The organism is Streptomyces sp. NBC_01445 (assembly GCF_035918235.1).
Taxonomy (GTDB): Bacteria; Actinomycetota; Actinomycetes; order Streptomycetales; family Streptomycetaceae; genus Streptomyces.
Genome location: NZ_CP109486.1, coordinates 742,251 through 799,921 on the forward strand (window position 1 = coordinate 742,251; position 57,671 = coordinate 799,921).

A 57,671-nucleotide genomic window follows, 5' to 3' on the forward strand; every position below is an offset into this window, starting at 1 on the left:
AAGGGATCAAGGCTCAGGCGGAGGCCGCCGCGGCCGCCGGCGCCCGGCTGCTGCTGGTCGTCAACGACGGCGTCGGCCGCCTGCAGCCCTGGGACGAGAACCCCTGGAGCCCGCAGAGCCCGGCCCCGGTGACGGTGGCGACGCTCACCGCCGACCAGGGCGCGGAGCTGATCGGCTCGCTCCGGCACGGCGCGGTGTCGCTGAAGGTCACCTCGCACCCCACGACGGACTACGTCTACGACGTGGTGCACCACTGGACCGGCGCCGTCCCGGCGGACCCGACCTGGCGTGAGGAGTCCAAGGACCTCGGCCGGGTGAACGTCTCCTTCCGGAACTACCGGCAGGGCAAGGCGATGGAGTTCCGTCCGGACGTCTGGCGGGGCTGGGCCGTCGGTAACCAGCTCACGGCGCCCGCCCAGGGCGAGCGCACCGACTGGGTCACCTCCGGCACCACGTGGCTGGACGACGCCTTCATCCAGGGCGAGACCGGGCAGCACTCGATCGACCCGCTGCAGTACTCGGCGCGCAAGACCGGCAAGGTCAGCTGGTTCGGCCCGATCCAGCGGCCCCGCATGGGCCCGGTGAACTACCAGCCCGTGCGCTACCTCGACACGATGTACGTCACCGCGCCCGGCTGGGGCGACTCGGGCTCCGGCCACGTCGGCGAGGCCGGCGCGAACTTCGACGTCAAGGACTGGATGTCGCTTTACCAGGGCGACCAGCAGCTCGACTGGGGCAACGCCGAGTATCTGCAGGTTCCCGGGCTCGGTGCGGAGCGCCTGCCCTACCGGCTGGTCCTCGACAACAACCGTGGCGCCTGGGCCAACCCGTACTCGACGCACACGCTGACCGAGTGGAACTTCACCTCTGCGGTCACCAGCAGCCAGTCGGCGGTGTCACTGCCGCTGATCCAGCTCGACTATGGCGTGGACACCGACAAGTCCGGCCGGGCCGACCGGCATGCCGGGCTGACGGTGACCGCCTCGCACCTGCCGGGCACCACTGCCGCCATCGCGAAGCCGTCCGTCGAGGTCTCGTACGACGACGGTGCGACCTGGCAGCGGACCGACCTGAGCCGGTGCGGTGACGGATGGCGGACGAACCTGCGCGCCCCGCGGTCGGCCGGCTTCGCCACCCTCCGGGTCGGCGCCCGGGACAACGCGGGCAACACCGTCTCGCAGACGATCACCCGGGCCTTCGGCCTGCGCTGACGTCACAACCCGGGAGGTCACCTGGGACAGCACCGCGTGGGTGGGACCGCAGCCGGCGGCCCCACCCACGCGGCACTCCCAGTTGTCAACCAGAACAGCGGCAACTGCCTCCTCCGCTCCCCCGGCAACGATCCCGTGCTCCGAAGCTGCCTACCGTACGACTTCCTGCAGATGTGGGGAACTCGCAGCAACTCGGACGGCACTGTCACCTTCTCCAATGTCGGGATGGGCCTGCCCCCGTCTGCCTGACGGCACAGTCGTCGCAGGTCGTCACCGAGAACTGCAACGGTTCGACTGCACAGGCTCCGGCCGTCGTCCATGGCGAGGCCGCCCTGAACACGGCAAGCCCGTGCGACTCGCCATCGCCCCGGTACCCGATACCGGTCACTTTTGGGCAAACGTGAGACCGACCTCGTGACCCGTCGAACCGGTTGCGCCGGGCAGCCAGGAGTTGAAGATGAAGCCGTCGATCTCACCGCCGGTGTTGGCGACGCTGCACGATCCCAAGTAGGTGATGTAGGAGTCGGTACTGCTCAACGCGGGGCCGCTCAGGGTGAAGCTGTCGCCCTTCAGCAGGCCGCTGAGGATCTTGGAGGTCCACTTCCCGTTCCCGTCGATGTAGAGCTGGCCGATGCTCACATCGCCGGTGTTCCAGGTGAACTTGAGCAGGGCGCTCTGCGTGAAGGCGGTGCAGTTCCCGTTGAGCAGGGTGACCTTGTTCATCGAGGGTGCGCCGACTGAGGTGTAGCTGCTCGACAGGAGTACGGGGTTGTGGTCACGGTTACCGCGGGCGAACCTGCCGTTCGGTGAGGAGCAGCCCACCGTGGCGCCCTTGATCTCGTTCGGGGAGGTGATGCGGCCGTTCTTGTTGAGCGGATGCGAGAAGTTGTCCTGCTCGACGAACACCTGGCAGGCCAAGTCGGCCAAGGGCTTCGCTGCTGCCGGAGACGTGGCGGCCGAGGCGCGCGCGCCCGGAGCCCCCAGGGACCCGGGTGCCGCCACGAGCACCGCCGCTGTCACGGCTGTCGCGGCGCAGGCGGCGATGCTCATCCTTCGCGCACGCGTCTTCGAGTGACGCTTGCCGGGGCCCTGCGGGCTGGGCTTGACGGTGCGCATGGCATACCTCCGCTGGAGCTGGGGCGCCGTTGACCAGGCCCGTCCCCGGCCAGACCATTCGTACAGCCGCCGGAATCACCACGCACAACGCATGCACCCGTTCAGGCGGAGCCGGCGAGGGCGTCGATCGCTTCCTTCCGGTTGTGGGTCCGACCGGTGGGGTTGCGGTCACTCGGGCCCGCTGAGCGGGAGCGTCGGCGTTCCGCCCTCTCGCAGGCGGTGGTGAGCGACTCCATGAGGTGCGGGGTCTGCACGAAGACCCTGCGTTCCGGGCCGAGGCCGACACCCTGGCCGTACTCACCGACTCGTAGACCGGTTCGCTCTCTGCACCTATTCGGGATGTGTCGCGCATCACATCCGGCCCATGTCACGTCCAAGCCGCCTGCTCCCATCTTGTGGGCGTCAGTGAGCGAGGCGAGGAGGACGGAACGATGAGCGCACGGCACGAGACCAGCACGGCGACCGCGCACCACGTGGTGATCCTGGGGGCGGGGTACGCGGGCATGTCCGCCGCGATCCAGCTCGCGGCCCGGGTCAAGGGGCGCGAGGACGTACAGGTGACCGTGGTGAATGCGCAGGAGCGGTTCACCGAGCGGATGCGTCTGCACCTGACGGCGACCGGCCAGCGGCCCGCCGAGCTGAGCATCCCGGAACTGCTGGAGGGCACGGAGGCACGGTTCGTGCGCGGCTGGGTGACGGCGGTGGACGCGGACGCCAAGACCGTGCGGATCGACGACGACCGGGTGCTGCACTACGACACGCTGGTATACGGGTTGGGCGGGGTGGCCGACACGTCCACGGTGCCGGGTGTCGAGGACCACGCGTACACCCTGAGCAGTGCGCAGGACGCCGAGTTGCTGGCCGTCCGGCTTGGGTGTCTCGGCAGCGGCACCGTGGTGGTCTCCGGCAGCGGGCTGACCGGCGTCGAGTCTGCTGCGGAGATCGCCGAGCGGCACCCGGAGCTGAACGTCGTACTGCTGGGCCGGGCCGAGCCCGGAGCGACCATGAACCCCAAGGCCAAGGCGTACGTGCAGGCCGCGCTCGACCGGCTGGGCGTCCGGGTGCGTGCCGGAACCGAGGTGGTGAAGGTGCTGTCCGACACGGTCGAACTGGCGGGTGGGGAGAGCATCGCCGCCGACGTGGTCCTGTGGACGAGCGGTACGCGCGTGTCGCCGCTGGCGGCCGCCGCCGGGCTGGCCGTCGATGAGCGCGGACGCATCGTCACCGACGCCGCGCTGCGGTCGGTGTCCCACCCTGACGTGTACGCAGTCGGTGACGCGGCCGCGATCCGCCAGGGCTACGGCGTAATGCACGGCACCTGCCAGGGCGGCATGCCGACCGGGGTGCACGCCGCGCTGTCGATCGAGCGTGTACTCAAGGGCAAGCAGCCCAAGCCGTTCCGCTTCGGTTACTACCACACGCCGGTGAGCCTGGGGCGAGGCGACGCGGTGGTGCAGTTCACCCACCCCGACGACAGCCCGCGCCGAATCTGCCTGACCGGACGCATGGCGGTCAGGTACAAGGAGACGGTGACTGCCTCCCCTTGGCCGACCTACGGCCGCATGAAGAAGATGCCCGCCTCCGGCGCGTTCTGGCCCCGCGGGGGTCGCTCCACCCGGGTCCGGGAGGCCCGGTGACCGACCCGACCGCCCACCCCGGCCAGCAGGCCTTCCACGAGCACCGCAAGCTGCTGTTCTCCGTGGCCTACCGCCTCCTCGGCACCGCGGCCGACGCCGAGGACGTGGTCCAGGACGCCTGGATCAAGTGGTCCGCTGCGGACCGTTCGCAGGTGGCCGACCCCAGGGCGTATCTGACGCGGATCGTCTCGAACCTGGCACTGGAACGGCTGCGCTCCACTCGGCACAAGCGGGAGACCTACGTGGGGCCGTGGCTGCCGGAGCCCATACTCACCGGCGGGGACGCCTCCGAGGCCGTCACGGAGGCCGAGTCGGTGTCGATGGCCATGCTGGTGGTGCTGGAGACGCTCAGCCCCCTCGAACGCGCGGTGTTCGTGCTGAAGGAAGTCTTCGACTTCAGCCACGCCGAGATCGCGGAGGCGGTGGAGCGTTCCGAAGTCGCAGTACGGCAGGCCGCGCACCGTGCTCGTGAGCATGTGCGGGCCCGGCGGCCGCGTTTCGCCGCGGACCGGTCGCGGCAGTGCGAGGTGACCGAGCGGTTCTTCGCCGCAGCGACCGGTGGTGACATCAACACCCTGATGGAACTGTTGTCCCCGGACGTCACGCTGTGGACCGACGGCGGCGGCAAGGTCCGCCAGGCCATGCGTCCGGTTGTGGGCGCGGCCACGGTGGCCGCTTGGTTCGCGGCCATCGGCACCGTTGCCTACCAGGGCGTCGAGCCGGCCGACATGAAAGCCGAACTCGTTGAGATCAACGGCGGCCCGGGCATGGTGTTCAGCGGACTGGGCCGTGTGATCGCCACCGTCACCTTCGACTTCGACGCCAACGGCCGCATCACCGCCATCCACAACGTCGCCAACCCCGACAAACTCCAGGCCATTGCCGACGGGACAGCTCGCGACGTCGGGACGCGCTGAGACCTGCGCGGGATCGCCGCAGCCCGTTGGGCGAGATCGTCGCCTAACAGCCCGAACGCAATCCCGAGCTACCCACGCACGACCCGGCGGGCCCAGGCGCACCCAGGCGCAGTCACCGTCGCTCGAAGCGCAGGGCGCACAACACGACGCCTCGGAATGAAACAGGAGCAGCCAGACCAAGACACCCATGCCATCGCTGTTCCTGCATCACAGAACACATCAGCCCCAACAGCCCCGTCCAACCGCAAGCGGATATCGGCCCGAACGGGGCGAATGCAGAGCCAAAATCCCTCTGAGTGCGTGCTTTTGATCCCAGGGATCTGGCCTGCGGTGATCGATAGGTTGTGCGCATGGATGCGAACGAGGGTGTGGCCGTCGTCGGGGCGGACGTCGATGACCGAGGCTGGTCCGACACGCGGGCTTGGGTGGAAAAGCGTGTAGGCGGAGGGTGCCGCATCGACGCTGCCGAGCGGCTGCGTGGCGGATGGACTTCGGAGATGCGGCGTCTACGCACTGGCGGAACGGGAGAGCCGCAGTGGATGGTGCTGAGGTCGTTCGTGAAGCCATTCTTCGTTCAGCATGCGAAGGGGTTACTCACTCGCGAAGCGGAAATTCTGCGTCTGCTCAACGAGACCGATGTGCCGGTGGCGGAGTTCCACGGTGTTGATGCGATGGCGGTGTACTGCGACCACCCGTCGTTGCTGATGTCGCTGCTGCCCGGCAGCGTGCGGTTGGGTGAGGAGGAAGCGGGGCTGCGGACCCAGCTGCTGGCCCGCCAACTCGTCGGTATTCACCAGGTGCGCGTCCCGGTCGAGGCCCGGCCGCGCGTTTACCAGGCCTGGACGTCGCCCGACCGTGTGCGGCTGCCCGAATCCACCGAGCGGCTGGACCTGTGGCAGCGGGCTGTGGACATCATCCGGCGCGATCCCCCTGACTACCGGCCTTGCTTCCTGCACCGGGATTTCCACCCCGGCAACGTGCTCTTCACCGGGCAGGGCGCCCGTTTGGAGATCACTGGTGTCGTTGACTGGGTGGAGACGTCCTGGGGCCCGGCGGATCTGGACGTGGCGCACTGTTCCACGGCCCTGGCTCTCCTGCACGGCGCCCAGGAGGGCATGCGCCTGGCTGATCTCTATCTGGCTTCCGGGGGCACGTTGAGTGAGGACCCGGCCGCTCACCTGTACTGGCGCGTCCTGGATGCACTCGCGTTCGCGCCGGATGCCGAGAAGGTCGCGGTGCCCTGGCGGGAACTGGGACGCAAAGACCTGACTTCGGACCTGCTCACCAGCAGGCTGGAGGAATACCTAGAGGAGCTCTTCCGCCGCTTCGGCTGATCGTCTCCACCTGGCGGTGCCTGGGCAGCAGGCTGAGCCACGGCCCGGGAATGGCCGCGCGGAGCGGTGAACAGTGGCCTGGCCGGCTTTGACGGCTCAGCTGCAGGACTTGCCTTTCTTGTCCAACTGCCGGTGTGGGCACCTTTCTTGTCCAACTGCCGGTGCGCGGGCCTTTCTTGTCCAACTGCCCGTGCGGGGGCCTTTCTTGTCCAACTGCCCGTGCGCGGGCCTTTGCGGGCGAGACGGCGGGTCATGAGGGTGAAGAGTGACCAGGTCAAGTGGGCTTCGCTGTGCTGCCGGGAGGCGTTCGTAGTCCCTTGCGTTGCGGCGGGCGCGAATGGTCCAGCCGATCGTGCGCTCGACGCGCCGGCGAGGCTCCCCCGGCGCCCCGCACCGCGGGCGCTCGGTGGTGACCACGTGGGCGATGGCCTGACCACTACCCGTCGGCCGGCCTTCGTCATTCCATGCGCTGCTGCGGTTCGGACTGCTTGGTACCGCTCTCGGCGAGAGCAGTGCGCGCGGCCTGCAGCAGTTCTTCGGAGATCGGGTCGCCCCGGGTGGCTCGGGCGAGGGCGAGGGCGCCGACCATGGTGCAGAGCTGGGCCATGCCGTCGTCATCGCCGGTGGCCAGCCGAGCGGCGCGGTTGCGTATCCCGTTGATGTAGACGTGGCGGGCGCGGGCGGCCTGGTCGGGCTCGCGACCCAGGTCAGCGGCGAATCCGGAGACGGGGCAGCCCTCCGCGGCGTGATCGCGGTGCCAGACCGAGAGGTACTGCTCGATCAGCGTCCGCCGGGCGGCCTCGTGCTCCCCGGCTCGCTCCTCGAACGTCGCCGCCGCATGTGCCGCCTGCTCGGCGAAGGCGTGGGCGATGGCCTCGTCGACCAGGTCGTCCTTGGATGCGAACTGCTTGTGGAACCCGCCATGGGTGAGCCCGGCGGCCTTCATCAGGTCGGCGACGCTGACCGCGGTGCCTTTCTCGCGGAACATCCGGGAGGCGGTGGCTACGACGCGCTGCCGGTTCTCCTGTGCTTGCGCCTGGGACACGCGGCCCATGGAATCACTCTCCTCAATTGGATGTCACTTGCCATCTATCCTAGTCTCCATTTAGATTGCTTGCGACATCTATTTCATGTCGATGAGACCCCCCGCAGGTCAGGCAGGGTCTTGCGCTGCCTCCCACCGTGCGAGGCCGACGGCCTCCGCCCGGCAATCGCAGAACCACCGACAGCACTGGAGACCCCCTGTGGCATCGCCACCCACCCCCTCCGAGTCCTCGACGCCCACGGTGTCCACGCCGCCCGTGCCTCCTGCCCAGCGACGACGTGTTTCCGAGGCGGTCCACCGCCGTCGCTGGGCCATCCTGGCCGTGCTCGCGTTCAGCCTGCTGGTGGTGATGCTGGACAACTCGATACTCAACGTGGCGATGAAGACCATCGCCCAGCCGGCCCCCGCCGGACTCGGCTCCACCCAGAGCCAGCTGGAGTGGGCGGTCAACTCCTACACACTGGTCTTCGCCGGACTGCTCTTCACCGCGGGCCTGCTCGGTGACCGGCTCGGCCGCAAGAAGGTGCTGCTCTTCGGCATGCTGGTGTTCGGCGCGGGATCCGCGCTGTCCGCGCTGTCGGACTCCTCCGGGCAGCTCATCACCTTCCGCGCCGTGATGGGCCTCGGCGGCGCCTTCATCCTGCCCGCCACCCTCGCGATCATCATGAACGTCTTCGAGCGCGAGGAGCAGCCCAAGGCGATCGGCATCTGGACAGGTGTGGTCGGTTTCGCCATCGCTGCCGGCCCCATCGCAGGCGGCGTCCTGCTGGAGCACTTCTGGTGGGGCTCGGTCTTCCTGGTCAACGTACCGATCGTGGTCGCCGCGATCGCCGCGATGGCGGCGATCGTCCCCGACTCCAAGGACCCCCGGCCCAGCAGACTCGACGCGGTCGGCGTGCTGCTGTCGATCGTCGGTCTGGCCGTACTGGTCTACGGCATCATCAAGGGCGGCCAGCTGGGCGACTTCACCCGGCCCGAGGCATGGGCGACCATCCTCGGCGGTCTGGCGGTCCTCGCCGGCTTCGTGGTGTACGAGGCCCACAGCGACCATCCGGCCCTTGACGTCACGTACTTCCGCAACCGGCGGTTCTCCGCGTCCGTTGCCGCCATCGGCCTGGTCTTCTTCGCCCTCATGGGCGTCACATTCTTCAGCGTCTTCTACAACCAGAGCGTGCGCGGCTACAGCGTCCTGCAGTCCGGTCTGCTCGTCCTGCCGCTGGCCCTCTCCCAGATGTTCTTCGCCCCGAGGGCCCGGCTGGTCGTCGACCGCTTCGGCGCCCGAGCCGTATGCGCCGGCGGCCTCGCCCTGACCGCCGTGGCCTTCACCGGCTTCCTGCTGCTCGACCAGGCCACCCCCATCTGGGTGCTGGAGGTGCTGTTCTTCCTGATGGGTACGGGGATGGCCCATGTGATGCCGCCCGCCACCGTCATGATCATGTCGTCGCTGCCGCGGGAGAAGGCCGGCTCCGGATCCGCGGTCAACAACACCTTCCGGCAGGTCGGTGGGGCCATCGGGGTCGCCGTGCTGGGGTCGCTGCTGTCCACCACCTACCGCAACGGCATCGACGGCCACCTGGGCGCGCTGCCCGCCGCCGACCGCCACGCCGCAGGTGAATCCGTTCAGGCAACCCTGGCCGTCGCCGAGAAGCTGGGACCGGCCGGCAGTGCGCTGGTGCGGCCCGCGCACGACGCCTTCATCCATGCCATGCACATCACCGCGGCAGGGTCGGCAGCCGTCGCCCTGGTCGGCGCGGTCGTCGTGCTGGTCTTCCTGCCGGGCAGGGAGGTCACCGCGGCCACCGGCGGTGACCAGTGAGCCTGCGTTCGGCACGGCAACCGTCCACCGGCGGTGGCCAGGCAAAGACGCCCTCCTCATGGACGTCTTGAGGACCACGGACGGGCCGACGCCGGAGCCGGCGGGCCCGCCAGATGCTGCGGCCGGGCTCCTCGCAGGCGGAGGGGCTGACCCAGCGGACAGCCGAGACGGCACTCGAAGGAGTACGCCCGCCCGAGTGAGGCCAGTACGGACTTCAGCGGATTCTTGCGAGGAGCCCCGGGCGTTCACGCCCGGGAGGAATCGCATCCACGGGGTGCGACGCGGAGCGTCGCCGTGACGTGCCGCAGGCCATCACGGCCGCGCAGCGGCCCGGGGCGTTCCGGCGGAGCCGGGCCACGGCGGTGTGCGCGGTCAGGGCCGGAGCAGGTGTCGCTCGTTCGGATGAGGTGGGGCGAACGTGTGGTGGGTCTTCGTCCGGGTGTATAGGTTCGCTGATCGTGAAGCTGGTGGTGCGGGTGAAGCTGCTGCCGACGCCCGTACAGGCGGCGGCACTTGAGGCGACCCTGCACGCCTGCAACGAGGCCGCCACCTGGGCCGCGTCCGTCGCCTTCGAGAACGAGGCGCGACGTCCGCTTGAGCTCCGCAAGCACACCTATGCCGAGATCCGCTTCCGGTGGGGGCTTGGCGCGCAGGCCGCCCAGCACGCCATCAAGAAGACCTGCGATGCCTACACCACCTTGAAGGCGAACCTGCGTAACGGCCGCTACGGGCGGCCCGGTTCCAGGCGTCACACTCGCGCCTTGGGCAAGCCGGTGGTCTTCCGGCCTCAGGCGGCGCAGCCTTACGACGACCGGATGCTGTCCTGGCAGCACCAGGCACGCACGGTGTCCATCTGGACCACAGCCGGCCGGCTCAAGGGCGTGGCGTTCACCGGGCAGGCCGAGCAGCTGGAGATCCTGGCTGCGCACCGCCAGGGTGAATCCGACCTGGCGTTCCAGGGCGGGAAGTGGTTCCTGATCGCGACCTGCGAGATCCCCGAAGCCGCCCCGAACACCCACCCGGCCGGGTTCCTCGGCGTCGACCTGGGGATCGTGAACATCGCCGCCACTTCCGACGGCGAGCGCCACTGCGGGCGTCGGATCAACCGCATGCGCGAAAGCGACCGCAAGCTGCGCTCCAAGCTGCAGAAGAAGAACACCAAGTCCGCCAAGCGGCGGGCGAAGAAGCACGCGGGCAAGGAAGCCCGACGCGCCAAGGACATCAACCACAAGATTTCGAAGCGGATCGTGGCGGAGGCTGAACGCACCGGTCGCGGGATCGCCCTGGAGACACTCACGGGCATCCGCGAGCGGGCACGGCTGAGAAAGCCCCAACGCACCACGCTCCACTCCTGGCCCTTCGCGCAACTCGGCTCGTTCATCGCCTACAAGGCGAAGCGGGCCGGGGTGCCGGTCGTGTACGTCGATCCGGCGTACACCAGCCAGGAATGCTCCCAGTGCCATCACACCGAACGCGCAAACAGGCCCTCCCAGGCCGTCTTCGCGTGCCAGGTCTGCGGCTTCGTTGAGCACGCGGACCACAACGCGTCCCACAACATCCGCCAACGCGGCTGGATGGTGTGGGTCTGCGGGGCTCAGTCAACGGCCCCTGAACTCACCCTCATCGCGTGAGTCCTGGACGCAGCCGAACCCATCACAGCCAGTGATGACTCGAGCAGCAAGCCCGATCGTTTCACGACCGGGTAGTTGACCGTTGCCGACCTCCTCCGCCCGGCAATCGCAGAACCATTGACAGCACTGGAGACCCCTGAGAAATCGCCACCCGGATCAGCCGTGACATCACCGGGGCCAACGCATTACTGCCAGAGCCTCTGACGCTCTGATCACACCTCAACTCAGATATTCCATTACTCCGAAGGAGATCGACTGATGACTGCCGACAACCTTGTTCTCATCCCCGGTGCCGGCGGCGTGGGCCGCACGGTCTTCGAGCACTTGCGTGCTCAGGATGTGCCGGTGCGTTTCATGGTCCGTCGTGACGACGAGCGTGCGGCTGAGCTTCGGGCGCTCGGCGCGGAGGTCGTCATCGGTGACCTGACCCGGCCCGAGACGGTGGCTGCCGCACTGCAGGGTGTGGCGCGGATGCACTTCGGGATAAGTGTGTCGCCGGACCAACTGCTGGCGGCGACCGTGGTGGCCTCCGTGGCGCGGGAGTACGGGGAGCTGGAGGCCCTGGTCGACCTGTCGCAGATGACGGTGTCCCAGATGACCGCCACCAGCGCCGAGGAGTCGCACCAGCAGCGGCTGCACTGGCTGACGGAGCAGATGTTCGACTGGTCCGGCCTGCCCGTGGTGCACGTCCGACCGACGGCGTTCCTCGACAACCCGCTGTTCACCACGATCGCGGCGCGGTCGATCCAGGCGAGCGGCACCATCGCGTTGCCGTTCGGCACCGGACGTACCTCGCCGGTCGCCGTAGACGACGTCGCCCGGACCATCGCCACCGTGCTCCGCGACCCGGCTCCGCACATCGGGCAGGTCTACGAACTGACCGGGCCGCGCTCGGTCGACATGACGGAGCTGGCGGCGGAGTTCTCGCGGGCGCTGAATCGTCCGGTGTCTTATGTCGACCTGCCGCCGGACCGGTGGGAGGCCCAGCTCCCGAAGCTGGGGATGTCGCCGCACCTCGCACAGCACGTCGCCACCATGGCCCGGCTCCACCGGGACAACCGTTACGACCGCACGGCCGACGGCGTCGAGCGCGTGACGGGCACCCCCGCCATGTCGATCGAGGCGTTCGTGGCCGCCCGCAGGGACTTCTACCTGGGCTGAGCCGCCCCGGCCAGGGCCGTCCCCCGGGGCAACTGCCGAGGGCTCTGAGCCTCTCCTGGCCTGGGGCCAGGGGCAGGGGCCGAGACGGGACTTCTGCTGGTCGGCCGACAGAGGTCCTTCTCCCCCCGCCCGAAGAGCGGGCCGGCCCACGGAGGGTGAAACCCCGCGAGCGAGCCAACCCGCAGGAGCAGCACTGCAATAGGTGTTGTGGTCAGGCTTCCTGAACTGCGGTCGTCGGCCGGGGTTGTGAGGCTGCCGGGTAGAGAGGCGCGCGGGTGAGGCGTCGGGTCATGAGGGTGATGGCGGCGCGGGTGAGCATCGCCTCGGCATGCTGGGGCAGGGGCTCGTCATCGCGGGTGCCCCGCGTACTGGTGGTGCCCCCCGCCCCCGTTGGCGGGTTCAGTCGAGGCTGTTGGTGAGGATCCGTTCGGCGATGCCGTTGCGCAGGGCGGTGGCGGGTGAGCTGCCGGGCTTGCGTTCGGCCTGATCGCGGAAGCAGGCGAGGAACTCCTCCGCGATGCCGGCGCGCGGGTGGCGGGCCAGGACCTGGGCTTTGAAAGCGGCGGAGAAGTCGTCCATGTGACGTCCGGAGATGTCGAGGCTCGTGGAGCGTTCCAGGAGATGGCCCTCGGGGTCCTTCGTCACGTCGACCTCGTCGAGCATGTGGCTGATGACGACCTCCGCGAGGCGCTCGCGTCGGGACTCGGACCAGCCCGCGCCGGCGGCGAAGACGCGGGCCACGTGGGCGCTGGCGTCGTCGAAGGGGACCGTGTGGCTGTCGAACTCCGGGACCAGGGCGATGTCGTGGAACATGGCCCCGACGTAGAGGAGTTCGGGGTCGAAGGCGATGTCCTGCTCGGCCCCGTGGACGGCCGCCCAGATGTATGACCGGACGCAGTGGTTCAGGAGGGCGGGCGAGCAGTAGGCGCGGGCCACGTCGGTGGCGGCCGTGCAGACGGGGGTGTCGGGGAGCAGCAGGTCGTCCAGTGTCATGGCGGGCAGTATTGCCGAACGGTGGCGTGGGGGTGTCGTGGCTCGAGCCGGGTTCCACCGGATTCCCAGAATGGCCTTGCAGGGTGTGGGAGTTGGGGCGTCGGGCTCCGGTCAGGCAGTCGGGGACGGCCCGCGCGGGCGGCTCACGAGTGGAATTCAAGCCGTGCGTGAAACGCTCCGGGTGCCCCGTCGCGGGCTCAGCGGCACGGCCGCCCGTGGACCCCCGGTCCAGCAGGTGGGACGGCCCGCAGTCCGTGCACCCGGATCCGTCTCAGGAGGACCTCTTGACCACGCTCACGTTCGCCGAGGCGTCCGCGCACTCGGGCGGGGATCTGCGGTACCTCCCGGCCGGGCACGGGGAGGTGCTGGATCTGAGTACGTGTGTGACCCGCTCCGGCCCCTCGCCGCTCGCGCTGGCGGCCGCCGCCGCCTTCGACCCGTCCTCCCTGACGGTCCATCCGTACGGTGCCGACGACCGCTTCCGTACGACGTATGCCGCGTATCTGGGCGTGGACGCACGGCAGTTGGCGGTGACGCGGGGAATCAGTGAGCCCCTGTCGGTTCTTGCGTCGCTCCTTCCGGCCGGGCGGTCGGCGGCCCTGACTCCCGACTACACGGGCACCATTCGGCGGTGGGCCCGTCATCTGCCGCCGGCCCCGGACGAGCGCGACTGCGTGGACTCGCGGGTGCGGCGTCTGGACGCGGCGATGCGCCACTACGCCTACGTGGTGTTCTCGAACCCCAACAATCCGCTGGGCCTGACCGTGCCGCGCGACGTTCTCGCGGAGCTGCTGTCCCGGCATCCGCGCTGCACGCTGGTGGTCGACGAGGCGTATGTCGACTACATGGGCGACCGGCGGCAGTCGGCGATGACACTGCCCCACCGCAATCTCGCCGTGCTCGCCTCGCCCGGCAAGCCGTTGGGGATCGCCGGTACGCGTACGGGAGTGCTGTGGACGCACGATGACGTGCTGCGCGAGCGCGTGGCGCGACGGCTGCCCGAGTGGCCTTTGTCGGCGTACGACGCGCACGTGGCGTGTGCGGCGTTGCAGGACACCGCCTGGATCGCCTCGGCGTTGGAGGGGGCGCGGGAGGACGCCCGTCGTCTGGAGGCCGTTCTGGTCCGCTGCTTCGGGGACGCGGTGGTCACCGGCGTTCCGGTGCACTACCGGTTCGTCTACGACGAGCGCCCCGAGCGGCTTCACGCGCACCTGCTGGCCGACGGGATCGCGACACGGCTGCTCGTCGACGACGAGCCGGGGCGGGTGCGGGGGCTGCGGGTGCTGGCGCCGGGCAGCGGGGAGCTGGCCCGTCTGGAGGCTTCACTGAATGCGTTCGTGCGGTGACTGGCGCGAGGTTCAACAGGCTTGCGCAGCAGGGCCGTTGGGGGGATTCGCCGGGCCCGTCGGGCGATCGGCGCGCCGGGTGGGGCGCGGCCGCTGCACTCCCGGCACAGGGCCCCTTGAGAGCCGCCTGAGGACTCCGGTGTGGGGGGCGGGGCGCGGCTAGGGTCCCGGGTCAGTCAGGTGCACGTCCCTCGACTTCTTCTCGTGTTCGGCGTCCTCGTTCCCGGCGGGCGCCCTTCTCCTCGGTGCACAGCCCCTGGAAGCGGTCCTCATGGAATTCAGCTCGCGATCGTCGACCTCGCCCACGACCGGTGCCCCGCTGCTCTCGGTGCGCAGCGCCGGGGAGATCGTCCCCGTGCTCTGTCCGGACGGCTTCGAAGTGGGCGGCGGGCCGCGGGTCGTGGAGGTCGTCGCCGACCGGTGGGCGGGCAAGTCGACCGTGCTGGACGGGCTGTCCGCGGCCCTGGCGGGCCGGGGCTGGACGGTCGCGGCCGGTGCGGCGTCGCCGGCCCGGTCCCGGGCACCGTTCGGGGTGTTCGTGGAGGCTCTCGAGGAGCTGGTGGAGCACCTGGATCCCGATCGGCTCGGCGGGCGCGGCCGGGATCACGCGGCACAGCTCGCCGCGCTGTTCCCGGCGCTCTCCCCGGACGCGCCGCGGGCCACGTCCGTGGACACGTACCGGATCTGCCGTGCCATGCGTGCCCTGCTGGAGATGCTCGTCGCCGACGGACCGCTGTTGCTGGCCCTGGACGACGTGCACTGGATGGACGCCGATTCGCTGGAACTGCTCGGGCAGCTGCTGGAGCAGCCGGTCGCGGGGCCGGTCGTGATCGCGGTCGCCCATCGGGGGCGTCCGGGCGATCGTGTGCTGAACGGGCTCCTTGCGCGGTGCGCCTCCCGGGGCGGGTGTCTGCGGGTGCGGCCCGCGCCGCTTACGGAGCAGGAGGCCATCGCGCTGCTGCCGGACGATCTGAGCCGGGTGCACTGCGAGACGCTGCTGGTGGAGTCCGGCGGCAGCCCGGGGCTGCTGCGGGCCTTCGCCACGCTGCGTCAGGTGCCGGGGCTCACGGGTGCGTGGACTCCGCCGTTGCCGGCGGATCTGCTCGCCGATGTGCTGCGTGACTTCCGTGCGCTGAGCGCCGAGGGCTGGCAGGTGGTGCGGGCCGCCGCGGTGCTGCACGAGCCGTACGCGGCCGACGATCTCAAGGAGATCGCGCACGTCGACGACGCGGCGCTGTGGCGTGCTCTCGACGAGCTGATCCATGAGGAACTGCTGCGGCCGGACGAGCTGCCCTGGCAGCTGCGGTTCGCCAATCCGCTGCTGCGGGTCGCCGCCTACCAGTCGGCGGGCCGGGGCTGGCTGCTCGGCGCGCACGCGCAGGCCGCGCGGATCCTCGCGCGGCCCGGCTACCCGTCGGCGCACATGGCCAGGCATCTGGAGCGCGGCGCGGCGCTGCGGGACGAGAGCGGTGCGCGGGTGCTGTGGGACGCGGCGGCACGGCTGCTGTGGCAGGACCCGGCCCAGTCCGTCTCCTGGATCAGGGCGGCGCTGGCGTCGCGGGCGGGCGGTGACCTGGAGCCGCGCGATCGGCTGCTGTTCGGCAAGGCGCTGGCTCTGGCGGGCCGGCTCACCGAGTCGCTCGCCACGCTGGGGCCGTTCGGGCAGGGCGGGGTCGAGGCAGGGCTGCGGGTGGAGCGGGTGCGGTGGCGGGCGCATGCGCACCGGCTCCTCGGGCACACCGACCGCGCGCAGGACGAACTGGAGTCCCTGCTGGCCGAGTTGGAGCCGGGGGAAGAGGGGCTGCGGGACGTGGTGCGGCACGCGTTGATCGAGCTGGCGCTGCACGCCCGCCGCCCGGTGCCGCCGCGGCCCGGTGGGGGCGAGCCGGGGATGCCCCAGGGGGCGACGGGGGCGCTGCGGGGCAGGCTGCTGGCGCAGCTGGCCGTCGCGGCCTGCCGGGGCGGGGAGCAGGAGCGGGCCGATCAACGGGCACTGACGGCACGCCAGTTGCTGGATACGGCACCGGACGGTGAGGTCGCCGAGCAGCTCGAGGGCCTGTACTGGCTGGCGACCGCCGAGGCGGCGCTGGGGAGGCCCTCAGCCGCGTGCGGCCACTACGAGCGCGGACTGCGGATCGCCGAGACCCGCCGGCTCATCGACCACGTCCCGCTGTTCGCGATGGCGCTCAGCGCGCTCCAGCTGCACACCGGTGACGGGGCGGGAGCCGCCCGGCACGCCGCGTGTGCCGAGACCGTCGCCGCGGCGACGGAGAGCGAGCACCTGCGGGAGCGGGCGCTGCGGCTGCGCAGGGAGACGGCTTCGGGGGCGGGCGTCGCCGTACTGCCCGGCCAGCGGCAGCCGGCGGACGCGGCGGCGGTGGCCCTGGAGGGACTGAGCCGGCGCGAGAGTGAGGTGGCGCTCCTGGTGAGCGGGGGCCGTACCAACCAGCAGATAGCCCGCGTTCTGGAGCTGAGCCACAAGACCGTGGAGACGTATCTGGGCCGGATATTCCAGAAGCTGCAGGTTCAGTCGCGGGCCGAGGTGGCCGCCATGGTGGGGCGTTCTGACCGGCTCGGCGTGGCCGCGGGCTCCTGAGCGGGGCCGTTCGGCGCGGGCGGTTGCTCGTGGACGGCCGGCGGACGGCGGGTCGGGAGATCTCCTGACACCACAGGAAGGGCCGGATGGTCCAGGTTGGGACGGTCCGGACACGGGAGGGGCGGTCGTGGACGTGGCCTCTCCATCACCACGGATCCATCACCACGGACACATCACCACGGTTCCATCACCACGGAGGAAGCAGATGAGCGATCGGGACAGTGCCGACATCGCGTACGCGGTGGTCGTCAACGACGAGCAGCAGTACTCGATCTGGCGCGCCGACGCCGAGTTGCCGCCCGGATGGAGTGCCGAAGGCACCACAGGCACGCGCGAGGTGTGCCTGGCCCGGATCGACGAGGTGTGGACGGACATGCGGCCGCTGAGCCTGCGGCGCGCGATGGCGCAGGCGGGCCGCAGCTGAGGCCGTCGGCGCCTCATCGACATCTGGAGGACTCAATGCAGACCCAGCTCTCCCAGGGCGCTCAACTCTCCGCCGAGCAGCGGAAGTTGCTCGATCAGCTGCTGGACGCGGACGGTATCGACCGGGTCGCCGGCAAGGTGACGCGGCGCACCGGTGACCTGTCCCGCGCGCCGCTGTCGTTCGGGCAGGAGCGGCTGTACTTCGTGGACAAGCTGCGTCCGGGTTCACCGATGTACGTCGGTTCCGGGGCGCTCAGGCTGCGCGGTGCGCTCGACGTGGAGGTGCTGCGCCGCTCGATCGCGCTGCTCGTGGACCGGCACGAGGTGCTGCGCACCGGTGTGGTGGAGGACGGCGACGGTGTCGAGCAGCGCATCCGGCCGGCCGGGACGGTCCAGGTAGAGCTGCCGGTCCGGGGTGCCGCGTCCGGCGAGGTGGCCGACCGGGTGCGCGAGGCGGCCGCGGAGGGCTTCGACCTGTCCGCGCCCCCACTGCTGCGGGCCGTGCTCCTGGAGATCACCGACGCGGCGGAGCCGGAGTGGGTGCTCGTCCTGTCCGTGCATCACATCGCCGTCGACGGCTGGTCGCTCGGCCTGCTGATGGGCGAGATGAGCGAGCTGTACTCGGCATTGGTACAGGGCGCCGAGCCTTCTCTTGCCGAACTTCCCCTGCAGTACGCCGATTTCGCCTCCTGGCAGCGCGGCTGGCTGGAGCAGGGCATCATCGCCGATCAACTCGCCTACTGGAGTGACCAGTTGAGCGGAGTAGAGGCGACCGAGGTGCCCAGCGACCGGCCGCGGCCCGCGGAGCGCAGCTACGTGGGTGACACCGTGCCGCTCGCGTTGGACGGGCCGCTGACGCAGTCATTGCGAGCGCTGACCGACAGTGGCCAGTCGACCCTGTTCATGGCGCTGACCGCGGTGTGGGCGAGTGTGCTCGGCCGCTTCGCGGACCGGCGCGACGTGGTGGTGGGCACTCCGGTGGCCGGGCGCACGCGCGCCGAGCTGGAGAGCGTCGTCGGGTTCTTCGTGAACACGCTGCCGCTGCGGGTCCGCATCGAGGACGGCGACACCTTCCGTACGCTGCTGCTCCGCACCCGTGAGGTGTGCACCCAGGCGTACGCCCATCAGGACGTGCCGTTCGAGCGGATCGTGGCGGAGCTGCAGTCGGGGCGCGACGCCTCCGGGCAGACGGCGATCGCCCGGCACTGGCTGGCGCTGCACAACACGCCCGCCCCCGATCTGACGATGCCGGGCCTCATGAGCGAAGCGCTGCCCGCGCTCATCGGCACGGTGCGCTGCGACCTGTCGGTGCAACTGGCGCCGGACGGGCAGGGCGGGCTGAGCGGCCGCCTCGAGTACTCCACGGAACTGTTCGACCGGGCCACGGCGAAAAACCTGGCATCGGCTTTCGAGACGCTCATCGCCTCGGTGGCGGCCGCACCGGACAGCCCGCTGGACGAGCTGGACATGCTGGCCCCGCAGGCGCGCGAACACATCGTGCGCGACCTGTCGGGCGCTGCCCGAGGTGCCCTCACCGGCCCCTGGGTGCCGGAGCGGTTCGCCGCGCAGGTCGACGCCCACCCCGACGCGGTGGCGGTGGTCGAGGCCGACGACGGGCAGCTGACGTACGGCCAACTCGACGTGCTCGCCAACCGGGTCGCGCACCTGCTGACGGCGCGCGGTGTCGGCGCCGAGGACCGGGTGGGTGTGCTGCTCCCGGGGGGCGGCGCGCTCGCGGCCGCCGTGCTCGGCGTGCTGAAGGCGGCGGCGGTGGTGCTGCCGCTCGACCCCGGCTATCCGCCCGCCCGTCTCGCCCAGCTGGTCGAGGACGGAGCGCCCCGACTGGTGCTTTCCGGTGCCGGGTCGACGGATCTGCTGCCCGGCCTGGACGTCGTGGACGTCACGGGCGAAGAGGTCGCGGGCCACCCCGGGCACCGCCCGCCGGCCGTCGCGACGGCCCCGGACGCCGGTGCGCATCTGCTGTTCACGTCCGGCACGTCGGGCCGCCCCAAGGGCGTGCTCACCACCCGTGCCGGCCTGGTCAATCGCCTCATGGGCATGGAGCGGCAGTTCTCCGTGGGTGCGGGTGACCGGGTGCTGTGCAAGGCGCCGCTGGGCTTCGACGTCGCGGTGTGGGAGCTGCTGCTGCCGCTCGTCACCGGCGCCACCGTGGTGTCGAGCCGAGTGGGCGGCCACCGCGACCTGGAGTATCTGCGCGAGCTGATCGACCGCCACGGGGTGAGTGTCTGCCACTTCGTGCCGTCCTTGCTCGAGGAGTTCGCGAACGCCCCGGCCGGTGCGCATCCCTCGCTGCGCCTGCTGCTCAGCGGCGGCGAGGAACTGCCGGCCCCGCTCGCGGAAAGGATCCTCGACCGGTTCGGGCACGCCGAGTTCGTCAACCAGTACGGACCGACCGAGACCGTCATCGACGTCACCTCCGGGCGGGTCTCGGGGCCCGTCCCGCACCGGGTGCCGATCGGCCGGCCGGTGCCCGGTGCCGAGGTGTATGTCCTCGACGCGTCGATGCGGCCCCAACCCGTGGGCGTCGCAGGCGAGTTGTACGTCGGCGGGGTGCAGGTGGCCCGCGGCTACGTGGGCCGTGCCGCGCTGACCGCCGAGCGGTTCGGGCCGCATCCGTTCGCGCACGGGCAGCGCCTGTACGCAACCGGGGACCGGGCGCGCCTCCTTGCGGGCGGCTCGGTGGAGTTCCTCGGCCGGACCGACGACCAGGTCAAGATCCGGGGCAACCGGGTCGAGCCAGCGGAGGTCGCGGCGGTGCTGCGCGCCCACCCGCAGGTGTCGGGCAGCCACGTCACCGTGCAGCGCACCGGCGCGGCACCGTGTCTGACCGGGTACGTGACGTCGGACGCCGCGAACGCGGAGGAACTGACGGAGGAGCTGCGTGAGTTCCTGCGCGAGCGGGTGCCCGAGGTGATGGTCCCGGCGCAGCTCTTCGTGCTGAGGCAGTGGCCGACCGGTGCGCACGGCAAGATCGACGTGGCGGCGCTTCCGCAGCCCTCGGGCGAACGTCCGGGCGCGCAGGGAGAGTTCGCGGCGCCGGTCACTGATGTGCAGGTCCGCCTCGCCGCGCTGTGCACGGAGCTGCTCGAGGTGGAGCGGATCGGTCTGACGGACTCGTTCTTCGACCTGGGCGGGCACTCACTGCTCGCGATCCGGGCGATCTCCCGCATCCGCAAGGAGTTCGGGGTGGGGCTGCAGATCGGCCAGTTCTTCAAGGCGCCGACGCTCGCGGGCCTCGCCGAGGCGATCGAGGCGAAGCTTGCGGCCGCGGACGGGAAGCCGGCCGGACCGGCCCCGATCCCCAGGATCGACCGCGGCGCGCAGCGCCGCTGACCGGCCGCCACCCATCGTGAGGGAGACTGAGCATGACCATTGAGGTGCACGACGCCGTGGCCGTGAGCCCGGTGTGGGAGGGCCGTTCGCTGCCCGCGCTGGTGCGCTGCGAGAGCCCCGGGGGGGCGCTACCTGCCTGGGTGAGCGCCCATCGGGACGAGGTCGACGCACTGGCACGCAAGGCCGGGGCGGTGCTGCTGCGCGGCTTCGACGTGCGCGGCGCGCAGGACTTCCGGGCCGTGATGGACGCCCTGTCGCCGCAGGTGCTCGCCTACGGCGAGCGGTCGTCGCCGCGCAGCCAGGTGTCCGACGGCGTCTACACGTCCACCGAGTACCCGGCGGACCAGCCGATCCTGCTCCACAACGAGCAGTCGTACACGGCCAAGTGGCCGACACGCATCGTCTTCTTCTGTGAGCGGGCGGCTACCGAGGGCGGCCGCACACCGCTCGCGGACTCCCGCCGGATCCTGGCGCGCCTGCGCCCGGAGACGGTGGACAGGTTCGAGCGCCTGGGAGTGCGATACGTCCGCAACTACCTGCCGGGCATCAGCCTGCGGTGGCAGGAGGCGTTCCAGACGGACCGGGTGGAGGACGTCGCCGCCTACTGTGCGCGTGCCGACATCACGCCCGAGTGGGTGGACGAGGACCATCTGCGGACCGTGCAGGTCAGGCCCGCGGTGCGCAGGCATCCGGTCACCGGGGAGCGCAGCTGGTTCAACCACGCGCTGTTCTTCCACGTGACGTCGCTCGACCCGGAGGTCAGCGCCGGTCTCCTGGAGGCCCTCGACGAGGAGGACCTGCCCTACAACACGTACTACGGGGACGGATCCCCGATCGAGAGCGAGACGCTCGCGGAGCTGCGGGAGGCCTACGCGGCCGAGACCACGGGCTTCGACTGGCAGCCCGGCGACGTGCTCGTCGTGGAGAACATGCTGGTCGCACACGCCCGCGAGCCCTTCGTCGGCCCCCGGCGCATCCTGACCGCCATGGCCGACGCCATCGACGCCGGCGAGGTGCCCGCATGACGCTCACCGACCTGACCCCCGCGCTGGAGGACGGCACGGTCACGGTCCGGCCGCTGCACGAGGAGCCGTTCCTGCTGGAGATCGAGGCGCGTGAGCCGGGCCTCGACCTGCCGCGGTGGGTGGCCGGCCGCAAGGAGGAGCTGCGGGCGGGCCTCGACCGCTGCGGCGCGCTGCTGCTGCGCGGCTTCGACGTACCGGACCCGCAGGAGTTCGGGCGGGCCGCCCGCGCGTTCTCGCCGGACCTGCTCGGATATCTGGAGCGTGCCGCGACCCGCACCGAGGTCGCCGACAAGGTGTTCACCTCGACGGAGCTGGGCGAGGACCAGTGGATTCCGTTCCACCACGAGATGTCGTACTCCCACAACTGGCCGGGCCTGCTGTACTTCTTCGGCGATCTGCCGTCGCCGGAGGGCGGCGCCACACCGGTGGCCAGCGAGCGCCGGGTGTTCCCCCTGATCCCGGCCGAGGTCCGGGAGCGCTTCACACGGCACGGAGTGCGGTACGTGCGCAACTACGGCCCGGACCTCAACGAGTCCTGGCAGGTGGCGTTCCAGACCACCGACCGGGCCGAGGTGGAGGCGTACTGCCGGCAGTCGGACACCACGTTCGAGTGGACCGGTGACGACGAGCTGCGCACCACCGCGGTGCGCCAGGCGGTGGCGAGGCATCCGCGGACCGGCGAGACGGTCTGGTTCAACCACGCCCATCTGTTCCATCTGTCCAACGTGGAGCCGGAGGTCGCCGAGATCCTCGTCGAGGAGTACGGCGAGGAGGGCCTGCCGCGCAACGCGTACTACGGGGACGGCGCGCCGATCGAGAACGAGGTCGCCGAGCTGATCCGATCCCTGTACCGGGAGGCCGCCGTGTCGTTCACATGGCGGCGCGGCGACGTGCTCGTGGTGGACAACCACCTCGCCACGCACGCCCGGGAGCCGTTCCGCGGGGACCGCCGCATCCTCGTCGCCATGTCCGACCTGCACACCGAGCTGCCGGCCGGCCGATGACGGCTGCCGCGGGCCGTCACCGCACCATTCGCACCACCGGAGGAACCATGCTGCTGCGCCCCACCACCGACGCCGACCTCGCCCGCGTCACCGACTTCATTGTCGAGGAGCCGATCAGCTGGATTCCGGCCGACCGCTACCGGGCCGAACTCGCCGAGGGGATGTACCGGCCGCAGTGGTCGTGGATCGCCGAGGCGGACGGCGACATCGTGGCGCGGGCGCTGTGGTGGGGCCAGGCCGCGAGCGAGCACCCGGTGGCCCTGGACTGTCTGCACGTGGCGCCCTCGGTGGCCGACAGGGCGGGCCTCGCGGCCGATCTGCTGCGGGCCGGGCACAAGGCGTTCGGCCAGGCGGGCGCCGCGCAGCCGCCGCTGTACAACCTGACGCTGTCCAACGGCTGGCGTGACGACCCCGCGGTGTCGGCCGCGCTGGCCTGGCGGCGCGAAGCGGCCCTCGCGGCCGGTCTCACCCACGAGGTGGAACGGCTGCGCCTGGAGTGGACGCCCGGGACCGGGGTGCCGGCCGAGTCGGGGCGGCTCACCTTCGAGGAGGCGCCCGACGAGGAGTTCCTCGACGCCTTCCGCCGGGTCGCCGAGGGCAGCCTGGACGCCGAGACCCGTCAGCACCTCGCGGCGCACGGGCCCTCGGCCACGGCCCGCAAGGAACTGGACTTCTACCTCGGGTGCCCCGGCGAGCGCGCCTGGTGGCGCCTCGCGCGCACGCCCGACGGAGCCGTCGCCGGGTTCGCGATCCCCTCGGCCACCCCGTACAACCCGAACGTCGGCTATCTGGGCGTGGTTCCCGAACTGCGCGGCCGGGGCTACGTCGACGTGCTGCTCGCCGAGATCACCCGCAGCCACGCGGAGCGCGGCGCCGAACTGATCACCGCCACCACGGACACGGGCAACGCGCCCATGGCGGCGGCCTTCGAACGCGCCGGTTACCGCAACACCCAGATCCGGATGCTCTTCTCGGCCCCGGCCGGCTGATCCGCCGAGTCCTCCTGGAGTACGTCATGACGCAGACCGCCCCCTTGTCCCCGAGAGACCGCCCGGCGGCGACTCCCGAGCCCGCGAGCCGCCCCTACGCGCGCGGCTACCAGTCCCCCGCCGCGCTGCGCCCCGTCCTGCGCGCGGCCCATCACACGCGCCTCGCCACCACGGCGGCGGTCGCCGTCGCGGACCAACTCGTGCTGATCGCCGCGATACTGGCGGCATCCTGGCCGGGCTGGTGGTCGGCGCCCGCACCGGCCGCGGCCGGCGTACTCATGACTCTGACCGCACTGATCCTCACGGGACGCCAGATACGGGCGCTGGAGTGCCTGGTCCACGAGGCCAGCCACTTCAACTGGAGCCGCCACCACCGTCGCGCCAACGACAGGTGCGCAACGGTCCTGGCGGGCCTGCCCACCGGTATCCGCATCGCCCGCTACCGGGCCGAGCACCTGGTGCACCACAGCAGGCTCGGCACCGACGACGACCCCGACCTGCAGCGCTACGCGGAGCTGGACATCACCGGCCTGGACCGCACGAGCCGGGTGGGCTACGCCCGTTCCCTGCTGGTGCGGATCGCCGCCCACCAACGCGGCTGGTACCGGTCCACGTCCACGGACCTGCCGGCGCTGCTGCTGCCGGTGGGCTGGGCACTGCTGGTCGTGTCGCTCCCCGCGGCTCTCCTGTGGGGCGCCGCCGCGGCCGCGGTGGCCGCCGGGGTGTGGCTGACCGGGTTCGCGCTCGTCCTGCCCGTGCTGCGGTTCATCGGGGAGTCCAGCGAGCACAGCTACCACGACGCGGACACCGTCTTCGACTCCACCATCACCAACATCGGCCCGCTCCAGCGCCGGCTCATCCATCCGCACAGCGACGGCTACCACACCGTCCACCACCTGTGGCCCGGCGCCCCGCATCACCAACTGCGGCTCCTGCACGACGAATTGATGACCGCCGACCCGCAGGGATTCGCCGGCCGGCTGCGCACCCGCAGCCGCATCGTGGCCGAGCCCACCCCCCGTACCGGCCCCGGCAGCACGCCGTGGACGTGACCCCCTGACACCTGCCTGAACCACCTTCGAGGAATGAGACCCGACATGAGTGAGGTCGCAGTGGAGCAGTTGAAGTTTCTTGCAGCGGACGACGTGCGCACCGTCGCCGAGGAGTTCGGCACGCCGGTGTTCGTGTACGACGAGGCCACCGTGCGCGCCTCGTCGAAGACGATGTCCACCCTCCCCAACGCCTTCGGCCTGACGGTGCGCTACTCCCTCAAGGCGTGCCCCGGCCAGGCGATCATCCGGCTCTTCGACCGGGAGGGGTTCTCCTTCGACGCGAGCTCGGTGTGGGAGGCGCGCCGCGCGGTGCTCGCCGGGGTCGAGCCGGGGCGCATCTCGATGACCGCGCAGGAGGCGGTCTTCGACGAGAACCTGCGCGACCTCATCGACCAGGGACTGCAGTTCGACGCGGGCTCCCTGCACCAGCTCGAGGAGTACGGCCGCGCCTACCCGGGCGGTGCCGTCGCGATCCGCATCAACCCGGGCTTCGGCTCGGGCCTGGTCGGCCGCCTCAACAGCGGTGGCCCGCAGTCGAGTTTCGGCATCTGGCACGAGCAGCTGCCCGAGGTCAAGCAGATCGTCGAGCAGTACGGGCTGCGCCTGGTGCGGCTCCAGTCGCACATCGGCTCCGGCCACCACTGGGACATCCTCGTCGACGCGGTACGCACCATGCTGTCGTTCGCCCGCGACTTCCAGGACGTGCACACCCTGGACCTCGGCGGCGGCTACCGGGTCTCGGCCCTGCAGAGCGACCCGGTCTACGACCACACCGAGTGGGCCCGCGTCGTCGCCGACGAGCTCAAGCAGTTCGCCGAGGAGACCGGCCGCCGGCTGCACACCGAGGTGGAGCCCGGCACCTATCTGACGGCGCTGGCCGGCTCGCTGGTCACCAAGGTCATCGACAAGGCGGACACCGGCGCGGAGGGCAACTCCTTCCTCAAGATCAACAGTGGTCTGACCGAGATCGCGCGCCCTTCCTACTACGGCGTCCAGCACCCGATCGTGTCGGTCCCCGCCACGGGCGGCACCGAGCGCGCGGCCGACGACCGCGAGGAGTTCAACGTGGTCGGCCACTGCTGCATCGCCGGTGACGTGCTCACCGCGAAGCAGGAGGAGCTGGCGCCGGTGCCGCTCGGCCGCACGGAGATCGGCGACTACGTCGTCATCGAGCGGGCGGGCAGCTACTGCTCCTCGATGTCGATGAAGAACTTCAACTCCTACCCCGAGGCCGCCGAGGTGCTGCGCCGCGCCGACGGCAGCTTCGACCTGATCCGGTCCCGCCAGAGCATCGAGCAGGTCATCGTCAACGAGCGGATCCCCGAGGGTCTGTGACGTCTCGCCAGAAAAACACAGACGCTCGGCTGGGTCTCCCGGCCGAGCGTCTTGCGTGGGGGACTTGTCGGCTCCGGCCCTGTCAGCCGCATCGCGGGCGAGCCCGCGCACGTACTCCTTCACCTGGCTCTCGCGAGGATGCGCCGGCATTCACGCCGGGGAGGAATCGCGTCCTGGGTGCGCGACGCGGAGCGTCGCCGCTTCAGATCGGGGCGCGTGGTGCCCCAGGGAGCATTTTGGTGAACGTGCGTTCCCTCGATCGCTGGTGCGGGTGATGGTGGCGGACTCGGGGTGCGGGCGTGCGCTCCTCGCGCATACGCAAGGGGGCTTCCGTGTGTTCGGCGGAGAGAGGTCGGCCTGCAGCGCCACGCGATCTGAGAGGGCGTAAAGTCCGTTTCCGATATTCCGCGTGCTGGTTGTTCGAGGAGTCCTTGGTGGACGGGTCGTCCCAGGCGTGAGCGGTGACGTTGATCGAGGGCTCGTCGGTGGGCGGGCCGAGGTGCTCGTGCAGATCGCGGACGCGGAACACCTTCCCAGGGTGCTCGTTGAACGCGGTCACGATGCGCCGGCAGACGGTGGCGGGTTCTGCGGAGGCCGGTTCGGGGCCGGGCGGGCCTCGGCCTCGGCGAGGGCGGCGGTGAACTGCTCGATCTGCCCGCGCAGATGGTCGGCACGGGCGACGCTCTCATCGTGCTCGGCCTGCAGCAGTCGCAGGAGTTCGGAGACGTTCACGCGGCCGGCTCCATCTCGTCCCGCCAGGCGGGGCTGGGACTGGTGAGGCGGCGGAGCATGTCGGCGGTGGAGGCCCAGTAGACGCGGGAGGTGGCGTTGTCGGGCCGGTGGTCGTAGTCGCGGGCGAGGCGCCGGTGCAACATGAGGGTGCCGTTGACCTGCTCGACCGCCCACCGTTTCCGTTGCGGGACGAAGCCTGTGCCCTCGTCGGCGGGGTTGCGCCGGACCACCTCGACGGTGAGAACGTGGGCACGGGTCACTGCGCGGGGCGCCGGGTTGAGCTGCACGGGTGAGCCCCGGATGCCTCCTGTCGGCCGTCGGACGGAAACGGCTACACCGTCCGAGCGACATCCGCCTCCGTCACGTAACCGCCGCGCGTCGACAGGGGCAACCTCAACACCACTCCCCGAGATACGGCGCCGTGCCTTCGGTGCCGGCAGCACTATGCGGACCCGGGACTTCCGAAGGAGCCACCTCTTCATGTTCAGTCGTAAGCCGTCGGCACTCGTTGCGCAGGCGATGTGTGTCGGAGCCATCGCGACGGTCGTCGCCACCGCCACTCCCGCATCGGCACAGGCGAACGTCCCGTGCAGTGCGAGTGCCCTGTCCACCGCCATCGCCAACGCCTCAGCGGGCGACAGCCTGGTGCTGGCACGGGGCTGTACCTACTCGCTCCTCACGCCGCTGCCGGCCATCCAGACGACGATCACCATCGTCGGCCGGAACAGCACCATCACCCGCGACCCCGGGGCAGGCAGCTTCGGCATTCTCTCCGTCGCCCCCAGTGGAAACCTCACGCTCACGAACACCACCATCACCAACGGTGACGCGCCCGACTTCGGCGGCGGCATCGCGAACCGCGGCAGACTGACCGTGAACGGCAGCGACATCCGCGACAACCGCGCCAACTTCTCGGGTGGAATCGGCGGCGGTTCGGGGACCGTCACCCGGATCGTGAACACCTCCATCGTGCACAACACCGCCAACGTGAACGGCGGCGGCGTCGCCAACGACGGAGATATGACCATCGTCAACAGCCGCATCACCGACAACACGGCCACCAACGGTGTCGGAGGTGGCTTGGCCAACGACGGCGTGCTGCGAATCACCAGCACTGACGTCAATGTGAACCACGCTCCTGGGAACCGAGCCGGAGGCGTCGCCAACGTCGGCGGCGGCACCACGAGCATCACGTCCAGCAACGTCAACAACAACACGGCCGCCCTCGCCCCCGGCGGCATCCTCAACAGCGGCGGCAGCGTCACTCTGACCGCCTCCCGAGTCAGGGGTAACCTGCCCACCAACTGCGCCGGCAGCAACATCCCCGTCCCGAACTGCGTCGGCTGACGCCGCGAAGGTCTCGCCTGCCGCGGTGTGCTGCCGCCCGTCGGCTGCCACGCGGACACAGAGGCCCCGGACCAAGATTGGTCCGGGGCCTCTTCCTTTATGCCCCCAGCAGGATTCGAGCCTGCGACGCCTGCCTTGAAAAGGGCGTCGTCACCTGGAGAGGGCGTTCGTAGCGGTGGTTGAGTCGGCGGTAGCCGGTCATCCAGGACATGGTCCGCTCGTTCACCCACCTGCGGTCGGCGGCCGCTTCAAGCCGAAGTTCCTCGCCAGGTCGAGCATGGCGAGGAAGGCCGCGGACGCTGCCATCGGCGCCACGAAGCAGGCCCTGGTGGAGATGGCCCGCAAATGCGGGCGCATCGTCCACCTCGTCCATCCCGCGTACACCACGATGGACTGCGGACAGTGCGGAGCGAGAGCCAAGCACGCCCTGCCGCTGGGTGAACGCACGTACACCTGCACAGCCTGCGGAGCCGTCTCACCCACAGACAAGAACTCCGCCCGCGTGATGCTCAACAGGGCAGGTCTGACCCCTGCCGGCGCCGAGGGTATAGGAGCGGACGGAACGCAGTTCCGCCCGGCAGCCTGAGCCAGGAATCCCCTCCCCTCAGGGAGAGAGCATTCACAGCACGTAGCGGCGGGAGACCAGCGTGAGTCCCGAGTTGTCCGCGGACCAGGTCACGTCGGCCGGGCGCGGGACGCTCAGCGTGCCCCCGGGCAGCCCCGGGGTCCGGGTGACGGCGCGCAGCGTCAGCGGCTGCGTTCCGCGGAGTGTCAGTTCCACCCGGGTGCCGGGCCCGGTGGGCGGGGCGGCGAGGAGCAGGCCCCAGCGCCAGCCGTCGCTCGCGAAGGGCCGGTTGGTCCCGCCGGGGACGGACTGTCCGGCCACCTCGGCGCGCACCACGGCTGCGCCGCCGGCGTCTGCGTACAGGCCGATCTCCGCGGCCCTCGCGTCCGTGGCGCGCACGGACACGGTGATGCGGCGGACGTCGCCCGTGCGGGTGGTGGAGACGACCTTCACCTCGGGGACGGCGACGGTCGCGGCGGGCGCGGGCCCGGTGTGCCAGCGGGACGGCTGGTCGAGGGACGGGAAGGTGCTCTCCAGGGACGCCGTGGTGCCTCCGACGTAGTGGTCGAGCCAGGCGGAGTTTCCCGCTCCGCTGGAGGCCCAGCGGGCCTTGCCGGTGTCGGCGTCCAGCGCGTAGAGGAGGCTGACCTGCGCGGGGCGGGAGGCGGTGGGCGCACCGGCGAACAGGGCCGCGCCCAGCGCGGCGAGGGCGGCTGCCGTGCCGAGGCCGGTGCCTGTGACGAGCGAGCGGCGGCGGGTCTTGGCGGGCACCGCGGGCAGTGCGGTGGCGAGCGCGAGGGCGAGCAGGAGCGCCGGGGCGGCGGCGAAGGCGATGGGCACCGTGTCGAAGAGGAGCGCGCCCACCGGCACCATCAGGGCGGCGCACGGCACCAGGGGCGCCGTGGCCAGCGCGCCGCGCCATGGCGAGCCGGGGGCGATGCGGGCCGCGGCCGCGAGGCCCGCCGCCCCGGTGAGCGCGGGCCACAGGAACAGGTACGAGGCGCCCGGCAGCCAGACGGCGCTCAGCAGGGTGCACAGGGTCAGCCAGGCGGTGACCGCGGCGCCCGCCTCCAGGGCACTGACCCGGCGGCGCATGACAACCGCCCAGACCCACAGGGCAGTTGCGGTCAGGAGTGCGGCGGTCAGGTGCAGCGGTCCTGCCGTGTAAGGACTGCCCAGCGCGAACCCGGTCCACTGCGGCCTGAGCCAGGTCGCGACGGGCCACACCGCGCTGACCGCCGCCGCCGCGCCCAGCAGGGCGAGCGGCAGTGAGGCTGCGCTCAGCGCGGCCTTTCGGGCCCGGACGGCTCCGCGCCGGCGCGCGTACCACCCGGCGGCGCCGAGGGCGGCCACGGCGAGGAGCGCGCCGGGCAGCACCAGGCCCATCGGGTAGCGGACGAGGACCGGCCCCAGGGTGAAGTACGTGGCCCCGCCCGCGTGCGACGTGCCGCTCAGGTCGGCGCCGCCCAGCCGGCGGGCCGCGGCCAGGACGGTGTCGCCCATGTCCTGCAGGCTCGCCCGGCTGAAGTGGGCGAGGTCGTCCTGGGGGGTGTGGTAGTTCGCGGAGGTGCCGATCACGGCGAAGTTCATGCCGGTCATGCCGGCCTCGCGCAGCACGGTGAAGTCGGTGTCGTTGGGCAGCATCCGGTACACCTCGTCGGACAGCGAGGTGGCCACCGGGACCCGGTCGTCGAGCGCGGGGACCACGGCGGCGTTCCCGGTTCCCGTCTCGAACATGACCGCCCGTCCCGAGGTGCCCCGCGCCTCCAGGTTGAGGACCACGGTGGAGGCCGCCGGTGTCGTGTCGCGGGCTACGAAGGCGCGGGCCCCCAGCAGGCCGGGCTCCTCGCCGTCGGTGATCAGGAAGGTGACGTCGTTGCGGGGGGCCGGACCCGTCTTCAGGGCGCGGGCCACCTCCAGCGCGGTGGCGAGGCCGATGCCGTCGTCGGAGGCGCCGTGGCTGTTCTCCGCAGAGTCGTAGTGGGCGACGATCAGCACCCTGCCGCTGGGGTGGGTGCCGTGCACGGTGGCGCTGATGTTCTGTGTCCAGGCGGCCACGGCCGCGCCGTTGCCCGTGTCGCTGCTGGTGCCCGGCTCGATGCGTACGCCGAGCCCCAACTCGCGCAGGCGGCGGATCACTTCGTCGCGTGCGCGGTCGTGGGCCGCGGTGCCGGTGGCGTGCGGGCCGCCCGCCACGGCCGCCACGTGCGGGTAGGCGCGCGCGGCGGAGAAGGAGCCCGCCGGCGCCGACGCCGGCGCCGGGGCGGGTGTCAGGCTCGTCCAGAGCACGCCGAGGAGAGCGACGGCCAGGGCGAGCACCGGCACCAGGAGGCGGGTGAGGGCCCGCATCGCCGGTGACGGGCGGGGCGGGCCCGGTGCGGGTGGCCGCGGTTCCTCCGCGGCGGTGAGGTCCGCGGGGGTGGTACGGGTGTCGGCCATCGGTCAGCTGCTTCCTTGTCGTCGGTGTGCTCAGGTCCGTTCCGGTGCCTCGGTCCGTTCGGCCGCCACGGCCTGTCCGGTCCGCGGGGCGGGCCTGTCGTCCCCCGCCGCGTCGAGGGCGGCCGGGGACAGCCGCAGCAGCGCCGTCACGGTGGCCGCGGCGAGCAGGGCGGCCGCGAACAGGAACGGGGCGCGCAGCCCCGCGGCTTCGGCGAGCGCGCCGCCGGCCACGCCGCCGAGCGGAGACACTCCGTTGACGACGAACCGGTAGCCGCCGTTGACCCGGCCGAACAGCTCGCCGGGCACCAGCGACTGCCGCAGCGAGGTGGTCACCACGGTCGCCAGTGAGATGGCGGCGCCGACGAAGGCCAGGGCGCCGGCGGCGAGCAGCGGGAGCGAGGTGAGTCCGGCGATCAGGAACGGCAACGGGCACAGTGCGAAGGCCAGTTGGAGCGTGCGGGCGCGGCCGATGGCCCGGGTGACGAGGGGGGCGAGCAGCACCCCGGCCAGGCCGCCCACGGCGAGGACGGCCAGGAGCAGGCCGTAGGCGCGCTGGCTGATGTGCAGCACGTTCAGCGCGTACAGGACGGCGATGCTCAGGACCGCGACCACGGCGAAGTTGAGCGCGCCGACCAGTACGCACACGGTGCGCAGCACTCGGTGGCGCCACAGCCAGCGGATACCGTCGGCGGTCTCGGACACCACGGCGCGCGCGGTCAGCCTGCCCGCCGCGGCCGGCGCGGGGCGGGCGCCCGACAGCCGGATGCTGAACACCAGGACCGCGGAGACGGCGAAGGACAGGGTGTCCACGGCGAACGGCACCGGCCGGCCGAACGCGAACAGGGCGGTGCCCAGCGGCGCTCCCAGGAACTCGCTGCTCACCAGCTGACCGCCCATCAGGCGGCTGTTGGCGGAATCCAGGGAGCCGCCGCCGGCCACGTCGGGGACGACGGCCTGCGACAGGTTCTCGGCGAGCGTCGTGATCGAGGTGAGCAGGAACGAGACGACGGCGAGGGCGGTGATCCCGGCCCGGTCGGTGAGGATCAGCAGGACCAGCGCACCGGTGACCAGGACCCGGGCGACATCGCAGATCCACAGGGTGCGCCACCGGTCGAGGCGGTCCACCAGGGCGCCGGCGAACGGCCCCACGCAGGTCCACGGCAGCTTTCCCGCCATCGCCACCAGCGCGACCGCGAACGGGTCGTGGGTGAGGGTGGCCGCGTAGACGGCGAGGGCGGCGGTGCGCGTGCCGTCGCCGAATCCGGAGGCGGCGGTCGCCGCCCACAGGCGCCCGTACCCGTATGCGAAGCGCGGCGTGCGCGGCGCCACGGGTCAGCCCTCCAGCTTCTGCTGCACCTCGTTGTGCGACATGCTCTGCACCTGCCGCACGAGGGCGGCCACCCGGTCCACGTCGATGCCTGCCTCGGCTCCCTCGGCGCGCATCAGCGTGGCGAGGGTGGCGACGGTGGGTGCCTCGACGAAGAAGTGCAGGGGGAGTTCGAGCCGGAACAGTTCACGGATGCTGGAGACGACGATGGTGGCGAGCACCGAGTGGCCGCCGCGTTCGAAGAAGTCGTCGTCGACCGAGACGTCGGTGATCTCCAGGGTCTGCTCCCAGACACCGGCCAGCACGTGCTGCAGGTCGTCCGCGGGCGCCCGGCGCTCCTTTGCCGGGGCCCGGCCCGGCCGGGGCAGTGAGGCCCGGTCGATCTTGCCGTACGGGGTGAGCGGGAAGGCGTCGAGCGCGACGAAGACATCCGGGACCATCGGCGAGGGCAGCGCCGCGCGCAGATGCGTGCGCAGGGCCGGGGTGTCCGGCGCGCTCTGCCCGGGCGCCACGGTCACATAGCTGATCAGGCGGGCGCCGCCGTCCGGGGCCTCGGCGGCCAGGACGAGGGCGTCGGAGACCTGGGGGTGGGCGCGCAGCACGGTCTCCACCTCGGCGGGTTCGACGCGGAAGCCGCGGATCTTGACCTGGTGGTCGGTGCGGCCGAGGAACTCCAGGGTCCCGTCGGGGCGCCAGCGGGCCCGGTCACCGGTGCGGTAGACGCGGGCGCCGGGGACGAAGGGGTGCGGGACGTAGACCTCGGCGGTCTGGGCGGGGCGGCCGAGGTAACCGCGCGCCACCTGGACGCCGCCCGCGTGGAGTTCGCCGGGAACGCCGACGGGCTGCACGCGGCCGGCGCCGTCCAGGACGTAGAGGTCGCCGCCCGGCACGGGCCGTCCGATGGGCACGGGGGATGCGGCGGGCGCGGTGACGGTGTGCTCGGCGATGTTGATGGTGGTCTCGGTCGGCCCGTAGGAGTTCACCAGGCGGATGTGCGGTACCTGGAGGAGGAGTTGGTCGGCGAGGTCGGCCGGCAGCTCCTCGCCGGCGCTGATCACCAGCCTGAGGGCGGCGGCCGCGCGGGGCAGCCCGCCGAGGCCGATGGCGGGGCGCAGCGCCGAGGGCACGAAGAAGCAGGTGGTGACGGAGTGCCGGGCGAGCACGGAGTACAGGTAGTCGACGTCGGTGCCCAGGCCCGGGGCGGCGAGCACCACGCGGCCGCCCGAACGGAGCGCGACCAGGAGTTCCCACATCGAGGTGTCGGCGCTCAACGGGGTCTTGTGCAGCACGCGCTCGTCGGCGCCCAGGCCGAGGTCCGCGCACATGCCGGCCAGCCGGTTGGCCAGTCCCGCACGGGTGATGAGCACACCCTTGGGGGCGCCGGTGGAGCCGGAGGTGTAGAGGACATACGCGCCGATGCCGGGCAGTTCCGGCACGTCGGGCCCGGTTGCCGGGTGGTGCGCGGTGAGGGCGGGCAGGTCCTCCACGATGAGTACCGGCGTGCCCTCGGGCAGCCGGGCCGCGAGCCGGGTGTCAGTGAGGGCCAGGCACGGCGTGGCGTCGGCGACGATCCCGGCCAGGCGCCCCGCCGGGTGCTCACTCTCCAGCGGTACGAGGACGGCTCCCGCCTTGAGCACGGCGAGGAGGCAGACCAACAGGTCGAGGCCGCGCGGCAGCAGCAGCGCCACCCGGTCCTCGGGGCCTATGCCGCGGGCCCGCAGCAGGTGGGCCAGCCGGCCGGCCCGCTCGTCCAGTTCCCGGTAGGTGAGACGGTGCCCGGTGGCGGGGGGCGGGACGTCGGCGACGACCGCGGTGGCGTCGGGGGTGGCGAGCGCGTGGGCGTGGAAGGCGTCGAGGAGGCCGTCGCCGCCCGGGGCGGACGCGTCGCGGCCCGACCAGTGCCGGGCCAGCGTGGTGTGCTCCTCCTCGGTCAGGACCGGCAGGTCGCGTACGGCCGTGTCGCCGTCGGAGGCGATCGCGGCGGTGAGGACCTGGTGGACGGCGCGGGCGATGCGTTCGGCGGTGTCCTGGTCGAACAGGTCGAAGGAGTACGACAGCCAGCCGGTCAGGCCCCCGCCGTGCTCGGCGGGCGAGAACTCCAGGGACAGGTCGATGTCGGACCCGGTCTTGGGCAGGTTGAGCGTCTCGGCGCGCACGCCGGCCAGTTCCAGATGGCGCAGGGGGACGTTGCGCAGCGCGAACAGGGCGCGCACCAAAGCCGAGCGGCCGCTGGTGCGTTCGCCGCCGACCTCGCGCACGATCCGCGGGAAGGGCACGTCCTGGTGGGCGAAGCCGTCGAGGCTGCTGTCGCGGGTGGCGCGCAGCAGCTCGCGGAAGGAGGCGGCGCCGTCGACGGGCACGCGCAGCGGGAGGGTGTTGACGAAGAAGCCGATGAGCGGCTCCGACTCGGGCCGGGTGCGGCCGGCGACGGCGGTGCCGATGACCAGGTCCCGCGCGGCCGACCAGCGGTGCAGCACCACGGCGTACGCGGCGAGCAGCACCATGAACGGGGTCGCCTTCTCGGTGCGGCCGAGCCGGTCGGCCCGCTCGACGAGCTGGGCGTCCAGGTCGATGCGGACGGCGGCGCCGGAGAACGTCGGCCTGGCCGGGCGGGGCCGGTCGCCCGCGAGTTCCAGGGGGAGCACCCCGTCGAGCTGTTCGCGCCAGTGGGCGATCTGCCGTGCGGCCTCGTCACCGGCCAGCCATGTGTGATGGGCGGCCGCGAAGTCCGGGTACTGCACGGCGAGTTCGGGCAGGTTCGCGGGGCGCCCGGCGAGCTGGGCCGCGTACCCCTCGGTGAGTTCGTCGACGAGGACGCCGAGCGACCAGCCGTCCACGACGATGTGGTGGACGCACAGGGTCAGCAGCCAGGAGCGGCCGTCGGGGGCCTCAGGGTCGTCGGTGAGCTGCCACAGCTTGGCGCGCAGCAGCGGCGCGGCGGACAGGTCGAAGGGGCGCCGGGCGATCCGGTCGAGGAGTGCGGGCACCTCGTCGGCGCGGGCCCGGCCGCGTCCGAGCACGACGCGCACCTCGTCGGGGGTGCCGACGACCTGCACCACGCCGTGTTCGGGGTCGGTCGCGAAGCGGGTGCGCAGCGCCTCGTGGCGGGCGACGACCGCGGCGAGGGCCCGCTCCAGCGCTTGGGTGTCCAGGTCGCCGCGCAGCCGCACCGCGATCGGCAGCAGGTAGTTCACCGCGGACGGGTCGAGCTGGTACTGGTAGAAGAGCTGCTGCTGGCCGGGGGATGCCACGTAGCGCTGGGTTTCCCCGGTGCGCGGCAGAGCCGTGACCGAGATGCCGGAGCCGGCCCTGCCGCGGGCCAGGTGGCGGGCGAGCAGGGCGCGCCGCTCGGGGCTGAGCTCTGCCACGGCGCGCTGCAGGGCGGAGGCGTCGGCGGGCAGGGTCTCGGTCATCGCTGTCCCTCCACGTCGGCCGGGACGGGGTCGAAGTCGACGATCAGTACGTCGCGGTGGCTGGGGCGGGCCGGGTCGACGGGGGCCAGGGGTGTCACGTCGTGCAGCACCTTGCGGTCGTCGACCAGGAGCTGGTCGCCGGGTTCGCCGAGGGTGACCGCGAACAGTTGGTTGCCGTCGTCGTCGTAGAGGGAGCTCTCGCCGCCACTGACGTTGGTGCGGTTGACCAGGAGCGAGGTGACGTAGGCCCCGCCGTCGCGGTGGCGGCCCTGAGGGGCGGGCCTGCCGGTCTGGTCGGGGCTGGTCACGATCCGGAACGGGTGCAGCTTGACATCCCAGAGCCGGACGCCTTCGGCCCGGGAGAACACGTCGCCGAGCAGGTGCACGACGGCGGCCGTCAGAGGGTCGGCGAGGAACGCCTCGGTGAGCGGGTCGAAGCTGCGCTGCATGCCGCCGTTGAGCGGGTTGAGGGCGCTGTCCTGGAAGTAGGGGGCATGGGGCTGCGCGGTCAGCTCGCCGGTGCGGGCGTCGAGGCGGAAGTGCCCGTAGCGCCGGTAGCGGTAGGTGCCCCCGTCCTTCATGAAGGTGTCGAGGGTGAGGTCGTCCCAGTGGCGGGCGAAGCGCGCCCAGTCCTGAGGGCCGGTGCCGGTGAGCCGGCGCACCTCGGGTGCGGTCAGCAGATGGCCGCCCCATCCCGACAGGCCTGTGACGGCGGCGGTCACCGTCCGCGTCTGCGCGGCGGCCGTGGTGGTCTCGGACACGAGGTCGAGCCCCTTTCGGTGGGCGGCCGGGGACAGGGCCCCGGCGGCGGTGCGGACGGATCGCATCGGCACGCGTCGCCCAGGTGAGGCCCCGCGAGCGGTCTTTGGATGCAACAGGCCCGCACGCCGGTGCGGCAGTCAGGACATTGCCTGACTGCCGCACGCGTCCGGGCCGACCGACCATCCCGGTAAGGGCTGCCCGAGCAGTCGGACAGGGAGGGTGACGATGACGGCCGACGATTCGCTGACGGTGGTGACCTCGTTCGCCCAGCAGAGCCTGTGGCTGCAGCATCAGGTGGACCCCGACCGTGCTGCGTACAACATCACTGCGGCGGTACGGCTGCGCGGGCCGCTGGACAGCGCGGCGCTGGAGCGGGCGCTGAACGCGGTGGTGGCGCGGCACGAGGTGCTGCGCACGGTCTTCGCCCTGGACGGCGATGACCCGGTGCAGGTGATACGGCCGGAGCGCGAACTGCGGGTCCCGGTGCTCGACGCCGGGCCCGACGACTTCCGGCGTTACGCCGACAAGGTGCTGTTCGCGCCCTTCGACCTGCGCGGCGGGCCGCTGCTGCGCCTGGAGCTGCTGCGGCTCGGACCGGAGCACCACATCGCGCTCCTGGCGCTGCACCACATCGTCACCGACGGGGCGTCCTCGGCGATCCTGCTGCAGGAGCTGTCCCACGCGTATGCCGCCGAACTGGCCGGGGTGGAGCCCCTGTGGGAAGAACTGCCCATCCAGTACGCCGACTTCGCGGTGTGGCAGCGTGACGCGCTCAGCGGCGCCGCCCTCGATGAGCTGACCGGGCACTGGACGCGGACCCTGGCGGGCGCCGAGCCGCTCGCGCTGCCCGCCGACCGGGAGCGGGACGCCGACGCTTCCGGGCACGCCGCCGTGCACCACTTCACCCTGCCCGCCGCGCTCACGGCTCGCCTCGAGGATCTTGCCCGCGCCGAGCGGGCCACGCTGTTCATGGTGCTGCTCGCCGGACTCGACGCGCTGCTCGCACGCTACTGCGGGCAGGAGGACATCACGGTCGTCTCCCCCATGGCCGGCCGCGGCCGCCCCGAACTGGAGGGGCTGATCGGCTACTTCGTCAATCCGCTGCTGCTGCGCACTCAGGTGTCCGGCACTGAGGGCTTTGCCGCGCTGGTGGGCCGGACCCGCGACACCTGCCTGGACGCCTTCGACCGCGAGGAGCTGCCCTTCGAGCAGGCCGTCGAGGTGCTGCGCGGGCACGGCGGCCCTGGCGCCGAGGGTCTGCGTTCGCAGGTGATGCTGGTGCTGCAGAACACGCGGCCGAGCCACTGGCGCAGCGCCGGCATCGACTTCGAACTGATCCCCGCCGACACGTCGACCGCCAAGTCGGACCTGGTGCTCGAGGTACGCCCCGACGCCGGCGGCGGCTGCACGGCCGCCCTCGAGTACCGCACCGGCCTGTACGACGCCGCGACCGCCGACCGCGTCGCCCGCCACTTCACCGCCATCCTGGAGGCGGCTTGCGAGCGGCCCGACGAGCCCCTGTCGCAGCTGCTGGCAACCGCCGTCCCCGACGGGGAGATCCCCGCGGTGCGCGGCGGCGCCGCGCACGGCGAAGCTCCCGCCGCGACCGAGTACGTCGCGCCCCGCACCCCGCTCGAGGAGGAGGTCGCCGGGATCTGGTCGGCGCTCCTCGGCGCGGAACGCGTCGGCGTGCACGACAACTTCTTCGACCTGGGCGGCCAGTCACTGCTCGCGGTGCGGCTCGCGGCCAGGCTGCGGGACGAGTTCGGCGTCGAGATGACGGTGCGCGACCTGTACGCCGACTTCACGCTCGAGGCGGTCACCTGGGCCGTACTGCAGCGGATGACGGCCGACGAGGAACAGGCGCCCGCCTGAGCGACCGCCGTCCGATCCACACCACCCAGCGGACCACGGATTTTGGAGAGACATGTTGAGTGCGGCGGTTCTGTGCTTCGCACCCGCCGGTGCGGGAGCGAGCTTCTTCCACCCGTGGCTGGGGCAGCGCGAGGGCCTTACGGTGCTCCCGGTCGAACTGCCCGGCCGGGAGAAGCGGTTCGCCGAGCCCGAGTGCACCGAGCTCGGCGCCCTGATGGACGCGGTCCTGCCCGCCCTGCGGTCCGCGACGGCCGGTTTCGACAAGGTCGCCGTCCTCGGACACAGCTTCGGCGCGCTGCTCGCCTACGAGGCGACGCGCGCGCTCGCCGCGGAGCGGGACGGGCTGACGCTGGTGGCCTCCGGCGCGACGTGGCCGGGCACACTGCGCCGCGGGCGGATCACCGGCCTGGCCGACGACGAGTTCATCGCAGGTATCCACACGATCGCCGGATACCGCCACCCGGCCCTGGACGAGCCGGAGTTGCGCGATCTGGTGCTGCCGCCACTGCGCACCGACGTCGCGATGCACGAGAACTACACGTACGTCGAGCGTGAGCCCCTCGACGTGCCGGTCCTCGCGGTACGCGGCGACGCCGACCGGCTGGTGTCGGCCGACGACCTCACCGAGTGGGAGCGGGTCACCACCGGCACGGTGACCGTCGCGGAGCTCACCGGTGCCCATATGTATCTGGTGGAGGAGTGGCCCGCGCTGCTCGACCTGCTCGCCGGGCAGCTCCTCGGCGCCGGGACGCCGTCATGAGCGGACGGCTCACGGGCCGGACCGCGATCGTCACCGGCGCCGGGCGGGGCGTCGGGCGTGCCTGCGCCACGGCGTTCGCCGCGCAGGGCGCCGACCTGGTCCTGGTCGACATCGCCGCCGACCTCCCGCACGTCCCCTACCCCGCGGCCACCCCGAGCCAGCTCGACCACACCGCCCGGCTGTGCCGCGAGCAGGGGGCCGCCGTGCTCACCGCACGCGCCGACGTGCGGGACGCGGCGGCCTGCGAGCGGGTGGTGGCCGATGCCGTGGACCGCTTCGGTTCGCTGGACGTGCTGGTCAACAACGCGGGGATCGCGGGTCCTTCGGGCCGGATCGTGCACGAGGTCACCGAGGACGAGTGGGCGGTGATGATCGACGTCAACCTCAACGGCGCCTGGCGGATGCTGAAGGCCGCGGGGGCGTCGATGGTGGCGGCCCGCTCCGGCTCCATCGTCAACATCGCCTCCACCGCCGGTCTGGTGGGGTACCGAAACTTCGCCGGCTACGTGGCGTCCAAGCACGGCCTGGTCGGCCTGACGAAGGCCGCCGCCCTCGACTACGCGCCGTACCGGGTGCGGGTGAACGCGGTCTGCCCCGGCTCGGTGCGCGACGGCGAGGAGTGGGAGGGCCGGATGCTGGTGGAGATCGGCCGCAGCATCGGGATCGAACCGGCCGACCACGAAGCCGAGTTCATCACGCAGATGCCCATGAACACGCTGGTGGAGGCGGACGATGTGGCGGGGGCCGCCCTGTGGCTCGCCTCCGAGGAGTCCCGTCACTCCACCGGCGGTGTGATCACCGTCGACGCCGGCTACAGCGCCCGTTGACCCGGACCGGTCAGGAGACGCCCGTGTCGTCCAACTCCCCTTCGGTCGCCGCCCGGCACGCCGCCGTGTACGCGGTCGCCCCCGGATACTCGGCCGAGGACTGCCGCGCCGCGCTCGCCGGCGCCCCGTGGCCCGGCCCCGGCCGGTTGCGCCTGTGGGCCGAGCCGGTGCCCGCCCCCTCGGACAGCCCCGCTGCCCTGCGCCGCCGCACCCGCGAGCTGCACGGCCGTCACGGGGGCGAAGGTGTCCGGCTCACCCTGCTCGAATACGCCGACGGGGTACGGGATCTGGTGGCCGTGACCGGCCCCGGCGACGACGGCCCCGACCGCCTGGACCGCGCCGCGCTGGCCGCCCTCGGCCCGGCGCGGCCCCTGGCCCGCTCGGGAACCCCTTCGGACCCCGGGTGCCGGGAGGTGCCGGTCCCGGGGCTCGGAGCGGGCGGGGCCATGGCCACGGCCGCGGACCTGGCGGCGGCTCTGCTCCTGATCGCCGCCAGGACGCGGGCGCAGGACGAGCCGGTCATCCTGGACGTCGCCGTCCACACCACCGACGGGGTGCGCCGCGTCTCGCTCCGCGTGGCCGCGTTGGACGAGGACCAGCCGGTGTCCGCCTACCGGGCCTGGGTGCGCGAGCAGGCGGAGCAAACCGGTGCCCAGGACGGCGGCGGGCCGCGGCTCGCCCTCGATGTGGACCTGCGGCCGCGGGCGGTGCCCGCGGTGCGGCGGCTGCCCGCGCTGGACGCCCGCCACCCGGTCACCGTGCGGGTCACCGCCTCCGACACGGACGGCACCCCGCAGGTGCACTGCTGGACCCTGCCCGGAGCGCCCGCGGACCAGCTGCCGACAGACTTGGAGCAGCAACTCGCCGTAGTGGCACACCAGTTGCTGTGCGGGGACCAGAATCTCCCGCTGGCCGACGTCGCGTTGCACGAGCCGGCCGAGCGAGCCCGCATCCTGGATCTCGGCCGCACCCCGCGCGCCGCGGACAGCGGGCCGCGCCGCATCGACCAGCTGGTCCGGGACCGCGCCGAGCAGACCCCGGACGCCGTCGCCCTGAGAGACCCGCAGGGCGAGCACACCTGGACGTACCGCGAACTCGTCGACAGGAGCGACCGGTTCGCGGCCGCTCTGCGAGGGCTCGGTGTGCGCCCGGGCGACCGCGTCGGGGTGTGCCTGGACCGTTCGGCACAGCTGGTGTCGGTGCTCCTCGCGGTGATGACGGCGGGCGCCGCCTACGTACCGCTGGACCCCACCTATCCGGCCGACCGCCTGGCCTACACCGCCGACGACGCGGGCCTGTCCCTGGTGGTGGTCGAGGACGACGGCAAGGACGACGGCAACGCCTTCGCCGACCACGCCACCGTGACCCTGCCGCGCCTGCGGGAACTCGCCGCCGGACAGGGCGCGTGGGAGGAGCCCGGCACGGTGGGGCCGGACGATCCGGCGTACATCATCTACACGTCGGGCTCCACCGGGCGCCCCAAGGGCGTCGTCGTGCCGCACCGCAACGTGGGGCGCCTCCTGGATGCCACGGCCGACGACTTCCGCCTGGGCCCGCAGGACGTGTGGACGTGGTTCCACTCGGCGGCGTTCGACTTCTCGGTCTGGGAGATCTGGGGCGCTCTGGGCACCGGAGGGCGCCTGGTCGTCGTGCCGTACTGGACCTGCCGCTCCCCCGAGGACTTCCGCGCGCTGCTCCTCGACGAACGGGTGACGGTGCTCAACCAGACCCCGTCGGCCTTCTCCCGGCTGCTGCCCCTGGAGCGAGCGGCGCCGGCGCCGCTCGCCCTGAGGCTCGTCGTCTTCGGCGGTGAGCCGCTCGACGCCCGCGCCCTGCTCCCGTGGTTCGACACGCATCCGGAGTCCGCGTGCCGGATGGTCAACATGTTCGGCATCACGGAGACCACCGTGCACGTGACGGCCCAGACCGTCACCCGCGCCGACGCCCTCGCCTCCTCGCAGTCGGTGGGCCGCGCGCTGCCCGGCTGGAGCGTGCGGGTCCTCGACACACGCGGCAGGCTGGTGCAGCCCGGCTGCGTGGGCGAGATAGCGGTCGGCGGGGACGGCCTCGCCCTGGAGTACCTGGGACGGCCCGAGCTGACCGCCGAGCGGTTCGTACCCGACCCGGACGGCGAAGGCCGCCTCTACCTCAGCGGCGACAAGGGCCGGCAGCTGCCCGACGGCCGCCTGGAGCATCTGGGTCGCCTCGACAGCCAGGTCAAGCTGCGCGGTCACCGCATCGAACTCGACGAGATCCGCTCGGTGCTGCTCACCCACCCCTCGGTGCGTGCCGCGGCGGTCGTGCTGACCCGCCCCACGGACGCGAACGGCGAGGACGCCACCCTCGACGCGTACGCCGTACTGGACGGGGCCGACGCCCGCGAGGTCCGCCGGCACGCCGCCCGGCTGCTGCCCGAGTACATGCTGCCCGCCACCGTCACCCCGCTCGCCGAGCTGCCGCTCACCGTGAACGGGAAGGTGGACGTGGCCGCGCTGCCCGCACCCCGGGCCGCCGGCGGTGAACTCCCTTGTGTGGCGGACGAGTCCGCACAGGGCACGCTGGCCGCCGTGCTCGCCGCCTGGCACACCGCGTTCGGCGAACAGGTCGCGGCCGGCGACGACTTCTTCGAGCTGGGCGGCAACTCGCTGCGCGCACTGCGCGTCGTGCACCTGCTGCGGGACGCGGGCGTCCGTGTCGACGTGCGCGACGTGTACCGGCTGCGCACCCCGTCGGCGCTGGCCGAGGCCGCCTCCACGGCGCCCGCCGAGGCGGCGAGGACGGCCTGACCGGGCCGTGTAAGGGCTTTGCCCGACTGTCCGGGACGCCACCGGCGGCGGGATGTTCGAGACCTGACACCGATTCGAGGAGTGTTCATGAGCAAGGTCGCGGTCCTCACCAATGACCTTCAGTACGACCTGGTGAACAAGAACCAGGAGCGCATCGACGCCGTGGCGGAGGCCACCCCCAGCTTCTCGGGCTTCCTCAAGGACATGCGCCAGCGCGGCCACCACGTGCTGCACCTGCAGCTGATCAACAAGGCGGACGACCCGGTCGCCGAGCGGTACGAGGGCGGCCGACTGCCCGCGCAGAAGGGCACCCAGGGCGCCGAGATCCTGCCCGTCTTCCTGGACGACACCGACATCCTCGTCGAGAAGAACAAGGACAGCGGCTTCTACGAGACGGACCTGCACGAGCGGCTGCAGGCCCTCGGCGTCGAGACCGTCATCGTGACCGGCATGCAGGGCCAGATCTGCGTGCAGACCACGGCCGCCGACGCGTTCTTCCGCGGCTACAACGTCTGGGTCCCCAGCGACTGCGTCGTCTCGGCCCAGGAGCACGACAAGGTGCGCGCCCTGGACTGGCTGGACGGCTACTGCGCGACCGTGGCGCCGTCCGATGAGATCGTCCGCGTCCTCGACGCCGACGGCGACCTGCCGCGCAAGGTGTTCCGCACCCCCTGAGCCCTCGGTCCGCGAACCCGCGACCGGCCTCGCCGACGGGCGGCGCCCCTCCCCGCGCCGCCCCCCTCATCACCCCGCCTCACCCCGCTTCAGCCGCCCCCTCATCCGCGTACGTCTTCGACCCCACCGGGAGTCACGTTGCCGACGGCCACGACGTCCTTTCTGGACCAGAAAATCGTCCTTGACCACGGGACCGGGGCCCGGCTCAGCCGGGAACTCGTCGAGTTCGTCGTGGAGGTGCTCGGGGACGTCTACCTCGGCGAGATGGAGGACAGCGCCATCCTCCCGCCGCTGGACGGCGCTCTCGCCATGACCACCGACTCCTTCGTGGTGGACCCGCCGTTCTTCGGCAACGGCGACATCGGCAAGATCGCGGTGTGCGGCACCGTCAACGACCTCGCGGTGGCCGGCGCCGAGCCCCGCTACCTCACCCTGGCGATGATCCTGGAGAGCGGGTTCCCGCTCTCCGGGCTGCACCGCGCCCTGGAGTCCGTCCGGGACACCGCGCGCGAGGCGGGCATCAAGATCGTCGCCGGTGACACCAAGGTCGTCGGGGAGGGCGAGGCCGACGGCATCTTCCTCAACACCACCGGCGTCGGCGTCTTCACCTCCCCGCCCAAGCGCATGAAGGACGTGGCCGTAGGCGACAAGATCCTGCTCAGCGGCCCCATCGGCGACCACACCATCCATCTCCTCTCGGTGCGCGAGGGCCTCGGCTTCGAGAAGAACGTGCTCAGCGACTGCGCCCCGCTGAACAACATGATCGACACGGTCCGCGGCGCGGTGCCCGAGTCCGCGGTGCGCTCCATGCGCGACGTGACGCGCGGCGGCCTCAACGCGGTGCTGCACGAGTACGCCTCCGCCCTCGGCCACGCCGTACGGGTCGAGGAGGAGGCGCTGCCGATCAGCTTCGAGACGGCGATGGCCGCGGACATGCTCGGCATCAACCCGATCAACTGCGCCAACGAGGGCTGTCTGGCGCTGTTCGTGGCGCCCGAGCACGCGGACGAGGTCCTGCGCGTGCTGCGCAGCCACCCCTACGGCAAGGACGCCGTCATCGTCGGCGAGGTCACCGCACGCCCGGAGCCGGTCGTGGAGATGGCCGGCAAGGACGGCCGGATCCAGGAGATCGAGGAACTGCAGGGCGCCGAACTTCCCCGGCTGTGCTGATCCGAGGACCCGAGGAGGAGTCATGGCAGAGACCGAGCAGTGGCTGATCCGGGTGACCGGGGTGGTGCAGGGCGTGGGCTACCGGCCCTTCGTGCACACCCTGGCCACCGGCCTGGACCTGAGAGGCTGGGTCCTCAACGACACGCTGGGCGTCCAGACCGAGGTGTCCGGCGGGGCCGGCGAACTCGCGGAATTCGCGGGGGCGCTCAAGGACCGCGCCCCGCTGCTCGCCCGCGTCGAAGAGGTGCGCGTGGAGTCGCGGACGCCCCGGGCGGCCGGTGACCTGCCGACGGGCTTCGAGATCCGGGAGAGCCGGCGCACCGGGCGGGCGAACACCATCGTCGCCCCGGACTCGCACGTGTGCGACGACTGTCTGCGCGAGGTCCTCGACCCCGCCGACCGCCGGTTCCGCTACCCGTTCACCAACTGCACCCACTGCGGGCCCCGTTACTCCCTGATCAAGGGCCTGCCCTACGACCGTGAGAAGACCACGATGGCCGTCTTCGCGATGTGCGAGGACTGCCGCGCCGAGTATGTGAACCCCGCGGACCGCCGCTACCACGCGCAGCCCACCGCCTGCCCGCGGTGCGGCCCGAAGGTGACCCTGTCCGCGCCCGACGGGGTGGTGGCCGAGGCCGAAGAGGCGCTGACGCGCACCATCAGGGCGCTCGCCGACGGCCAGATCGTCGCCGTCAAGAGCGTCGGCGGGTTCCACCTCGCGGTGAACGCGCGTGACGCGGCGGCCGTGGCCCGGCTGCGGCGCCGCAAGAAGCGGGACTCCAAGCCGTTCGCGGTGATGGCCGCGGGCCTCGACGAGACGGCCGGGATCGCCCACATCACGGACGCCGAGCGGGAGTTGCTGCGTTCCCCGGCCCGCCCCATCGTGCTGCTGCGCAAGCTGCCGGGCGCACTGCCCGAGGAGGTCGCCCCGCGCAACCCGAACCTCGGTGTGATGCTGCCGTCGGCTCCGCTGCACCAACTGCTTCTCGACCGGCCGGAGTCGGACGTCCTCGTGATGACCAGCGGGAACATCTCCGGCCAGCCGATCGCGTACCGCAACGAGGACGCGCTGGCCGAGCTGTTCGAGGTCGCCGACCTGATCCTGCACCACGACCGGGACATCCACGTCCGCGTGGACGACTCGGTGGTACGCAGCTCCGTGCACCCGGCCCTGGACGAGCCGATCATCACGTTCCTGCGGCGCTCGCGCGGCTACGCCCCCTACCCGGTGAAGGTCGACGACATCGCCGGACCGGTCATCGCGTACGGCGCGGAGCTCAAGACCACGGTCGCGCTCGGCGACGGCAACGAGGTCTACGTCAGCCAGCACATCGGCGACCTGAAGAACGACGAGACCTACGCCTCGCACCGCGAGGCCGCGGCCCACCTCGCCGAACTGTACGAGCTGAAGCCCCGGCACGCCGCCTGCGACCTGCACCCCGCCTTCAGGGCCCGGGTGCTGGCCGGGACCGACCGGCCCGACGACGTCGTCGAGGTCCAGCACCACCATGCCCACATGGCGTCCTGCATGGCCGAGAACCGGCTCAGCGGACCCACCATCGGCGTCGTCTTCGACGGCGCCGGCTACGGCGAGGACGGCACCATCTGGGGCGGCGAGTTCCTCGTCGGCGACTTCGCCTCGGTGCGCCGGGCGGCCCATCTACGGCCGGTCCCGCTGCTCGGCGGCGACAAGGCGGTGGCCGAGCCGGTGCGCACCGGATACGCGCTCGCGCTGCAGGCACTCGGCTCCCCCGAGCGGGCCGTCGCCGCGTTCCCCGCGCTGGAGATCCTCGACGACCGCAAGCGCACCGTGTTCGCGACCATGGCCGAACGCGGCATCCAGGCCCCGCCGGTGTCCAGCATGGGACGGCTCTTCGACGCGGTGGCCGCCCTGCTCGGCGTGTGCGCCTACGCCGAGTACGAGGCACACGGCCCGATCGAACTGGAGGGGCTGCTGGGCCGCGACCTCGCCCTGACCGCGCCCTACGCCTTCGGACTCCAGCAGGAGGGCGACACCGAGCTCGTCGACCCGAGGCCGCTCGTGCGGGCGATCGCCGCGGACCTGGCACGCGGCACCGGCGTCACCGACATCAGCCGGCGCTTCCACTCCACGGTGGTCGACATGGTCGTCAAGCGGTGCAGCGCGCTGCGCGAACGCACCGGCATCCGCCAAGTGGTGCTCTCCGGCGGCGTCTTCCTCAACGAGTTCCTTCAGGTCAACTGCCTCGTGGAGCTGCGCAGGGCGGGCTTCGACGCCCATGCCCACCGCCTGGTGCCCACCAACGACGGCGGTATCGCGCTCGGCCAGGTGATGGTCGCGAACGCACGCCTTCGTGACAGCCCGGACATCACAGACAGCCCGGACACCCCGAACCCCGGCACGAACGAATGCCGCTGACCCGCTCCACCGACGACGGAGGCACAGCCCGATGCGGACCGCAGATCTGACGCTGGACACCGTCGTGCGCCTGCTGAGTGAGAACGAGGCGAGCGCACGGCAGACCCTGAGCATGGTGCCGTCGGAGACCTCCATGTCGGGGCTGGCCAAGTTGCCCATGCTTCTCGACCCGTACCACCGCTACTTCTTCAACGAGGGCGACGACCCCGACCGCTGGCACTTCCGTGGCGCGCAGCGGCTGCGCGACCTGGAGATGGAGCTGACCATCCCGCTCCTGCAGGAACTGGGCCGGGCCTCGTACGCCTCGGTGCGGCCGCTGAGCGGTCTGAACGGGATGACGCTGGTGCTCGGCGCGCTCGGCGGCGAACCGGGTTCCACGGTCGTCACCGTCTCCCCGGAGCAGGGAGGCCACTACGCGACGCCGCAGGTGGCCGGCCGGCTCGGCCTCGATGTGGAGTTCCTGCGCGGCCCCGACCCGCACTCACTCGACCTCGAGCACGCGGCCGAGCTCCTCGCCCGGGTGCGTCCCTCGCTGGTGTACGTGGACCAGTCGCACTGCCTGTTCCCCGTCGATGTGAAGTCCTTGGTGGAGACGGTGCGGCAGGCCTCGCCCGGCACGCTGGTGCACGTGGATGCGAGTCACTGGCTCGGCCTGGTACTCGGGGACGCGTTCCCCAACCCGCTGGACCAGGGCGCGGACAGCTGGGGCGGCTCCACCCACAAGACGTTCCCCGGCCCGCAGAAGGCGGTCGTGCTGACGCGGGACCCACAGGTGGAGCAGCTGATCCGCGACGCCCAGGACTTCCTCATCAGCAACCACCACTTCGCCGCGACCATCGCGCTGGGCATATCGCTGCTCGAGTTCCGCGAGTTCGGCCCCGCCTACACCCGGGCGGTCCTGGAGCACACCGGCCGCTTCGGCAGGCTCCTGACCGAGCGGGGCCTGACCGTGGTCGCCGCCGACCGCGGCTACTCCGCGGGGCACCAGCTGTGGCTCGACACGGAGGCCGACGGCATCGCGCCGAAGGACGCGGCCGCCCGGCTCTCCGCCGCCAGCCTCAAGGTCAACTTCATGGCCGGGCTGCCGGGCTTCACCGGGCAGGGCGTGCGCATCGGCCTCAACGAGGCCACGTACCAAGGGCTTTCGGGTGACGACATCGACGAGCTCGCCGACATCTTCGTGGCGGCCGTGCGCGACACCGAACCGGCCGCCCTGCTCGCCGAGCGCACGGCCGCGCTGCGCACCCGGACCCCGTTCGGCGCTTGTGCGGCCGATGGCAGTCCGCTGCTCGCCACGGCTCTGGACCTGTGCGAGGGCGCCCTGCGGCGCACCGGCGCGGCCGCCGGGCGTCCCCTGACAGAGGCGTCCCGGTGAGCCGGCCGGTCATCGGCATCGCCTCGTACCGCGACCGCGCGCGCTGGAACATCTGGGACACGGACGCGACGGTGCTCCAGCAGGGGTACGTCGACGGGGTGCGCCGGGCGGGCGGCCGTGCCGTCGTGCTGCCGCCCGACGACACCGACGCGGACGTGGTGGCCCGTCTCGACGGGCTCCTGCTGCCCGGCGGCGCCGACGTCGACCCCGCGCGCTACGGTGCCGCCCGCCATCCGCGCACGGACACTCCGTCGGCCGACCGGGACGCCGGGGAGCTGCTGCTGCTCGAGGCGGCGCTCGCCACGGGACTGCCCGTCCTCGGGGTGTGCCGCGGGCTCCAGCTGCTCGCCCTCGCCTACGGCGGCACCCTGCACCAGCATCTGCCCGATCTGGTCGGGCACAGCGGCCACTGCCCGGCCGAGGGTGTCTTCGGCCGGCACCCCGTGCACCTGGTGCCCGGCAGCCGGGCCGCCGCGCTGTACGGGGAGCTGGCCGAGGTCAACTCGCACCACCATCAGGCCGTGCTCGATCCGGGCGGACTGCACGTGACCGGACGTAGCGAGGACGGCGTGGTGGAGGCGGCCGAGGACCCGTCCAGGCCGTTCGTCCTCGGCGTCCAGTGGCACCCCGAAGTCTCCGACGACCGGAAGCTGTTCGCGGCGTTCGTCGCGGCCTGCACCACCCGGTCACTGCGCACAGCGGCATCCGTCTGACCGCGCCGGCGCCGTGACGCCGGTGCGGCGGCACGTGCCATCGCCTGACCGGGCCCCGTACACCTCACCGTAGGACTTTGCCAGGAGGGCAACCGTGCACACTCACGTCCGTCCCGTCGGCGGCACACTGGTCGACATCCTGCGCGACCGGGCGGACGCCACTCCGCACCGCACCGCCCTGGAATTCATCCGCGACGACGGCAGCGAACACGCCGTCGGCTACGCGGCGTTGGACCGCAGGGTGCGCGCGGTCGCCGCCGCGCTCACCGAGCGCGGCCTGCGTGGCGAGCGCGTCCTGCTGCTGTTCCCGCCGGGCGAGAACTATGTGACGGCCTTCCTCGGCTGTCTGTACGCGGGCGCTGTCGCCGTGCCCGTGTATGTGCCGACCGGCAAGCGCGGCCTGTCGGCGGTCCTTGCGACCGGGGCGGACGCGGGCGCCGTGCTCGCGCTGAGCAGCCGCGAGGTGACGGACGCGATCACGGCCTCGTACCCGGAGCTGACCACGTCGGGGCTGATCCAGTGGCTGGTCACCGAGGACATCGCGGACGCGGCGGCCGACGACTGGCCGGGCGCGGGCCCCGCGCCCGCCGACCTGGCCTTCCTGCAGTACACGTCCGGGTCCACCGGGACGCCCAAGGGCGTAATGGTGCGGCACGACAACCTGGTGCACAACTCGGCGTCCATCAGCACCGCCCTGGGCGTCGGTCCGGACAGCCGGGGCGTGAGCTGGCTGCCGCCATATCACGACATGGGCCTGATCGGCGGCATCCTGCAGCCCTTGTACGCGGGATTCCCGTGCACCCTGATCTCCCCGATGGCGTTCGTACGCAGCCCGTACCGCTGGCTCGACGCCATCAGCAGGCACCGCGCGACGGTGTCGGCGGCCCCCGACTTCGCGTACGGCGAGTGTGTGCGCCGCATTCCCGAGGACAAGCGCGCCGAGCTCGATCTGAGCAGCTGGCAGCACGCCATGGTGGGTGCCGAACCTGTGCGGCCCGCGACCCTGGACGCCTTCGCGCGCGCCTTCGCGGACAGCGGGTTCGACCGGTCGGCCTTCCACCCCTGCTACGGGCTCGCCGAGGCGACGTTGTTCGTCACCGGCGGCGCGCCCGAGCGGGGCGAGCCCCGGGTGCTGCGCGCCGACCGTCGCGAACTGGAGCTGGGCCAGGCCGTGTCGGCCACCGCGGGCAAGGAGAACCAGGAGAACGCTGCTGTGCTGACGGGCTGCGGCCGGTCGCGCAGCGAGGACGTCGTCGTGGTGGTGGACCCGGCCGAGGGCCGTGCGTGCCCGCCCGGCGGGACCGGCGAGGTGTGGGTGAGCGGCCCGACCGTCACCGCGGGCTACTGGGGCCGGCCCGAGCTGACCGACGAGGTCTTCCGCGCCACCCTGGAGTCCCACCCGGGGCGGCACTTCCTGCGCACCGGTGACCTCGGATTCACCCTGGGCGACGAGCTGTTCGTGACCGGCCGCGCCAAGGACCTCCTGGTGGTGCGCGGCCGCAACCACTACCCGCAGGACATCGAGCAGAGCGCCGAGCACGCCCACCCGCTGCTGCAGCCGACCCGGGCGGCGGTGTTCTCGCACGACGACGGGACCGAGGAGCGGGCCGTCCTGGTGCACGAGGTGGTCCGCGGCTTCGACCCCGAACGCGCCCCCGAGGTGATCGCGGCGGTCCGCAAGGCGGTGACGGCCGAACACGGGCTCTCCCTGCACGAGGTGGTGCTGGTGCGGCCCGGAGCGATTCCCCGTACCACGAGCGGCAAGGTGCGCCGCAGCACCTGCCGCGAGCGGTGGCTGGACGGCACTTTGCAGCCGATCGCGACCGGCGGCGCGGACACCGCGCCCGACGCCGGGGGCGGTGACATGCCCCCGGTGTCGCGGGCGGTCGCCGAGGTCGTCGCCCTGGAACTCGACGTGCCCGCCGAACAGCTGCCGCCCGGTGTGCCGTTGGTGGTCCTCGACCTCGACTCGCTGCGGGCCGTGCGGCTCGCCGAAGCGGTGCGTGAGCGCTTCGGGCTCCGGGTGTCCCCCGCCGAGCTCCTCGACGGGCTGACGCTTGCGGGCCTGAGCTCCCTCGTCGATGCCGTCGACGACGTGGCCGAGGCACACGTCGGTGCCGACGACACCGAGGCCGCCGACGCGCCCGCGAGCCGGGCGCAGGAGTGGATGTGGCTCCTCGACGCCATGGGCGGCGGCGCGGCGTACCACGTGGCGGGCGGCATCGACCTGCACGGCCCTGTCGACCCGGAGTTGCTGCGCGCGAGCCTGGAGGACCTGGTGGCGCGCCACCCGGCGCTGCACAGCGGATTCACCTCCGACCCCGAGGGCACCCTGCGGCGCACGCCGCTCGCCCCCCGCCCCTTCGAGCTGCCGGTGGTGGAGCCGAGCGCGGACCGGGACGCCCGCGCAGTCGCGGCCGAACTCGCCCGGGAGCCGTTCGACCTGGCGGCGGGGCCGTTGCTGCGCGCGGTCCTCGTGCGGGCCGGCACGCGCGAGTGGACGCTCGCGGTGGCCGCCCACCACATCGCGGTGGACGGCTGGTCACTGGGCCTGCTGCTGCGCGAACTCGGGATCTGCTACCGCGACCGACTCGCGGGGCGCAGCCCGTCCCGCACCGTCGTCACGGTTCCCGCGCCGAAGAGCGCGGGCGACGACGCGGAGGCCACCGCGTTCTGGCAGGAGACCCTGGCCGGGGCGCAGGCGGTGTCGCTGCCGCTGGACCCGGCCCCGCACCCGAGCCCCTTCAAGGGCTCCGCCCTGCCCTTCACCCTGCCCGCGCCGGTGGTGGCCCGGCTCAAACGCTATGGGGCCAAGCGCCGTTCGACCCTGTTCATGGTGATCCTCACCGGCCTGTCCGCTGTGCTGAGCCGGTGGACCGGCCAGCAGGACCTGGTGGTCGGTGCCGTTACGGCCGGCCGCCACCGTCCCGGCAGCGGTGACCTGGTCGGGCTGTTCGTCAACACCCTGCCGTTGCGCGTCGAGGCCTCCGGTGACCCCGCCTTCGGTGAGCTGCTGTCCCGGGTCCGCTCCTCGTGCCTGGCCGCCTACCGGCACCAGGACCTCCCCCTCGAGGAGATCGTCCGGCTGACCGGCGCGGACCGCGCCGACGGGCGGGCCCCACTGGTGCGTGTGGCGCTCGCCCTGCAGAACCTGCCGGTGGCGCCCTGGCAGTCCGGCGAGGTGCGCGCCGAGCCCTTCGAGCTCCCTTCTCCCGGCGCGCAGTTCGAGCTGTCGCTGCATCTGACGGAGGAGAGCGACGGCAGCCTGACGGGCCACGCCGTCCACGCCACGGACCTGATCTCCGCACCGAGCGCGCGCCGCATCCTGCAGGCCCTGACGCTGGCCCTCGAAGCCGTGCCGGGGCCGCCGGGGGCGGCGGCGACAGATCTTCCGATGCTCGCCTCGCACGAACTCGACCGGGTGGTGAGCAAGTTCAGCGGCTCGGACACGCCGCTCGACGACGGCCTGGTGCACGCCGGTTTCGAGCGGCAGGCCCGGCTCACCCCGAACGCACCGGCCGTCGTGTGGGACGGCGGCGCGCTGTCGTACGCACAGCTGGACGCCCGGGCGAACCAGCTGGCCAGGCGGCTGCGCTCCCTGGGCGCGTCCCCCGATCAGGTGGTGGCGGTGCACCTGCCGCGCTCCCCCGAGCTGGTCGTCGCGCTCCTTGCGGTCGTCAAGGCGGGCGGTGCCTATCTGCCGCTCGACCCGGACCACCCGCGCGCCCGGCTCGCCCTGCAACTCGCCGACGTGACCCCGTCGCTGCTGGTGACGTCGCGGGATGCCGCGCACGGCGGAGCGGGCGAACTCGCGGCAGGCTCGCCCGGTCTGACGCTCGTCGAGATCGACGACCCGGCCCTGGCCGAACTGCCGGACGGCCCCCTCGACGAGGTCGCGCGGCCGGACAACCTGCTGTACATCCTGCACACCTCCGGCACGACGGGCACCCCCAAGGGTGTGATGAACCAGCATGCCGGCGTGGCCAACCGGATGGCCTGGATGCAGGAGAAGTATCCGCTCGTGGCCGGAGAACGCGTGCTGCACAAGACGCCCGTCGGGTTCGACGTGTCCGGCTGGGAGATCTGGTGGCCGCTCGGCCACGGCGCGACGATCGTGCTCGCCCGGCCCGGCGGCCACCAGGATCCCGGGTATCTGGTGCGGTCCGTCATCGACCACGCGGTGACGACCTGTCACTTCGTGCCGTCCATGCTGCGCGTGTTCCTCGACGAAACCACGGCCGCGACGGCCGCGGGGACGCTGCGCCGGGTCGTGTGCAGCGGTGAGGCACTGCCGCCGGACGTGGCCGCCCGGTTCCACAGTCTGCTGCCGGGCGTGGAGCTGCACAACCTGTACGGGCCGACCGAGGCCGCCATCGACGTCACCGCGGAGCAGGTCGAGCCCGGCGCGACCGACCGGCCCCGGCTGCCGATCGGACGCCCGGTGCCCGGCGTACGCCTGTACGTGCTGGACGGACGGGGCAATCCCACGCCCGTCGGCGTGCCCGGCGAACTGCACATCGGCGGCCCCCAGGTGGCGCGCGGCTACTTCGGACGGCCGTCGCTGACCGCGGCTGCCTTCGTCCCCGACCCGTTCGGCTCCGGGGGGCGGCTCTACCGCACCGGCGACCGGGCGTGCTGGACCGAGGACGGCACCCTCGACTACCTCGGCCGCATCGACCACCAGGTCAAGATCCGCGGCCAGCGGGTGGAGCCCGGCGAGTCGGAGGCGGTGCTGGCCAGGCACCCGGCCGTCGGCGACGCCGTGGTCGTGCCCCGCCGGCAAGGCGGCGAGATGTATCTGGCCGCCTACCTGGTGGCCGCGGCCGGCGCCGAGCAGCCGGACCCGGCACAACTGCGGGAGCACCTCTCTCTCAGCCTGCCACCGGCGATGATCCCTTCGGCCTACACATGGCTGGACGCGCTGCCGGTGGGCGCCAACGGAAAGCTGGACCGCGACGCGCTGCCGGAGCCGGAGCAGAACCTCGCCGGCGGCGAGCACGTGGCGCCGCGCGACGCGGCCGAGCAGCGGGTGGCCGAGGTGTGGTGCGAGGTCCTGGGCCTCGAGGAGGTCTCGGTGACAGCCGACTTCTTCGCGCTCGGCGGGCACTCGCTGCAGGCGACCCGGATCGCACTGCGGCTGCGCGAGGCGTTCGGGGCGGAGTTCTCGGTCGCCGACCTGCTGACCGGAGTGCCCACCGTGGAGCAGACGGCACGGCTTCTGACGCAGCGCCAGGTGGCGGAGAGCGACCCGGAGGAGCTGGCCCGGCTCCTCGACCAGCTGTCCGGGCTGTCCGACGACGAAGTGGCCGACCTGCTGCAGCAGCAAGGCTGACGGTGGGGAAAGGAGACACCGGCCCATGGCCGTGACACTCAAGGACGACTTCGCCGAACGGGCCCGCCTGGAGGCGCGACTGCTCGCCCGGCGCAGGGGCGGAGCGGCGCTGCCGCTGCTCGACCGCCCGGCCGGGGCCGAGTGGCACTTCGCCGCCTCGCTGGGCCAGGAAGGCATGTGGCCCTCCCTGGCGACGACCGCGCGCCAGCCCCTGATCGTGGGCGGGCTCAGGGTGTCGGGGCCGCTGGACACGGGGGCGCTGCGCGAGGCCTGGCAGGCTCTCGCCGAGCGGCACGAGACGCTGCGCAGCGCCTATCGGACGGTCGACGGCGCGCTGACGCAGGTGGTCCCGGTCCGCGCGAGGCCGGTCATGGAAGTGGCCCTGGCCGACCCGGCGGCGGCCGCCTCGGTCGCGGACGACGAGCTCGCCCGCCCCTTCGACTTCGGCCGGGGCCCCTTGGCCCGGCTGCGCGTGCTGCGCCGTGCCTCCGGCGAACACCTCGTGGTGGTGTGCCTGCACCACCTGGTCGGCGACGCCCGGGCCCTCGAGGTGGTCACCACCGAGCTCACCGCGCTCTATGCCGGCGCCGTCACGGGCTCGCCCGTACAGCTGCCCGAACTCCCGGCCCAGTACGCCGACTTCGCGGCCTGGCACCGGGCGCGCGTCGAAGGTGAGCACGGCGGACGGACCGTCGCGTACTGGCTGGACCGCCTGGCCGGCGCCGAACCGGCGGCGCTGCCCTGCGACCGGTCCCAGGACCCCTCGGACATCGCGGGTCACACCCGGTCCTTCCCCCTGCCGCCGGAGCTCTTCGCCCGGCTGCGCGAGGTGGCGGCCCGGCACCGCACCACGTTCTACGTGGTCGGGCTCGCGGCCTTCCAGATCCTGCTCGCGCGTTGGTCGGGCGAGCGGGACATCTGCGTGCGGGCACCCGTCTCCTACCGCGACCGCAGCGACGTGCACGGCCTGGTCGGCGACTTCTCCAACGACGTGGTGGTGCGCGCCGACCTGTCGGGACACGTGACGCTGGCCGAGGCCGTGGAGCAGGTGCGGGCGAGCACGGCCGACGACTTCGCCCACCACGACATACCGCCCCACGTGGTGGCCTCGCGCATGGCCGATCCCACCCTGCTGGAGCGGCTGTTCCACGTGCAGTTCACCGCGGAACGCGAGCACGACCTCGGCGCCGCCCGGCAGCTGGGCCCGATACGCGCCGAGCCGTTCTCCCCCACAGCCGAAACCGTCGCGCGCCCGCTCAGCGTCCGCCTGCGCCACGACGACCACGGCGGCCGCGTCATCGTCGCCTACCGCTCGGGCCTCTTCTCCGACGAGCGTGCACGGGCACTCCAGCGCGACTATTTCGCCCTGTTCGAGGAGATCGCGGCGCACCCGGGGCGACCGGCGGTGAGTTGACCCGATGCTCACTCCTCGGCAGCCGATCGGGCCGCGTGTTCAAGAGTGAGCGGAGTTCGGCGGGCGAAAGGGTCACGCTCCCAGTGCGAGGAGGCCCTCATCCGAGGTGCCCGGTTGCTGTCGCGGAGGAGTGGGACTCATGTCGGCTACGAGGCGGGTGCACATCTACCCTTTCGAGGGAGAGGTCGACGGCCTTGAGATCCACCCGAAGTTCGCGGAACTGAGGGAGACCGACCCGCTCGCCAGAGTGCGCCTCCCGTACGGCGGCGAGGGGTGGATGGTCACGCGGTACGACGACGTGCGCGCCGCCAACTCCGATCCCCGGTTCAGCCGCGCGCAGATCGGTGAGGACACCCCCCGGACCACACCGCTGGCCCGCCGCAGCGACACCATCCTCAGCCTCGACCCGCCGGAGCACACACGGCTGCGCCGCCTGCTGTCCAAGGCCTTCACCGCGCGGCGCATGGGCGCGATGCAGTCCTGGCTCGAGGAACTGTTCGCCGGGCTCCTCGACGGCGTGGAGCGCACGGGACATCCGGCCGACCTCGTGCGGGACCTGGCCCAGCCGTTCACCATCGCCGTGATCTGCCGGCTGCTCGGGGTGCCGTACGAGGACCGGGGCAGGTTCCAGCACTGGTCCGAGGTCATCATGTCCACCACGGCGTACAGCAAAGAGGAGGCGGTGTCGGCCGACGCCTCGATCCGCGCGTACCTCGCCGACCTGGTGTCGGCGCGCCGGGCCGCGCCCCACGACGACCTCCTGGGCGTGCTGGTGTCCGCCCGGGACGACGACGACCGCCTCACCGAGGACGAGCTGATCACGTTCGGGGTGACGCTGCTCGTGGCCGGGCACGAGACCTCGGCCCATCAACTGGGCAACATGGTCTACGCGTTGCTCACCCACGAGGATCAGCTGTCCCTGCTGCGGGAGCAGCCCGAGCTGCTGCCGCGCGCGGTGGAGGAGCTGCTGCGGTTCGTGCCCCTGGGCAACGGTGTCGGCAACGCCCGGATCGCCCTGGAGGACGTCGAGCTGAGCGGTGGCACGGTGCGCGCGGGTGAGGGTGTCGTGGCCGCCGCGGTGAACGCCAACCGGGATCCCCGGGCGTTCGACGACCCGGACCGCCTCGACATCACCCGGGAGAAGAACCCCCATCTGGCGTTCGGCCACGGGGCGCACTACTGCCTCGGTGCCCAGCTCGCCCGCATGGAGCTGCGGGTGGCGATCGGCGGGCTGCTGGAGCGCTTCCCGGGGCTGCGGCTCGCGGTGCCCGCGGACCAGGTCGAGTGGAAGACCGGCGGACTGTTCCGGGGCCCGCAGCGGCTGCCGATCGCATGGTGAGGGGAACCGGCATGGCACAGGAGCAGAACACACGCTGGCGGATCGAGGCCGACCACGGCGCGTGCATGGGCACCGGCATCTGCGCCGGTGTCGCACCGGACGTCTTCCAGGTGGTCGACGGGCGGTCCGTGCCGCCGGCCGGAGAGGTGCCGGCGGACGAGAACGTGCTGGACGCGGTCGAGTCCTGCCCCATGGAGGCGCTGCGGGTGCGGGACGCGGTGAGCGGCGAGGTGCTCGACCTGTCGTGACGGTGCGGGCCTGCGCGGCGCTTCTCAAGTGGCTCTCCAGCGGAATTCGAGTGGGGTGTGGCAGGAAAGGACTACGGTCGGACGGATATGGGCACCGCCCGGCTGGAGACGGGTCCCGCGGTACGCCGGGAATTCGCCCACGTGTGCCAATCCCCTTGCGCCGCAATCCAGTTGCACGACTTGCGCCGA

At 72.1% G+C, this 57,671-nt stretch carries 38 protein-coding genes and 3 pseudogenes (1 of these 41 only partly in view); 31 read left to right on the forward strand and 10 right to left on the reverse strand.

Going from position 1 to position 57,671, the window contains the following annotated elements:
- On the forward strand, nt 1-1,211 hold the final stretch of the coding sequence (locus tag OG574_RS51710; protein ID WP_326779300.1) for a S8 family serine peptidase. The gene continues 2,503 nt to the left of window position 1, outside the view; 1,211 of the gene's 3,714 nt are visible here — the last part of the coding sequence; the start codon falls outside the window, past its left edge; the stop codon is at nt 1,209-1,211.
- A gap of 384 nt (nt 1,212-1,595) precedes the next feature.
- Here the strand turns inward: OG574_RS51710 and OG574_RS51715 are convergent, their stop codons facing one another.
- The gene (locus OG574_RS51715) at nt 1,596-2,327 is read right to left on the reverse strand and encodes a hypothetical protein (protein ID WP_326779301.1); all 732 of its coding nucleotides are present in this window, start codon (nt 2,325-2,327) and stop codon (nt 1,596-1,598) included.
- Between the two features lie 431 nt (nt 2,328-2,758).
- Between OG574_RS51715 and OG574_RS51720 the strand changes: the two genes are divergently transcribed.
- From OG574_RS51720 to OG574_RS51730, 3 genes are all read left to right on the forward strand, one after another.
- A complete protein-coding gene (locus OG574_RS51720) occupies nt 2,759-3,964 on the forward strand; it encodes an NAD(P)/FAD-dependent oxidoreductase (protein WP_326779302.1) in 1,206 nt (401 codons plus the stop codon).
- Nucleotides 3,961-4,881, forward strand: coding sequence for an RNA polymerase sigma-70 factor (locus OG574_RS51725; protein WP_326779303.1), 921 nt, complete (start codon nt 3,961-3,963; stop codon nt 4,879-4,881). Before OG574_RS51720 ends, OG574_RS51725 begins: the two co-directional genes overlap by 4 nt.
- Nucleotides 4,882-5,231: 350 nt before the next feature.
- Nucleotides 5,232-6,215 (forward strand): phosphotransferase family protein, encoded by a 984-nt coding sequence (locus tag OG574_RS51730; RefSeq protein WP_326779304.1) that lies wholly within the window; start codon nt 5,232-5,234, stop codon nt 6,213-6,215.
- A gap of 457 nt (nt 6,216-6,672) precedes the next feature.
- On the opposite strand, the gene OG574_RS51740 is transcribed toward OG574_RS51730, so the two are convergent.
- Nucleotides 6,673-7,269, reverse strand: coding sequence for a TetR/AcrR family transcriptional regulator (locus tag OG574_RS51740; RefSeq protein WP_326779305.1), 597 nt, complete (start codon nt 7,267-7,269; stop codon nt 6,673-6,675).
- A gap of 232 nt (nt 7,270-7,501) precedes the next feature.
- Between OG574_RS51740 and OG574_RS51745 the strand changes: the two genes are divergently transcribed.
- The 3 genes from OG574_RS51745 (at nt 7,502) to OG574_RS51755 (ending at nt 11,868) form a co-directional block, all read left to right on the forward strand.
- A complete protein-coding gene (locus OG574_RS51745) occupies nt 7,502-9,076 on the forward strand; it encodes an MFS transporter (protein ID WP_326779476.1) in 1,575 nt (524 codons plus the stop codon).
- Nucleotides 9,077-9,534: 458 nt separating this feature from the next.
- Nucleotides 9,535-10,707, forward strand: a complete 1,173-nt coding sequence (locus OG574_RS51750; protein WP_326779306.1) for an RNA-guided endonuclease InsQ/TnpB family protein — start codon at nt 9,535-9,537, stop codon at nt 10,705-10,707.
- Nucleotides 10,708-10,965: 258 nt separating this feature from the next.
- Complete coding sequence (locus OG574_RS51755) at nt 10,966-11,868, forward strand: NmrA family NAD(P)-binding protein (RefSeq protein WP_326779307.1); 903 nt, start codon at nt 10,966-10,968, stop codon at nt 11,866-11,868.
- A 399-nt stretch (nt 11,869-12,267) separates the two neighbouring features.
- On the opposite strand, the gene OG574_RS51760 is transcribed toward OG574_RS51755, so the two are convergent.
- Nucleotides 12,268-12,861, reverse strand: coding sequence for an HD domain-containing protein (locus OG574_RS51760; RefSeq protein ID WP_326779308.1), 594 nt, complete (start codon nt 12,859-12,861; stop codon nt 12,268-12,270).
- 284 nt (nt 12,862-13,145) lie between these two features.
- Between OG574_RS51760 and OG574_RS51765 the strand changes: the two genes are divergently transcribed.
- The 9 genes from OG574_RS51765 to OG574_RS51805 all read left to right on the forward strand — a co-directional run bounded on the left by OG574_RS51765 (nt 13,146) and on the right by OG574_RS51805 (nt 25,985).
- The gene (locus OG574_RS51765) at nt 13,146-14,207 is read left to right on the forward strand and encodes an aminotransferase class I/II-fold pyridoxal phosphate-dependent enzyme (RefSeq protein ID WP_326779309.1); all 1,062 of its coding nucleotides are present in this window, start codon (nt 13,146-13,148) and stop codon (nt 14,205-14,207) included.
- Nucleotides 14,208-14,478: 271 nt separating this feature from the next.
- On the forward strand, nt 14,479-16,803 hold the full coding sequence (locus OG574_RS51770) for a LuxR C-terminal-related transcriptional regulator (RefSeq protein WP_326779310.1): 2,325 nt from the start codon (nt 14,479-14,481) through the stop codon (nt 16,801-16,803).
- Between the two features lie 205 nt (nt 16,804-17,008).
- Nucleotides 17,009-17,227: an MbtH family protein gene (locus OG574_RS51775; protein WP_326779311.1), complete on the forward strand. Its 219-nt coding sequence runs from the start codon at nt 17,009-17,011 to the stop codon at nt 17,225-17,227.
- Nucleotides 17,228-17,262: 35 nt separating this feature from the next.
- The gene (locus tag OG574_RS51780) at nt 17,263-20,580 is read left to right on the forward strand and encodes a non-ribosomal peptide synthetase (RefSeq protein WP_326779312.1); all 3,318 of its coding nucleotides are present in this window, start codon (nt 17,263-17,265) and stop codon (nt 20,578-20,580) included.
- A gap of 32 nt (nt 20,581-20,612) precedes the next feature.
- Complete coding sequence (locus OG574_RS51785; protein ID WP_326779313.1) at nt 20,613-21,605, forward strand: TauD/TfdA family dioxygenase; 993 nt, start codon at nt 20,613-20,615, stop codon at nt 21,603-21,605.
- Nucleotides 21,602-22,609 (forward strand): TauD/TfdA family dioxygenase, encoded by a 1,008-nt coding sequence (locus tag OG574_RS51790; RefSeq protein ID WP_326779314.1) that lies wholly within the window; start codon nt 21,602-21,604, stop codon nt 22,607-22,609. The genes OG574_RS51785 and OG574_RS51790 overlap by 4 nt, the downstream gene beginning before the upstream one ends.
- Before the next feature lie 47 nt (nt 22,610-22,656).
- Nucleotides 22,657-23,598, forward strand: a complete 942-nt coding sequence (locus tag OG574_RS51795) for a GNAT family N-acetyltransferase (RefSeq protein ID WP_326779315.1) — start codon at nt 22,657-22,659, stop codon at nt 23,596-23,598.
- Between the two features lie 26 nt (nt 23,599-23,624).
- Nucleotides 23,625-24,650, forward strand: coding sequence for a fatty acid desaturase family protein (locus OG574_RS51800; protein WP_326779316.1), 1,026 nt, complete (start codon nt 23,625-23,627; stop codon nt 24,648-24,650).
- A 45-nt stretch (nt 24,651-24,695) separates the two neighbouring features.
- Nucleotides 24,696-25,985, forward strand: a complete 1,290-nt coding sequence (locus tag OG574_RS51805) for a diaminopimelate decarboxylase (protein ID WP_326779317.1) — start codon at nt 24,696-24,698, stop codon at nt 25,983-25,985.
- Nucleotides 25,986-26,540: 555 nt separating this feature from the next.
- Here OG574_RS51805 and OG574_RS51810 read toward each other — a convergent pair.
- Nucleotides 26,541-26,717, reverse strand: a complete 177-nt coding sequence (locus OG574_RS51810; RefSeq protein ID WP_326779318.1) for a hypothetical protein — start codon at nt 26,715-26,717, stop codon at nt 26,541-26,543.
- Nucleotides 26,714-26,959 (reverse strand): annotated as a pseudogene (locus OG574_RS51815) (IS5/IS1182 family transposase); the annotation flags it as partial. The gene OG574_RS51810 and the pseudogene OG574_RS51815, both read right to left, overlap by 4 nt.
- A 238-nt stretch (nt 26,960-27,197) precedes the next feature.
- Between OG574_RS51815 and OG574_RS51820 the strand changes: the two are divergent.
- Nucleotides 27,198-28,064, forward strand: coding sequence for a hypothetical protein (locus OG574_RS51820; RefSeq protein WP_326779319.1), 867 nt, complete (start codon nt 27,198-27,200; stop codon nt 28,062-28,064).
- A 163-nt stretch (nt 28,065-28,227) separates the two neighbouring features.
- On the opposite strand, the pseudogene OG574_RS53030 reads toward OG574_RS51820, so the two are convergent.
- A pseudogene (locus OG574_RS53030) lies at nt 28,228-28,347 on the reverse strand (IS5/IS1182 family transposase); the annotation flags it as partial.
- Here OG574_RS53030 and OG574_RS51825 point away from each other — a divergent pair.
- Nucleotides 28,312-28,650: pseudogene (locus OG574_RS51825) on the forward strand (zinc ribbon domain-containing protein); the annotation flags it as partial. The pseudogenes OG574_RS53030 and OG574_RS51825 overlap by 36 nt on opposite strands.
- Nucleotides 28,651-28,683: 33 nt before the next feature.
- On the opposite strand, the gene OG574_RS51830 reads toward OG574_RS51825, so the two are convergent.
- The 4 genes from OG574_RS51830 to OG574_RS51845 are packed head-to-tail and all read right to left on the reverse strand — an operon-like array spanning nt 28,684 to nt 36,569.
- A complete protein-coding gene (locus tag OG574_RS51830; RefSeq protein WP_326779320.1) occupies nt 28,684-31,068 on the reverse strand; it encodes a M28 family peptidase in 2,385 nt (794 codons plus the stop codon).
- A 30-nt stretch (nt 31,069-31,098) separates the two neighbouring features.
- The gene (locus OG574_RS51835; protein ID WP_326779321.1) at nt 31,099-32,397 is read right to left on the reverse strand and encodes an MFS transporter; all 1,299 of its coding nucleotides are present in this window, start codon (nt 32,395-32,397) and stop codon (nt 31,099-31,101) included.
- A gap of 3 nt (nt 32,398-32,400) precedes the next feature.
- The gene (locus tag OG574_RS51840) at nt 32,401-35,808 is read right to left on the reverse strand and encodes a non-ribosomal peptide synthetase (protein WP_326779322.1); all 3,408 of its coding nucleotides are present in this window, start codon (nt 35,806-35,808) and stop codon (nt 32,401-32,403) included.
- The gene (locus OG574_RS51845; protein WP_326779323.1) at nt 35,805-36,569 is read right to left on the reverse strand and encodes a 2OG-Fe dioxygenase family protein; all 765 of its coding nucleotides are present in this window, start codon (nt 36,567-36,569) and stop codon (nt 35,805-35,807) included. Before OG574_RS51845 ends, OG574_RS51840 begins: the two co-directional genes overlap by 4 nt.
- A gap of 226 nt (nt 36,570-36,795) precedes the next feature.
- Here OG574_RS51845 and OG574_RS51850 point away from each other — a divergent pair, with 226 nt between their 5' ends.
- The 13 genes from OG574_RS51850 (at nt 36,796) to OG574_RS51910 (ending at nt 57,482) form a co-directional block, all read left to right on the forward strand.
- Nucleotides 36,796-38,445, forward strand: a complete 1,650-nt coding sequence (locus OG574_RS51850; RefSeq protein WP_326779324.1) for a condensation domain-containing protein — start codon at nt 36,796-36,798, stop codon at nt 38,443-38,445.
- A 52-nt stretch (nt 38,446-38,497) separates the two neighbouring features.
- Nucleotides 38,498-39,205: a thioesterase II family protein gene (locus tag OG574_RS51855; protein ID WP_326779325.1), complete on the forward strand. Its 708-nt coding sequence runs from the start codon at nt 38,498-38,500 to the stop codon at nt 39,203-39,205.
- Nucleotides 39,202-40,032: an SDR family oxidoreductase gene (locus OG574_RS51860; RefSeq protein WP_100596226.1), complete on the forward strand. Its 831-nt coding sequence runs from the start codon at nt 39,202-39,204 to the stop codon at nt 40,030-40,032. The genes OG574_RS51855 and OG574_RS51860 overlap by 4 nt, the downstream gene beginning before the upstream one ends.
- Nucleotides 40,033-40,055: 23 nt before the next feature.
- On the forward strand, nt 40,056-42,818 hold the full coding sequence (locus OG574_RS51865; protein WP_326779327.1) for an amino acid adenylation domain-containing protein: 2,763 nt from the start codon (nt 40,056-40,058) through the stop codon (nt 42,816-42,818).
- Nucleotides 42,819-42,905: 87 nt separating this feature from the next.
- A complete protein-coding gene (locus tag OG574_RS51870; RefSeq protein WP_100596225.1) occupies nt 42,906-43,493 on the forward strand; it encodes an isochorismatase family cysteine hydrolase in 588 nt (195 codons plus the stop codon).
- Between the two features lie 138 nt (nt 43,494-43,631).
- Nucleotides 43,632-44,663 carry a hydrogenase expression/formation protein HypE gene (gene hypE / locus OG574_RS51875; RefSeq protein WP_326779328.1) on the forward strand — a complete coding sequence of 344 codons (1,032 nt, stop codon included), beginning with the start codon at nt 43,632-43,634 and terminating at the stop codon, nt 44,661-44,663.
- 22 nt (nt 44,664-44,685) lie between these two features.
- Nucleotides 44,686-47,061, forward strand: coding sequence for a carbamoyltransferase HypF (hypF, locus tag OG574_RS51880; protein WP_326779329.1), 2,376 nt, complete (start codon nt 44,686-44,688; stop codon nt 47,059-47,061).
- A 31-nt stretch (nt 47,062-47,092) separates the two neighbouring features.
- Nucleotides 47,093-48,436, forward strand: a complete 1,344-nt coding sequence (locus OG574_RS51885) for a hypothetical protein (protein WP_326779330.1) — start codon at nt 47,093-47,095, stop codon at nt 48,434-48,436.
- The gene (locus tag OG574_RS51890) at nt 48,433-49,149 is read left to right on the forward strand and encodes a gamma-glutamyl-gamma-aminobutyrate hydrolase family protein (protein WP_326779331.1); all 717 of its coding nucleotides are present in this window, start codon (nt 48,433-48,435) and stop codon (nt 49,147-49,149) included. Before OG574_RS51885 ends, OG574_RS51890 begins: the two co-directional genes overlap by 4 nt.
- 94 nt (nt 49,150-49,243) lie before the next feature.
- Entirely contained in the window at nt 49,244-54,481 is a 5,238-nt protein-coding gene (locus OG574_RS51895) for a non-ribosomal peptide synthetase (RefSeq protein WP_326779332.1), read from the forward strand.
- Between the two features lie 25 nt (nt 54,482-54,506).
- Nucleotides 54,507-55,895, forward strand: a complete 1,389-nt coding sequence (locus tag OG574_RS51900; protein ID WP_326779333.1) for a condensation domain-containing protein — start codon at nt 54,507-54,509, stop codon at nt 55,893-55,895.
- Between the two features lie 139 nt (nt 55,896-56,034).
- On the forward strand, nt 56,035-57,234 hold the full coding sequence (locus OG574_RS51905) for a cytochrome P450 (RefSeq protein WP_326779334.1): 1,200 nt from the start codon (nt 56,035-56,037) through the stop codon (nt 57,232-57,234).
- 11 nt (nt 57,235-57,245) lie between these two features.
- Complete coding sequence (locus tag OG574_RS51910) at nt 57,246-57,482, forward strand: ferredoxin (RefSeq protein ID WP_100596218.1); 237 nt, start codon at nt 57,246-57,248, stop codon at nt 57,480-57,482.
- The last annotated feature ends 189 nt before the right edge of the window (nt 57,483-57,671 follow it).

What these genes read in the sequence shown, in the direction of transcription:
- OG574_RS51775 (WP_326779311.1), top strand. Translation starts at nt 17,009, where the DNA reads ATGAGCGATCGGGACAGTGCCGACATCGCGTACGCGGTGGTCGTCAAC.
- OG574_RS51800 (WP_326779316.1), top strand. Translation starts at nt 23,625, where the DNA reads ATGACGCAGACCGCCCCCTTGTCCCCGAGAGACCGCCCGGCGGCGACT.
- OG574_RS51780 (WP_326779312.1), top strand. Translation starts at nt 17,263, where the DNA reads ATGCAGACCCAGCTCTCCCAGGGCGCTCAACTCTCCGCCGAGCAGCGG.
- OG574_RS51850 (WP_326779324.1), top strand. Translation starts at nt 36,796, where the DNA reads ATGACGGCCGACGATTCGCTGACGGTGGTGACCTCGTTCGCCCAGCAG.
- OG574_RS51760 (WP_326779308.1), bottom strand. Translation starts at nt 12,861, where the DNA reads ATGACACTGGACGACCTGCTGCTCCCCGACACCCCCGTCTGCACGGCC.
- OG574_RS51740 (WP_326779305.1), bottom strand. Translation starts at nt 7,269, where the DNA reads ATGGGCCGCGTGTCCCAGGCGCAAGCACAGGAGAACCGGCAGCGCGTC.
- OG574_RS51785 (WP_326779313.1), top strand. Translation starts at nt 20,613, where the DNA reads ATGACCATTGAGGTGCACGACGCCGTGGCCGTGAGCCCGGTGTGGGAG.
- OG574_RS51900 (WP_326779333.1), top strand. Translation starts at nt 54,507, where the DNA reads ATGGCCGTGACACTCAAGGACGACTTCGCCGAACGGGCCCGCCTGGAG.
- OG574_RS51820 (WP_326779319.1), top strand. Translation starts at nt 27,198, where the DNA reads ATGTTCAGTCGTAAGCCGTCGGCACTCGTTGCGCAGGCGATGTGTGTC.
- OG574_RS51840 (WP_326779322.1), bottom strand. Translation starts at nt 35,808, where the DNA reads ATGACCGAGACCCTGCCCGCCGACGCCTCCGCCCTGCAGCGCGCCGTG.
- OG574_RS51795 (WP_326779315.1), top strand. Translation starts at nt 22,657, where the DNA reads ATGCTGCTGCGCCCCACCACCGACGCCGACCTCGCCCGCGTCACCGAC.
- OG574_RS51790 (WP_326779314.1), top strand. Translation starts at nt 21,602, where the DNA reads ATGACGCTCACCGACCTGACCCCCGCGCTGGAGGACGGCACGGTCACG.
- OG574_RS51805 (WP_326779317.1), top strand. Translation starts at nt 24,696, where the DNA reads ATGAGTGAGGTCGCAGTGGAGCAGTTGAAGTTTCTTGCAGCGGACGAC.
- OG574_RS51860 (WP_100596226.1), top strand. Translation starts at nt 39,202, where the DNA reads ATGAGCGGACGGCTCACGGGCCGGACCGCGATCGTCACCGGCGCCGGG.
- hypF (WP_326779329.1), top strand. Translation starts at nt 44,686, where the DNA reads ATGGCAGAGACCGAGCAGTGGCTGATCCGGGTGACCGGGGTGGTGCAG.
- OG574_RS51755 (WP_326779307.1), top strand. Translation starts at nt 10,966, where the DNA reads ATGACTGCCGACAACCTTGTTCTCATCCCCGGTGCCGGCGGCGTGGGC.
- OG574_RS51830 (WP_326779320.1), bottom strand. Translation starts at nt 31,068, where the DNA reads ATGGCCGACACCCGTACCACCCCCGCGGACCTCACCGCCGCGGAGGAA.
- OG574_RS51855 (WP_326779325.1), top strand. Translation starts at nt 38,498, where the DNA reads ATGTTGAGTGCGGCGGTTCTGTGCTTCGCACCCGCCGGTGCGGGAGCG.
- OG574_RS51715 (WP_326779301.1), bottom strand. Translation starts at nt 2,327, where the DNA reads ATGCGCACCGTCAAGCCCAGCCCGCAGGGCCCCGGCAAGCGTCACTCG.
- OG574_RS51885 (WP_326779330.1), top strand. Translation starts at nt 47,093, where the DNA reads ATGCGGACCGCAGATCTGACGCTGGACACCGTCGTGCGCCTGCTGAGT.
- OG574_RS51720 (WP_326779302.1), top strand. Translation starts at nt 2,759, where the DNA reads ATGAGCGCACGGCACGAGACCAGCACGGCGACCGCGCACCACGTGGTG.
- OG574_RS51910 (WP_100596218.1), top strand. Translation starts at nt 57,246, where the DNA reads ATGGCACAGGAGCAGAACACACGCTGGCGGATCGAGGCCGACCACGGC.
- OG574_RS51770 (WP_326779310.1), top strand. Translation starts at nt 14,479, where the DNA reads ATGGAATTCAGCTCGCGATCGTCGACCTCGCCCACGACCGGTGCCCCG.
- OG574_RS51730 (WP_326779304.1), top strand. Translation starts at nt 5,232, where the DNA reads ATGGATGCGAACGAGGGTGTGGCCGTCGTCGGGGCGGACGTCGATGAC.
- OG574_RS51870 (WP_100596225.1), top strand. Translation starts at nt 42,906, where the DNA reads ATGAGCAAGGTCGCGGTCCTCACCAATGACCTTCAGTACGACCTGGTG.
- OG574_RS51905 (WP_326779334.1), top strand. Translation starts at nt 56,035, where the DNA reads ATGTCGGCTACGAGGCGGGTGCACATCTACCCTTTCGAGGGAGAGGTC.